The 56636-nt window shown below is 72.6% G+C and carries 51 protein-coding genes, 1 tRNA gene and 1 pseudogene (1 of these 53 only partly in view); 9 read left to right on the plus strand and 44 right to left on the minus strand.

The window, feature by feature from the left end; all coding sequences use genetic code 11:
• Both ACFVTF_RS30075 and ACFVTF_RS30080 read left to right on the plus strand, forming a co-directional pair.
• Positions 1–2373, plus strand: a pseudogene (locus ACFVTF_RS30075) (hypothetical protein); the annotation flags it as partial.
• Between the two features lie 107 nt (positions 2374–2480).
• Entirely contained in the window at positions 2481–3410 is a 930-nt protein-coding gene (locus tag ACFVTF_RS30080; RefSeq protein WP_063347784.1) for a hypothetical protein, read from the plus strand.
• A gap of 141 nt (positions 3411–3551) precedes the next feature.
• On the opposite strand, the gene ACFVTF_RS30085 is transcribed toward ACFVTF_RS30080, so the two are convergent.
• Both ACFVTF_RS30085 and ACFVTF_RS30090 read right to left on the minus strand, forming a co-directional pair.
• The gene (locus ACFVTF_RS30085) at positions 3552–3863 is read right to left on the minus strand and encodes a hypothetical protein (protein WP_350879584.1); all 312 of its coding nucleotides are present in this window, start codon (positions 3861–3863) and stop codon (positions 3552–3554) included.
• Positions 3860–4657: an alpha/beta fold hydrolase gene (locus ACFVTF_RS30090; RefSeq protein ID WP_371517112.1), complete on the minus strand. Its 798-nt coding sequence runs from the start codon at positions 4655–4657 to the stop codon at positions 3860–3862. Before ACFVTF_RS30090 ends, ACFVTF_RS30085 begins: the two co-directional genes overlap by 4 nt.
• Before the next feature lie 92 nt (positions 4658–4749).
• On the opposite strand from ACFVTF_RS30090, the gene ACFVTF_RS30095 reads away from it, so the two are divergent.
• Positions 4750–5754, plus strand: a complete 1005-nt coding sequence (locus ACFVTF_RS30095) for an ABC transporter ATP-binding protein (protein WP_387817496.1) — start codon at positions 4750–4752, stop codon at positions 5752–5754.
• Between the two features lies 1 nt (position 5755).
• Positions 5756–6523 (plus strand): ABC transporter permease subunit, encoded by a 768-nt coding sequence (locus ACFVTF_RS30100; protein ID WP_371517114.1) that lies wholly within the window; start codon positions 5756–5758, stop codon positions 6521–6523.
• A 5-nt stretch (positions 6524–6528) separates the two neighbouring features.
• Here the strand turns inward: ACFVTF_RS30100 and ACFVTF_RS30105 are convergent, their stop codons facing one another.
• Positions 6529–6852: an ATP/GTP-binding protein gene (locus ACFVTF_RS30105; RefSeq protein ID WP_363371918.1), complete on the minus strand. Its 324-nt coding sequence runs from the start codon at positions 6850–6852 to the stop codon at positions 6529–6531.
• A 390-nt stretch (positions 6853–7242) separates the two neighbouring features.
• On the opposite strand from ACFVTF_RS30105, the gene ACFVTF_RS30110 reads away from it, so the two are divergent.
• A complete protein-coding gene (locus ACFVTF_RS30110; RefSeq protein ID WP_371522678.1) occupies positions 7243–8403 on the plus strand; it encodes an LLM class flavin-dependent oxidoreductase in 1161 nt (386 codons plus the stop codon).
• A 137-nt stretch (positions 8404–8540) separates the two neighbouring features.
• Here the strand turns inward: ACFVTF_RS30110 and ACFVTF_RS30115 are convergent, their stop codons facing one another.
• Positions 8541–8933, minus strand: a complete 393-nt coding sequence (locus ACFVTF_RS30115; protein WP_371517115.1) for an SCO5389 family protein — start codon at positions 8931–8933, stop codon at positions 8541–8543.
• 480 nt (positions 8934–9413) lie between these two features.
• Between ACFVTF_RS30115 and nucS the strand changes: the two genes are divergently transcribed.
• Entirely contained in the window at positions 9414–10073 is a 660-nt protein-coding gene (nucS, locus tag ACFVTF_RS30120; protein ID WP_280676005.1) for an endonuclease NucS, read from the plus strand.
• A 4-nt stretch (positions 10074–10077) separates the two neighbouring features.
• Here the strand turns inward: nucS and ACFVTF_RS30125 are convergent, their stop codons facing one another.
• The 5 genes from ACFVTF_RS30125 to ACFVTF_RS30145 form a co-directional block, all read right to left on the minus strand.
• Positions 10078–12468 carry an ATP-binding protein gene (locus ACFVTF_RS30125; protein WP_387817497.1) on the minus strand — a complete coding sequence of 797 codons (2391 nt, stop codon included), beginning with the start codon at positions 12466–12468 and terminating at the stop codon, positions 10078–10080.
• Positions 12469–12758: 290 nt separating this feature from the next.
• Positions 12759–13079, minus strand: coding sequence for an STAS domain-containing protein (locus ACFVTF_RS30130; protein ID WP_363582008.1), 321 nt, complete (start codon positions 13077–13079; stop codon positions 12759–12761).
• A gap of 388 nt (positions 13080–13467) precedes the next feature.
• Complete coding sequence (locus ACFVTF_RS30135; RefSeq protein WP_371517117.1) at positions 13468–14337, minus strand: 3-hydroxyacyl-CoA dehydrogenase family protein; 870 nt, start codon at positions 14335–14337, stop codon at positions 13468–13470.
• Positions 14338–14598: 261 nt separating this feature from the next.
• Complete coding sequence (locus tag ACFVTF_RS30140; protein WP_387817498.1) at positions 14599–15249, minus strand: response regulator; 651 nt, start codon at positions 15247–15249, stop codon at positions 14599–14601.
• Positions 15246–16448, minus strand: a complete 1203-nt coding sequence (locus tag ACFVTF_RS30145; protein WP_387817499.1) for a sensor histidine kinase — start codon at positions 16446–16448, stop codon at positions 15246–15248. Before ACFVTF_RS30145 ends, ACFVTF_RS30140 begins: the two co-directional genes overlap by 4 nt.
• A gap of 156 nt (positions 16449–16604) precedes the next feature.
• Between ACFVTF_RS30145 and ACFVTF_RS30150 the strand changes: the two genes are divergently transcribed.
• Positions 16605–17207, plus strand: coding sequence for a hypothetical protein (locus ACFVTF_RS30150; protein ID WP_387817500.1), 603 nt, complete (start codon positions 16605–16607; stop codon positions 17205–17207).
• A 28-nt stretch (positions 17208–17235) separates the two neighbouring features.
• Here the strand turns inward: ACFVTF_RS30150 and ACFVTF_RS30155 are convergent, their stop codons facing one another.
• The 26 genes from ACFVTF_RS30155 to ACFVTF_RS30280 all read right to left on the minus strand — a co-directional run bounded on the left by ACFVTF_RS30155 (position 17236) and on the right by ACFVTF_RS30280 (position 45167).
• Positions 17236–17808 carry a cob(I)yrinic acid a,c-diamide adenosyltransferase gene (locus ACFVTF_RS30155; protein ID WP_363582002.1) on the minus strand — a complete coding sequence of 191 codons (573 nt, stop codon included), beginning with the start codon at positions 17806–17808 and terminating at the stop codon, positions 17236–17238.
• 57 nt (positions 17809–17865) lie between these two features.
• Positions 17866–18366 (minus strand): DUF2550 domain-containing protein, encoded by a 501-nt coding sequence (locus ACFVTF_RS30160; RefSeq protein WP_063347798.1) that lies wholly within the window; start codon positions 18364–18366, stop codon positions 17866–17868.
• Between the two features lie 149 nt (positions 18367–18515).
• Entirely contained in the window at positions 18516–18899 is a 384-nt protein-coding gene (locus ACFVTF_RS30165) for a F0F1 ATP synthase subunit epsilon (protein ID WP_363582000.1), read from the minus strand.
• A gap of 182 nt (positions 18900–19081) precedes the next feature.
• The gene (atpD, locus tag ACFVTF_RS30170) at positions 19082–20527 is read right to left on the minus strand and encodes a F0F1 ATP synthase subunit beta (protein WP_363581998.1); all 1446 of its coding nucleotides are present in this window, start codon (positions 20525–20527) and stop codon (positions 19082–19084) included.
• 2 nt (positions 20528–20529) lie between these two features.
• Positions 20530–21444, minus strand: a complete 915-nt coding sequence (locus ACFVTF_RS30175; protein WP_387817501.1) for a F0F1 ATP synthase subunit gamma — start codon at positions 21442–21444, stop codon at positions 20530–20532.
• 32 nt (positions 21445–21476) lie between these two features.
• Complete coding sequence (gene atpA, locus ACFVTF_RS30180; protein WP_387817502.1) at positions 21477–23051, minus strand: F0F1 ATP synthase subunit alpha; 1575 nt, start codon at positions 23049–23051, stop codon at positions 21477–21479.
• A gap of 161 nt (positions 23052–23212) precedes the next feature.
• Positions 23213–24028 (minus strand): F0F1 ATP synthase subunit delta, encoded by an 816-nt coding sequence (locus ACFVTF_RS30185; protein ID WP_371517122.1) that lies wholly within the window; start codon positions 24026–24028, stop codon positions 23213–23215.
• A complete protein-coding gene (locus ACFVTF_RS30190; RefSeq protein WP_363581990.1) occupies positions 24025–24582 on the minus strand; it encodes a F0F1 ATP synthase subunit B in 558 nt (185 codons plus the stop codon). Before ACFVTF_RS30190 ends, ACFVTF_RS30185 begins: the two co-directional genes overlap by 4 nt.
• Before the next feature lie 34 nt (positions 24583–24616).
• A complete protein-coding gene (gene atpE, locus ACFVTF_RS30195) occupies positions 24617–24853 on the minus strand; it encodes an ATP synthase F0 subunit C (protein WP_350879602.1) in 237 nt (78 codons plus the stop codon).
• 93 nt (positions 24854–24946) lie between these two features.
• The gene (gene atpB, locus ACFVTF_RS30200; protein WP_350879603.1) at positions 24947–25762 is read right to left on the minus strand and encodes a F0F1 ATP synthase subunit A; all 816 of its coding nucleotides are present in this window, start codon (positions 25760–25762) and stop codon (positions 24947–24949) included.
• A 285-nt stretch (positions 25763–26047) separates the two neighbouring features.
• Complete coding sequence (locus ACFVTF_RS30205; RefSeq protein WP_387817503.1) at positions 26048–26491, minus strand: hypothetical protein; 444 nt, start codon at positions 26489–26491, stop codon at positions 26048–26050.
• Between the two features lie 301 nt (positions 26492–26792).
• Positions 26793–28070: an MraY family glycosyltransferase gene (locus ACFVTF_RS30210; RefSeq protein WP_371517124.1), complete on the minus strand. Its 1278-nt coding sequence runs from the start codon at positions 28068–28070 to the stop codon at positions 26793–26795.
• A 174-nt stretch (positions 28071–28244) separates the two neighbouring features.
• The gene (glyA, locus tag ACFVTF_RS30215; protein ID WP_387817504.1) at positions 28245–29525 is read right to left on the minus strand and encodes a serine hydroxymethyltransferase; all 1281 of its coding nucleotides are present in this window, start codon (positions 29523–29525) and stop codon (positions 28245–28247) included.
• A gap of 190 nt (positions 29526–29715) precedes the next feature.
• Positions 29716–30357, minus strand: coding sequence for a protein-tyrosine-phosphatase (locus ACFVTF_RS30220; protein ID WP_363372045.1), 642 nt, complete (start codon positions 30355–30357; stop codon positions 29716–29718).
• Positions 30358–30389: 32 nt separating this feature from the next.
• Positions 30390–31037 carry an L-threonylcarbamoyladenylate synthase gene (locus ACFVTF_RS30225; protein ID WP_063347809.1) on the minus strand — a complete coding sequence of 216 codons (648 nt, stop codon included), beginning with the start codon at positions 31035–31037 and terminating at the stop codon, positions 30390–30392.
• 178 nt (positions 31038–31215) lie between these two features.
• Complete coding sequence (prmC, locus tag ACFVTF_RS30230) at positions 31216–32082, minus strand: peptide chain release factor N(5)-glutamine methyltransferase (protein ID WP_063347810.1); 867 nt, start codon at positions 32080–32082, stop codon at positions 31216–31218.
• Positions 32083–32145: 63 nt separating this feature from the next.
• Positions 32146–33222, minus strand: coding sequence for a peptide chain release factor 1 (gene prfA, locus ACFVTF_RS30235; protein ID WP_350879608.1), 1077 nt, complete (start codon positions 33220–33222; stop codon positions 32146–32148).
• A 156-nt stretch (positions 33223–33378) separates the two neighbouring features.
• On the minus strand, positions 33379–33600 hold the full coding sequence (gene rpmE, locus ACFVTF_RS30240) for a 50S ribosomal protein L31 (protein WP_350879609.1): 222 nt from the start codon (positions 33598–33600) through the stop codon (positions 33379–33381).
• Between the two features lie 137 nt (positions 33601–33737).
• Positions 33738–34838, minus strand: a complete 1101-nt coding sequence (locus ACFVTF_RS30245; protein ID WP_387817506.1) for an LCP family protein — start codon at positions 34836–34838, stop codon at positions 33738–33740.
• A 138-nt stretch (positions 34839–34976) separates the two neighbouring features.
• The gene (rho, locus tag ACFVTF_RS30250; protein ID WP_371517127.1) at positions 34977–37088 is read right to left on the minus strand and encodes a transcription termination factor Rho; all 2112 of its coding nucleotides are present in this window, start codon (positions 37086–37088) and stop codon (positions 34977–34979) included.
• Positions 37089–37684: 596 nt separating this feature from the next.
• Positions 37685–38623, minus strand: a complete 939-nt coding sequence (thrB, locus tag ACFVTF_RS30255; protein ID WP_371517128.1) for a homoserine kinase — start codon at positions 38621–38623, stop codon at positions 37685–37687.
• A 361-nt stretch (positions 38624–38984) separates the two neighbouring features.
• On the minus strand, positions 38985–40082 hold the full coding sequence (gene thrC, locus ACFVTF_RS30260; RefSeq protein ID WP_063347816.1) for a threonine synthase: 1098 nt from the start codon (positions 40080–40082) through the stop codon (positions 38985–38987).
• Between the two features lie 9 nt (positions 40083–40091).
• A complete protein-coding gene (locus ACFVTF_RS30265) occupies positions 40092–41384 on the minus strand; it encodes a homoserine dehydrogenase (RefSeq protein WP_387817507.1) in 1293 nt (430 codons plus the stop codon).
• A gap of 138 nt (positions 41385–41522) precedes the next feature.
• On the minus strand, positions 41523–42914 hold the full coding sequence (gene lysA, locus ACFVTF_RS30270; RefSeq protein WP_371517130.1) for a diaminopimelate decarboxylase: 1392 nt from the start codon (positions 42912–42914) through the stop codon (positions 41523–41525).
• Between the two features lie 87 nt (positions 42915–43001).
• The gene (gene argS / locus ACFVTF_RS30275; RefSeq protein WP_363581970.1) at positions 43002–44663 is read right to left on the minus strand and encodes an arginine--tRNA ligase; all 1662 of its coding nucleotides are present in this window, start codon (positions 44661–44663) and stop codon (positions 43002–43004) included.
• Between the two features lie 84 nt (positions 44664–44747).
• Entirely contained in the window at positions 44748–45167 is a 420-nt protein-coding gene (locus ACFVTF_RS30280) for a PleD family two-component system response regulator (RefSeq protein WP_371522679.1), read from the minus strand.
• 198 nt (positions 45168–45365) lie between these two features.
• Between ACFVTF_RS30280 and ACFVTF_RS30285 the strand changes: the two genes are divergently transcribed.
• Positions 45366–45437 (plus strand) — tRNA-Arg (locus ACFVTF_RS30285).
• A 109-nt stretch (positions 45438–45546) separates the two neighbouring features.
• On the opposite strand, the gene ACFVTF_RS30290 is transcribed toward ACFVTF_RS30285, so the two are convergent.
• The 4 genes from ACFVTF_RS30290 to ACFVTF_RS30305 all read right to left on the minus strand — a co-directional run bounded on the left by ACFVTF_RS30290 (position 45547) and on the right by ACFVTF_RS30305 (position 51103).
• Entirely contained in the window at positions 45547–46575 is a 1029-nt protein-coding gene (locus ACFVTF_RS30290; RefSeq protein ID WP_387817508.1) for a trypsin-like serine peptidase, read from the minus strand.
• A gap of 116 nt (positions 46576–46691) precedes the next feature.
• A complete protein-coding gene (locus ACFVTF_RS30295; RefSeq protein WP_387817509.1) occupies positions 46692–47609 on the minus strand; it encodes a carbohydrate kinase family protein in 918 nt (305 codons plus the stop codon).
• Positions 47610–47690: 81 nt separating this feature from the next.
• Entirely contained in the window at positions 47691–49217 is a 1527-nt protein-coding gene (locus ACFVTF_RS30300) for an MFS transporter (RefSeq protein WP_387817510.1), read from the minus strand.
• Positions 49218–49396: 179 nt separating this feature from the next.
• The gene (locus ACFVTF_RS30305) at positions 49397–51103 is read right to left on the minus strand and encodes a DUF885 domain-containing protein (protein ID WP_387817511.1); all 1707 of its coding nucleotides are present in this window, start codon (positions 51101–51103) and stop codon (positions 49397–49399) included.
• A 161-nt stretch (positions 51104–51264) separates the two neighbouring features.
• Between ACFVTF_RS30305 and ACFVTF_RS30310 the strand changes: the two genes are divergently transcribed.
• On the plus strand, positions 51265–52020 hold the full coding sequence (locus ACFVTF_RS30310) for a TetR/AcrR family transcriptional regulator (RefSeq protein WP_387817512.1): 756 nt from the start codon (positions 51265–51267) through the stop codon (positions 52018–52020).
• Between the two features lie 51 nt (positions 52021–52071).
• On the opposite strand, the gene ACFVTF_RS30315 is transcribed toward ACFVTF_RS30310, so the two are convergent.
• From ACFVTF_RS30315 to ACFVTF_RS30335, 5 genes are all read right to left on the minus strand, one after another.
• Positions 52072–52923: a fumarylacetoacetate hydrolase family protein gene (locus ACFVTF_RS30315; RefSeq protein WP_350879621.1), complete on the minus strand. Its 852-nt coding sequence runs from the start codon at positions 52921–52923 to the stop codon at positions 52072–52074.
• 207 nt (positions 52924–53130) lie between these two features.
• On the minus strand, positions 53131–54339 hold the full coding sequence (locus ACFVTF_RS30320) for a serine/threonine-protein kinase (protein ID WP_371517140.1): 1209 nt from the start codon (positions 54337–54339) through the stop codon (positions 53131–53133).
• Positions 54340–54432: 93 nt separating this feature from the next.
• Positions 54433–55434, minus strand: a complete 1002-nt coding sequence (locus ACFVTF_RS30325; protein WP_387817514.1) for an ABC transporter substrate-binding protein — start codon at positions 55432–55434, stop codon at positions 54433–54435.
• 92 nt (positions 55435–55526) lie between these two features.
• Positions 55527–56318, minus strand: a complete 792-nt coding sequence (locus tag ACFVTF_RS30330; RefSeq protein ID WP_371517142.1) for an amino acid ABC transporter ATP-binding protein — start codon at positions 56316–56318, stop codon at positions 55527–55529.
• Positions 56315–56636, minus strand: partial view of an amino acid ABC transporter permease gene (locus tag ACFVTF_RS30335; protein WP_387817515.1) — the end only. 788 nt of this gene lie beyond the right edge of the window; the window shows 322 of its 1110 coding nt (coding positions 789–1110); its start codon lies off the right edge, out of view — the gene reads right to left on this strand; it ends in the stop codon at positions 56315–56317. The genes ACFVTF_RS30330 and ACFVTF_RS30335 overlap by 4 nt, the downstream gene beginning before the upstream one ends.

Consider the following 56636-nt stretch of genomic DNA (forward strand, 5'->3'; position numbering starts at 1 on the left):
ACCACCGCCGAAACCACCGAACAGCGCGAGGCGACCGAACAGCACGTCGCCGAACTGCGCGCCCTCGCCGAACGCGAGACCGCCGAACAGCGCGAGCTGGCCGAGCGGGAGAGCGCCGAGCAGCGCGAGCTCGCCGACCGCGAGACCACCGAACAGCGCACCGCCGCCGAGGCGTACGCCACCGACGTCCGGGCCAAGGCCGAACAGGCCGCCACCGAACTCACCGAACGCACCACCGCCGAAACCACCGAACAGCGCGAGGCGACCGAACAGCACGTCGCCGAACTGCGCGCCCTCGCCGAACGCGAGACCGCCGAACAGCGCGAAGCGACCGAACAGCACGTCGCCGCCCAGCGTGCCGAAGCCGAGGAACTGCTGGAGGGCGCCCGCAGCGCCGCCGAGCAGCGCCAGGCCGAGGCCGCCCGGGACGCCAAGGCCGTCCGGGAGAAGGCCGCCGCCGAGCTGGCGTTCGCCGCCGAGCAGGCCGAGACGGTCCGCGCCGAGGCCGGCCGCGAGCTGTCCGAGGCCCGCGCCACCGCCGACAGCATCCGGGCCGAGGCCACCGCCGTCCTGGAGCAGGCCCGGGTCGACGGCGAGGAGCTGGTCGCCGCCGCCGGCGTCGAGGGCGCCGCCCTGGTCGAGGCCGCCGAGGAGGAGGCCGCCGAGGTCCGCCAGTCGGTGGCCGGCATGCACGAGGCCGCCGCCGAGCAGATCGCCGAGCGGAAGGCCGCCGCCGAGCGGGAGGCCGCCGAGGTCCGCGACCGGGCCGAGCAGGCCGCCGCCGAACTGCGCGAGCTGGCCGAGCGCGAGACCGCCGAGCAGCGGGCCCTCGCCGACGCCGAGACCACCGCCCTGCGTGAACTCGCCGACGCCGAGACCGCCGAGCAGCGGGCCCTGGCCGACCACGAGACCACCGAACTGCGCGCCCGCACCGACGCCGAGACCACCGCCCTGCGCGAGCTGACCGACCGCGAGCTGGCCGCCGAACGCGAGGCCCACGAGGCCGAGTTGGGCCGTCAGCGCGCCGAGGCCCAGGCCTACGACGAGCACCTGCGAGCGGAGGCCGACGCCGTCCTGCACGCGGCCCGGGAGGGCGCCGGGCAGTTGCGCGCGGACGCCGAGGCCCAGGCCGCCCGGACGATGGCCGCCGCCGACGAGCGCTCGGCCGGCCTGGTCGCCGACGCCGAGGAGCTGGCCGCCGCGCTGCGCGCCGAGGCCGAGGAGTACGCGCTCGCCACCCGCACCCTCGCCGACGAGTACGACGCCGCCGCCCACGGCCGCGCCGACGCGTACGACGCGGAGACCCGGGAGGCCGCCGAGCAGTTCGACAAGGCCACCCGCGAGCAGGCCAACTCCGTCCTGGAGAAGGCCTTCGCGGACGCCGAGTCGCTCGGCGAGGACGCCCAGACCACCGCGCTGGCCACCACCGCCGCCGCCGAGGAGCAGGCGGACGCGATGGTCGCCGCCGCCCGCAAGGAGGCCGACCGGCTGGTCGCCGCCGGCGAGGCGGCCGGCCAGGCCGAGGTGGAGAAGGGCCGGTCCGACGCCGACACGCTGCTCGCCGAGGCCCGCCGGGACTCCACCGCGATCCGCGAGCGCGCCGAGGAGTTGCGCGAGCGCACCGACGCCGAGGTGGAGGCGCTGCACGAGCGCGCCCGCAAGGAGAACGCGGCGGCCATGAAGTCGGCCGGCGAGCGGGTCGACGCCCTGGTGACGGCCGCTCAGGAGCAGCTGACCGAGGCCGAGGAGCAGGCGGTGGCCACCGTCGCCGAGGCCGAGGACCGGGCGGCGGCGCTGGTCGCGGCCGCCGAGGACCGCGCGGGCGAGCTCACCTCGGAGGCGTCCGCGGAGGCCAGCAAGGTCCGGATCTCGGCCGTCCGCAAGGCCGAGGGGCTGCTGAAGGAGGCGGAGACCAAGCTCGCCGACTCCACCAGCCGCGCCGAGGCGCTGATCGTCAAGGCCGAGGCCAAGCTCCAGTCGGCCGAGGCCGAGGCCGAGGAGCGGCTGGAGAACGCCGCCACCGAGGCGGAGAAGCGGCTGCGGGACGCCGACCGCAGCGCGGACGAGCAGGTCGAGCTGGCGAAGGCGGAGGCCGAGCGGCTGCTCGCCGAGGCGCAGGCCGAGGCGAAGCGGGTCACCGGCGAGGGCCGGCGCGAGCTGGACGAGCTGGTGCGGCGGCGCAAGGACATCAACACCGAGATCTCCAGGGTGCAGGACGTGCTGTCCGCGCTGGAGGCGTTCGAGGCACCGGCACCGGTCGCCCAGACCAACGGGGGAAGCAGCACCAAGAAGGACGGGGGTGCCAAGGCGGGTGCCGGAATTGGTTCCCCCCGGTCGGGCGGCAATCGTTCCAAGAACGCACCACCCGATTGAGCGGACATTGTCCGCGGGACGACGGCATCTCGCCGTCGACACTCCGGTACCGTGTCAGGATTCCCTCAACCACCTCAGCGGTTTGACGACAGGAAGCCCAGAACCCCATGAGCGACAGTCACTCCCCTCACGGCTTCGACCTGGTGCGCCGTGGGTACGAGCGCGCCCAGGTCGACGAGCGGATCACCAAGCTGGTGGCCGACCGTGACAGTGCCCTGACCCGGATCAGCGCGCTCGAGAAGCGCATCGAGGAACTCCACCTGGAGACCCAGACCGCGCAGGCGGCGGTCACCGAGGCCGAGCCCTCGTACGCCGGTCTCGGCGCCCGGGTCGAGAAGATCCTGCGACTGGCCGAGGAGGAGGCCAAGGACCTGCGCGACGAGGCGCACCGCGCCTCCGAGCAGCACCGCGAGCTCGCCGAGGCCGCTGCCCAGCAGGTCCGCACCGAGGCCGAGAACTACGCCAAGGACCGCAAGGCCAAGGCGGAGGACGAGGGTCTGCGGATCGTCGACAAGGCCAAGAGCGACAGCGCCCAGCTGCGCGCCGAGGCCAACAAGGACGCCCAGAACAAGCGCGAGGAGGCGGACGCCCTCTTCGAGGAGACCCGCACCAAGGCCGCCCAGGCCGCGCTGGAGTTCGAGACCAACCTGGCCAAGCGCCGCGAGCAGTCCGAGCGCGACCTGGCCGCCCGTCAGGCCAAGGCCGAGAAGCGCCTGGCCGAGATCGAGCACCGGGCCGAGCAGCTGCGCCTGGAGGCCGAGAAGCTGCGCACCGACGCCGAGCGCCGCGCCCGCCAGACCGTCGAGACGGCGCAGCGCCAGTCCGAGGACATCGTGGCGGACGCCAACGCCAAGGCCGACCGGATCCGCAGCGAGTCCGAGCGCGAGCTGGCGGCGCTCACCAACCGCCGCGACAGCATCAACGCCCAGCTGACCAACGTCCGCGAGATGCTGGCGACGCTGACCGGCGCGGCCGTGGCCGCCGCCTCGCTGCCGGGCGACGACACCATGGGCGTGCCCGCCCAGCAGTCGCGCTGACGCCGCCGCCGGGCAGCAGTGCCCGGCGGTACGTGCGGAACGGACGGCACGTACGGAACAGCGGACAGGCCCTCACCCACCCGGGTGAGGGCCTGCCGTCTTTCCACCGTCATCATCTCGGGTGACCCGGGTGAGCGGGCGTCACCTGGGGTAGGCCCCGTCGGGCCGCTGGTGCCCGCTGCTGAGCTGGTTGCCCTCGTCGTCGGAGACCGTGCCGAACCACGAGGTGCACCAGACCGACACCGAGTCCGGCCAGTACTGCACCTCGAACGGGTGGCCGGAGCCGTGGTCTCCGTACGAGGTGACGATGAAGGTCTCGCCGGGGCGCAGCCAGTAGTCCTCGCCGAGCGGTTCCAGGGTCAGTTCGACCAGGCCCTCGCCGCGGTTGGTCACGGGCATCCGGCCGGTCACCTCCAACGCCGAGAAGTCCCAGCCGGTCGATTCCTCCCTCATCCGGCCGTCACCCGGGCCAGCAGGTCGCGGACGGCGGTGTTGAACGCCTCCGGTGCCTCCAGGGCGCTCAGATGGCCCGCCCCGGGGATGACGGTCAGTTCGGCGTCCGGACGGGCCCGGAGCATCGTTTCGGCCTCCTCCGGTGCCACCAGGCCGTCCTGCGCGCCCGCGACGACGGCGGTGGGCACCCGCAGCCCGGCCAGCACGTCCAGCGCGTCCGGCCGGGCCGCCATGGCCCGCTGGGCCCAGGCGACGGCGGCCGGCGACGCGGCGGCGACCAGCGACCGCACCCGCTCCACCAGGTGCAGCGAGTCCGGCCCGAGCTGCCCGGCGGCGACCTCCTCGTCGAGCAGCAGCTGGACGCTGCCCCGGGCGGTGACGGCGGCCGCGATCCGCTCCCGGTTGGCCCGGACGGCGTCGGTGTCGGCGGTGGCGCGGGTGCCGGCCAGCAGCAGTCCGGCCAGCCGGTCCGGGTGGCGGCGGGCGAAGGCCAGCGCCACGTAGCCGCCCATGGAGAGCCCGCCGACCACCGCGCGTTCGATCCCGGCCGCGTCCAGCAGCAGGGCGAGGTCGTCGGCGACCAGGTCCAGCGAGGGTTCGTCGGCCCCCAGCTCGGTGCCGCCGAAGCCGCGCTGGTCCGGGGCGATCACCCGGGCCTCGTCGCCGGTCAGACCGGGCAGCGCGTCCAGTTGGGCGGACCACATCGAGGCGTTCAACGGAAAGGCGTGCAGCAGCACGAGGGGTGTTCCGGTGCCGCTCTCGCGGACGGACACTGCGGAGGGGGGCTGGGTCATGGGCCCACCGTATTCCGGCACGCCCGGCGGGCCCACTCAGCGGGCCGCGATATCCGCTTTGTCCTAGCCTGACAAGGAGTAAGGGAGCGCGAATGATCGAGTTGCACGACCTGACAAAACGTTACGGCAGGACCCTCGCGGTGGACCGGCTCAGCTTCCAGGTCCCCCAGGGCGTGGTGACCGGATTCCTCGGCCCCAACGGCGCGGGCAAGTCCACCACCATGCGCATGATCCTCGACCTCGACCGCCCCACCAGCGGCCGGGTGACCATCGACGGCAAGCGCTACGGGCAGCTCAGCGAACCGCTCAAGTACATCGGCGCGCTGCTGGAGGCCAAGGCCGTCCACCCCGGCCGCACCGCCCGCGACCACCTGCTCTGGCTCGCCCAGAGCAACCGCATCCCGACCCGCCGGGTGGACGAGGTGCTCGGCCTGGTGGGCCTCACCCCGGTCGCCCGCAAGCGGGCCCGCGGCTTCTCGCTCGGCATGGGCCAGCGCCTGGGCATCGCCTCCGCACTGCTCGGCGACCCGGAGATCGTCATGTTCGACGAGCCGGTCAACGGACTGGACCCGGAGGGCATCCTCTGGATCCGCAACCTGATGAAGCGGCTCGCCACCGAGGGCCGGACCGTCTTCGTCTCCTCCCACCTGATGAGCGAGATGGCCGTCACCGCCGACCACCTGGTGGTCATCGGCAAGGGCCGGCTGCTCGCCGACCTGCCGATGCCGGAGTTCATCCGGCGCAACTCCCGCTCCGCCGTCCGGATTCGCACCCCGCACCCCGAGCGCCTGCTCGACGCCCTGTCCGGGGCCGGGCTCCGGTCCGAACCCGGGCCCGGCGGCTCCTACGAGGTGGTCGACGGCGACCTCGCCCGGCTCGGCGACCTGGCCGCGGCCCACGGCGTCGTCCTGCACGAACTCAGCCCGCAGCAGGCCTCGTTGGAGGAGGCGTTCATGCAGATGACGGCCGACTCGGTGGAGTACCACGCGGGCGACGGCCCGGGCCGGGACGCGGCCGGCGCACCCGGCGTCTGGGGCGCCGGGTGGAAGGCGGACGGCGCCCCGCGGACCGCGGCGGCCCGGCAGGAGGAGAACTGAGATGACGTCCTTCCCGGCGATCCTGCGCTCCGAGTGGACGAAGATCCGCAGCGTCCGCTCGACGATCTGGACGCTCGCGCTGACCTTCGTCGTCACCGTCGGCATCGGCGCGCTGCTGTCCCTGCTCACCAACAGCAACTTCGGCGAGTTCCGGCGGGGCGACCAGGCCGTCTTCGACGCCACCGGCACGGCCTTCTCCGGCATCATGCTCGGCGAGCTCGCCATCATCGTGTTCGGCGTGCTGGCCATCGGCAACGAGTACAGCACCGGCATGATCCGGGTCACCCTGGCCGCCGTCCCGCAGCGCGGCACCCTGCTCACCGGCAAGGCGGTGGTGCTCGGCGCGATGGCCCTGGCGGTGTCGGTGGTGACGGCCTTCGTCACCTTCTTCACCGGCCAGGCGCTGCTCGGCTCGCACTCCACCAGCCTCGACCAACCGCACGTGCTGCGCGCGGTGTTCGGCGCCGCGCTGTACCTGACGATGCTCTGCCTGTTCTCGGCCGGCGTCACCACGATGCTGCACAGCCAGACGCTGGCGCTGGGCGTCCTGGTCCCGTTCTTCTTCCTGCTCTCGCCGATCCTCTCGGCGGTGCCGAAGGTCAGGACCCTGGCCCACTACTTCCCGGACTACGCGGGCTCGCGGATGCTGCTGGTGTACGAGCAGCACGGCCAGCCGTACGGGCCGTGGGCGGGCTTCGTGATCTGCCTGGCCTGGACGCTCGCCGCCCTGGTCGGCGGCGCGCTGGTGCTCAAGAACCGGGACGCCTGACCGGCTCAGTACCGCGGAGCGCCGCGGCCCCGCAGGACGTTGGAGGCCCGGCGCTCCCGCGCGCCCCAGCAGGCGCGGTGCCAGTGCCGCCGGTCGTCCACGCCCGCGCCGTGCATCGGCCAGGCCACCACGTGGCCCATCCCGGGCGGGATCTCCTGGTCGCAGCCCGGGCACCGGTAGTGCCGCCCGGCCGTCCCGGCGACCGTCTGGACCACCCAGTCGTCGCCCTGGTGGCTCTCGGTGCGGCGCAGCGATCCGCCGAGCGGGGAGGCCTGCTCGGCGCTCCCGCCCGGGTCGGCGCTCTTGATCCGGTTGCGGCGCGGCGACACGTCGGACTACCTCTCTTCCGGGTTTCGGGTCCGTTCAAGCCTACGGCCGGCCGCCCTTCCGGCAGGCCACTATCACGGCATCGTCCGACGCCCCCTCGTTTTTGCCGAGATCCACCCGATCTTCGAGGAAATCGGGGTTTCCGCGTGCCATTGGCACATGACATCGGATACCCACAAGGGGAACAGGCGGGGCCCGCAGACCCTGCGCGCACCCGAGGAGGCCCCACCATGACCAAGACCAGCGCCCGCGCCGAGACCCGTCGGCCCGTCGGAGTCCGACCGCCCACCGCCGGGCCGGTGCTGACCTCGCCCGCCCCGGTCACGGCCGCGGCGGGCGAGCCGCTGCCCGTGCCGCAGCGGGCGGGCGCGCTCCCGCCGGACACCGCGCCGGTGCGGGTCGGCGCGTTCCTGCTGTCCGCGCAGTTCCCCGGGCAGAGCCACCGCGAGGCGCTGGACCGCACCGTCCGGGCCGCCGTCGAGGCCGAACGCGCAGGCCTGGACAGCGTCTGGCTGGCCGAGCACCACTTCGTCCCGTACGGGGTCTGCCCCAACGCCGCCACGCTGGCCGCGCTGCTGCTCGGCCGCACCCGCCGGATCGGCGTCGGCACCGCGGTCAGCGTGCTCTCCACCGCCCACCCGGTGGCGCTCGGGGAGCAGGCCGCGCTGCTGCACCTCACCTCGGACGGGCGCTTCACGCTCGGGGTGGGCCGCGGCGGCCCCTGGATCGACCTGGACGTGTTCGGCGGCGGCGTGGACGCCTTCGAGAACGGCTTCCCGGAGCGGCTGGACCTGCTGCTGCGCTGGCTGCGCGGCTCCCGGGTCGGCGCGGACGGCCCGCAGTTCGCCTTCCCCGAGGTGGCGGTGGTGCCGCGGGCCACCGAGCCGGTGCGGCGGTCCGAACTGGGCAGCTGGCTCGGTCTCGGCGAGCGGTCCGGCCCGGTGCGGTTCCCGCGCCAGCGCCAGGACGTCGAGGGCCTCGGCGAGGGCTTCGGCGATGAACTCGACGCGTCCGGGCGGCCGGTGGCCGGCCCGCCGATGGTGGTCGCGTGCACCTCGCCGAGCGGGGTGCGGCTGGCCGCCGAACGCGGCCTGCCGATGCTGCTCGGCATGCACTCCGGCGACGACGACAAGCTGCGCATGCTGGAGCTGTACCGCAACGCCTGGCTGGCCGCCGGGCGCGGCGAGGAGCAGCTGCGCCGGGTGAACCGCCGGCACGTCGCGGCCGGGGTGGCCCAGGTCGACGACCGCACCTCGGCGGCCCGCGCCACCCTGCTGAACGCCATGCCGGGCTGGTTCGAGTACGGGCTCGGCGCCCACCGCACCGTGGACGGCCGGGAGCGCAAGATGCGCGACCCGCGCGAGTACACCGAACTCCTCTGCGACCTGCACGCGGTGGGCACGCCGCGGCAGTGCGCCGACCGGCTGCTGGCCACCGCCGAGCGGACCGGCATCCGCCGCTTCGCGCTGCTCGCGGAGGGCAGTGGCGACGGCGAGGCGACCCTGCACAACATCGCCCGGCTCGGCTCCGAGGTGCTGCCGCAGCTGGGGTGAGCCCGGGGGTGGAGCCGCCGGGCCCGGTCCGGGCCGCCGCCCCTCCCCCCGCACCGGGGGACGGGGGCGGCCCGACGACCTTCCGGGCCGCTAGGGCCGGACAGGACCCAGGACCCGGCATCGGCGGTGCTGCCGGGTCAGCAGTCCCGCAGCTGCTCGGACTGGTTGAGCAGCTGCTCCCGGACCGAGGTGAAGCGTGCGTGCCGTGCCTCGTTGGCGTCCGACGGCAGGAAGACCGCCACCCGGTGACAGTTCTGGAAGGCCAGCCGCACCCCGAAGTGCCGCTGCAGGGCCCCCCGGATGGCGTCGCTGGCGAGGGCCCGCAGGAGCTGGCCGCGGGCCTGCTCGCTGGGCGGCGGTACCTGGTTGTCGGCGAAGTCGGTACCGTCGACCTTCGCCTGGGCGACCAGCGAGCTGATCAGGTCCCAGGCGTACGGCAGCGAGACGCGGACGCAGTCGACGAATTCCCGCTCGTCGACCTCGCCCCGCTCGGCCTTTTCCAGCAGGGCCGGTGAGACGTCGAGCGACATGGATTCTCCTCTCGCGGTCCACCCGCGCGGCGCCCGGGTGGTCATGCGTAGTCCAAGCTCACAGTGAGGGTGGGCGGATCGCGCGTGGTGTCCGGAACGCCGTGGAACGGGCGTTTTTGACACCCTGCGAAAGCGGCGGCACCACGGGACGTGACGTCCCGGACACCGACCGCGCTCGGAACAGCGTGGCAGTCAACGGCGGAACGGGCCCGTCATTCCTGTGGATTGCTTCGGAAATACCCGGCGGTGCACCACATTGGCCGGATCCCGTCGGATCGTTCATCTGAAGTCTCCGTCCCCGTTGACAGCGATCCCGCACGCGTGCCGTCACGTACGGTAGCGACCCCAGGGGACGGGCGCCAGACCGCGACGGGCGGTGAGCGGAATTGCCGAACCTCCATGTTCGCGGGGTTCCCGGTTTCTTCACCCGGTCGTCGTGGAATCGCATCAACTGGCCCCGGTGGGCTAGCGTGGTCGACCGTGCGTCTCGTAATTGCCCGCTGCTCAGTCGACTATGCCGGTCGGCTCTCCGCCCATCTGCCCTCCGCCACCAGGCTCATCCTGGTCAAGGCCGACGGCAGCGTCAGCATCCACGCCGACGACCGCGCCTACAAGCCGCTCAACTGGATGTCCCCGCCGTGCGCCCTCAAGGAGGCGGACGGGGTCTGGACGGTGGAGAACAAGGCCGGCGAGAAGCTCATCATCACGCTGGAGGAGGTGCTGCACGACTCCTCCCACGAACTCGGGGTGGACCCGGGCCTGATCAAGGACGGCGTCGAGGCGCACCTCCAGGAGCTGCTCGCGGACCGGATGGAGGTGCTCGGCGCCGGCTGGTCCCTGATCCGCCGCGAGTACCCCACCGCGATCGGCCCGGTCGACATCCTCTGCCGCGACTCGGACGGCGCCACGGTGGCCGTCGAGATCAAGCGCCGCGGTGAGATCGACGGCGTCGAGCAGCTCACCCGCTACCTCGAACTCCTCAACCGGGACCCGCTGTTGGCCCCGGTCAAGGGCATCTTCGCCGCCCAGGAGATCAAGCCCCAGGCCCGCGTGCTGGCCACCGACCGGGGCATCGGCTGCGTGGTGCTGGACTACGACGAGCTGCGCGGCATCGACGACGACAAGCTCAAGCTGTTCTGACCGGTCAGCTCGCGGACGGCGAGGGCGTCGTCGGCGGAGGACTGGACGTCCCGGTCGAGGGGCCCGTCGTGGCGGGCGGCGGGGTGGTCGCGGTCGCCGGGGGCTGCGTGGTCGACGACTTCGACGGGGGCGGCGTGCTGGTGCCTCCGCCGGGCTGAGTGCCCCCGGAGTTGCCACCGCCGGCACTGCCACCGCCGGTGCCGCCACCGCTGCCGCCGCTGCCGCCCGGCGGCGGGCCGGACTGCTGGGCCGGCGGCTGCGACTGTCCCGGTGCGGGCGGCTGCGACTGCTGCGACTGCTCGGTGGCCCCCGCGGTCTCGCTCGGCCCACGGCCCGGCTTCTTCGACGCGCTCGGCGAGTGCGAGGCGCCACCGCTCGCCGACGGCTCCGGACTGGTCCCGCCCACCGCCGGACCGCCCCCCGCGTCCGTCCCCGGCGCCCCCGCCCCTGGCGCCCCCGTACCGGTGGCACCGGCGCCGGCGGTCGGGACACCGACGTGCGGGGACGGGAGCGGCCCGCCCTGCCCGCCGTCGGGGTCGTCGAGCCGGGTGTGCGGGTCGTTGCCCGGGTGCTGCTCCGGACCGGTGGCGCTCATCGCCACCGCCGTCCCGAGCGCCCCGAGCGCCAGGACGGCCGCCGACGCGGCGATCACCCGGCGCCTCGTCCCGGAGCGCAGGCTGGACGGCACCTTGGCTATCGCGCGGATCACGGGCCGCCGCACGGGCGCCGGCCCGGGGGACGCGGCGGGCGGCAGCTGCCGCCCGTCGGCGCGCAGCAGGTCCAGCATCCGGCCGGCCGCCGCGACGCCGCGCTGCTCGCCGGCGGCGGCCCGCAGGGTGAGCGCCGTCTCCAGCTCGGCCATCGCCCGGGACGGCTCCCGGACGCAGAACGCGTGCACGCCCGCCTCGTGGTGGAACCAGGCCTGGTCGGTGCCGGAGCCCGTCCGGCGGGCCGCCTCCAGCCCCAGCTGCAGGACCCGCTCCCAGGCGCCCCAGCGCAGCGCCAGCGCCAGCGCGGGCGCGGCCGCCCGGGCCAGGCGCACGACGGCGTCGTGCCGGCCTGCCTCCCGGTCCGCGACCAGCACGCCGACCACCACCTCCGCCTCGGCCGCGACCTGTTCCAGCGACACCGAGCTGTGCCCGACCCACCAGGCGAAGTGCTGGGCGGCGCCGTCCAGGCAGCCGCGGGCCGGCCAGTGCGGGGCGAGCAGGTCCAGCACCCCGGCGGTCAGCCGGTGGTGCCCGCCGATGGACACCGCCAGCCCGGCGTCGGCGAGTTCGGCGAGGGCGCTCTCGCCCTGGCCGACGTCGATCAGCGCGGGCAGGTGCGGCGCGGTGGGGCACTCGCCGCCGAGCGCGACGGCGAGCCTCAGGACGGCCTGGGCGGGCTCGCTGAGCCCCTCCGCGAGCCGGACGGCGGGTGAGGCGGTCTCGGCGACGGACGGCAGCGGGACGGTACGGCGCAGCGCGTTCTCGCGGACGGCCGGGTCGGGGTCGTGGACGGGCTCCTCGACCGCGCCGAAGACCCCCATCCGGTCCTCCTCGGCGGCGACCAGCGCGTCCACCGCCACGTCCCGCTGGCGCAGCAGCGCGGCGGCCTGGACGAAGCGCAGCGGCAGCCCCTCGGACTCGAACCAGAGGTCGACCGCCCAGGCCTTCTCCTCGACGTCCAGCGGCCGCCCGGCCTGGCGGGCGGCGAGGGCGAGGCAGGCGGAGCGGGAGAGCCCGGCGACGAGGTGGTCCTGCAAGCGGGAGCCGGGCGACAGCGCCGGGCTCCCGGGGGCGGCGGAGATCAGGAAGGCGCAGCCGGGGGCGAGGGCGAGCAGGTCCTCCAGCTCGGCGCCGGACTGCTCCGCGCCGTCGACGACCACGATCGCGCCGACCTCGGCGAGGTGCACGGCCAGCTGGCCCGGGTCGGGCCGGTAGCCGGGGGCGTGGTGGGTGGCCGCGAAGAGGTCCTGGAGCAGGTCGGCGGCGGTGCGGCGGTGCCCGCAGAGCTGGACGACGCCGCCGGGGGCGAGGTCGGCGGCGGCCTCGGCGACGGCCGACAGCAGTGCGCTGCGGCCCGAGCCGGCCTGGCCGACCAGGCGTATCGAGCGGCCCTCGGCGAGCAGGCCGAGGAGTTCGGCGACGTCGGCCTCGCGGTCGAGCAGCGGCAGGTCGGCGGGCCCGGCGCCGAGGGCGAGCGGGCCGACCGCACGGCCGACGCCGCCGACCGGGCCCCGGGCGGGCTCGCTGCGCTCGATCCGGCGCGGGCGGGGCCGCCACTCCTCGGGGCAGGGCCTGACCTCGGAGCCGTCCGGGGCGCCGACGCCGACCAGCAGGGCGCCGGAGACGAGTTCGCCGCCGCGGGTGCGGGCGGCCTCCTGCCGGAACTCCCCGGTTGGCTGTGCCACGTTCTGCTCCGCATCCTGCTCGGCCGCCGGCGTCCCGCGCCGGCGGCTGACGTCTCGGTCGCGGCCGCGCGCGGGCTGGGGGCAGCTGGCTGGGGCGGCCGTCATCTGACGGGCAGACTCTTGCACATCCGGGCCCGCCCGCGCAGGGGCGGCCCGGTCGGGGGCCGGGCGACGGCCGGTCAGAGCCGGGTCGGAGCCGGGTCGGAGCCGGACGAAGAGCGGGCGGGGACCGAACGAAGGCAGGGGACGAACGAGGGCCGGGGCCGGGCGGGGGCAGGACCGGGCAGGCCCTAGAGGGCGATCCCGTGGGCCTCGGTGACGCCGTCCACGGCCAGGATGCGGTGCAGCTTGGTGGCCACCAGCAGCCGCTGGAGCTGGGCCGGGACGGAGCGCAGCACCAGCCGCCGGCCGATCCGGCCGGCCCTGCGGTGGGTGCCCATGATCACGCCGAGGCCGGTGGCGTCCCAGAACTCCAGCCGGGCGAGGTCGAGCACGAGGTCGCCGAGGCCGCCGTCCACGGCCTGGTGCAGCCGGGCGCGCGCATCGGCGGCGGTGCGCACGTCGAGGCGGCCTTCGATGGCCAGCGCCCTGTGGTCGCCGGTGATGCGCATGCTCTCCTCCTTCGCCTGACCGGTCCGGTACGGGGGTGGTCCGACCCGGCCGTGCCGGGGCGGGGGGTGGGGGTGTCCATCCGGGCGGGCCGTGGCCCCTCGCCCGGGTCCGGTCTCAGCCTCGTCGTGCTGGGCCGGGTCTCCCTCTTCTGACGGCGAACCAGCAGCGCAGGTTGCTGGTTCCGGCCAGATCTGAAGCAACTTCACTCGTCCGAGGGAATATACGCAGTCAGTCTCCACACCTACGCTCGATTACCGCCCAAATCACCCGTCTGCGGCACCTGGCGTGAGGAAACTCACCCGCCCCCGGGCGGGCGGGCCGTACGGTGTTCCGCCGCACGGCCCGCCCGGTCGCCGGGCGTCGTCGTTCACCCGTTCCGGCGGGGGCTCACTTGCCCTCGTACGGGTAGAAGCCGCGGCCGCTCTTGCGGCCGAGGTCGCCGGCGGTGACCATGCGGGCCATGATCTCCGGGGCGGCGAACTTCTCGTCCTGGGTCTCGTCGTAGATGTTGCGGGCGGCGTGCAGCAGGATGTCCACGCCGGTCAGGTCGGCGGTCTCCAGCGGGCCCATCGGGTGGCCGAAACCGAGGCGGCAGGCGGTGTCGATGTCCTCGGCGGTGGCGACGCCCGACTCGTACAGCTTGGCGGCCTCGACGACCAGCGCGGTGATCAGGCGGGTGGTGACGAAGCCGGCCACGTCCCGGTTGACCACCACGACGTCCTTGCCGACGCCCTCGGCGAAGGCGCGGGCGGCGGCCAGGGTCTCGTCGCTGGTCTTGTAGCCGCGGACCAGCTCGACCAGCTTCATCAGCGGCACCGGCGAGAAGAAGTGCACGCCGACGACCGACTCGGGGCGCCGGGTGGCGGCGGCGATCCGGGTGATCGGGATGGCGGAGGTGTTGGAGGCCAGCACCGCGCCGTCCTTGGCGAGCTTGTCGAGCTCCCGGAAGACGCCCTCCTTGACCTCGAACTGCTCGAACACGGCCTCGACCACGATGTCGGCCTCGGCGACGGCGCCCAGGTCGGTGGTGGTGGTGATCCGGCCCAGCGCGGCCTCGGCGTCCTCGGCGCTCATCCGGCCCTTGGCGACGAACTTCGCGTAGGAGGCGCGGATGCCCGTGAGACCGCGCTGCAGGGCCTCCTCGGTGACGTCCCGCAGCACCACCGGGTGGCCGGCCTGCGCGGACACCTGGGCGATGCCGGCGCCCATCAGGCCGGCACCGATCACGGCGATCTGCTTGCTGGACGCATTGCTCATGGCTGGGTCTCCCGATGCCGTCGCCGCCCTGGGGCGGGCCCTGAAGGCGGCTCAGGGCAGGGGTCACCGCCGGAGAGCCGCGTCGCTCGTTGCCGGGACTCTAATGCCCAATCCGGCCCCGTGGTGTCAATCGGGAGTGTGATCTGCGCCCGACCTGGTCGGGCGACCCAGACCCGCCGTGACCAGCTGATCAGACCGGTCGATCGGGCCGTCCGACCGGACCGGCCGACCTGGCCATCGGGCGGTCGGATGGTCAGCCGGTCAGCCGGTCAGCCCGAGGTCCTGCGCCAGGATCGCCGCCTGCACCCGGTTGCGCAGCCGCAGCTTCGCCAGGATCCGGCTGACGTGCGTCTTGGTGGTCGCCTCCGCCATCTCCAGCCGGGCCGCGATCTCCCCGTTGGACAGCCCGGCCCCGATGCAGGCCAGCACCTCCCGCTCACGCGGGGTCAGCCCGGCCACCGCCTCCCTGGCCTCCGGCCCGACCGCCCGGTCCGGCCGGGCGAAGGCGCCGATCAGCCGCCTGGTCACCGAGGGCGCCAGCATGCCGTCCCCGCGCGCCACCGTCCGGACGCCCTCGACCAGGGTGTCCGCCTCCAGGTCCTTGAGCAGGAACCCGGCCGCGCCGGCCCGCAGCGCGCCGTAGACGTACTCGTCCAGGTCGAAGGTGGTCAGCACGAGCACCTGGCCGGCGCCGGCGGCGACCACCTGCCGGGTCGCCGAGACGCCGTCCAGCCGGGGCATCTGCACGTCCATCAGCACCACGTCGGGCCGCAGCTCCAGCGCCAGCCGGACGGCCTCCTCGCCGTCGGCGGCCTGCCCGACCACCTCGATGTCCGGCTCCGCCCGCAGGATCATCACCAGCGCCGCCCGTACCGCCGCCTGGTCCTCGGCCACCAGCACCCGGATCGTCATGCCCCTGCCCCGCTCTCCCGCCCGCGCGGCAGCACCGCGCGCACGCTCCAGTAGTCGTTCCGCGGCCCCGCCTCGAAGCTGCCGCCGAGCAGCCCGGCCCGCTCCGCCATGCCGACCAGCCCGGCCCGGGCGCCGGGCAGTTCGCGGCCCGGTCCGTGCCGGTACGGGCTGTCGACGGCGATCCGCAGTTCCTCGGGGCCGAACTCCAGCCGCACGCTGACCAGTCCGGGCCCGGCGTGCTTGAGCGCGTTGGTCAGCGACTCCTGGACGATCCGGTACGCGGCCAGCCGGACCGGCACCGGGACCTCCCCGCGCTCGCCCCGCTCGGCGAGTTCGAAGTCCAGCCCGACGTCCTGGCCGGCCGCCCGGGCCTTGGCCAGCAGGGCGTCCACGGCGGCCAGGTCGGGCGCCGCGTACGACTCGTCCGCCTCTCCCCCGCCGCTGTCGCGCAGCAGTCCGATCATGCGGCGCATTTCGGCCAAACCCTGGACGCTGCTCTCCCGGATCACCGCCAGCACCTCCACCAGCGGGTCGTCCCCGGCCAGCCGGCGGCGCCGGGCGACGGACTGCGCGCCGGTCGCGTGGATCGCGATCGCCGACAGGTGGTTGGCCACCACGTCGTGCAACTCCCTTGCCATCCTGGCTCGTTCGGCGACAACGGCCTCCCGCCGGTCCATCTCCGAGAGCAGCGCGGTCTGTTCGGCCCGCAGCCGCTCGCTCACCGCCCGGTCGCGGTGCTTGCGGACCACGTCCCCGGTCCAGACCGGCGCCAGGTAGATCAGCACGGTGAGCACCACCACCGCCACCGCGTTCGAGGCGTCGCTGTAGATCAGCACCAGGGTGGACAGCACCAGCACCGAGCCCGTGCCGGTCAGGTGCAGGATCCGGGACATTCTCGGGGTCCCGTAGAGCACCGCCGCGTAGAGCAGGTCGGTGTACATCAGGCTGGTCGCCAGCAGGGCGCCGGTGAAGATGCTGTACCCGAAGGCGAGCCCGCCCAGCGTCGTGGTGAGCACCGGCCTGGTCCGGCGGAACAGCTCCAGCACCGCCATCACCAGCAGCGCCGGCACCACCGCCCCGCGCGGGATCCGCGAGGAGTTGTCGTAGACCTGGAGCGCGATCAGCAGCGCTCCGCCGAGCAGACCGAGCAGGGCGATCCCCCGGTCCTCCTGGCGCGGGGTGAGGGTCGGTCTCAGCACACCTCCATCTCACCATCCCCGGGCGCCGCCCGGCTCCGGTCCCCGGAGGAGCCGCCGTACATCGAAAGGTGCAGGCCGGGACGGCACCCGGCGACGACGACGCGGCCACGCCCGCGCGCCAGGCTGGAGGCACCGCCGACCGCCCGGGAGCACAACGTGATCGTCACCCTCATCGTCGCGGCCGAGATCTCCTTCTGGATCCTGCTCGGCCTCGGCCTCACCGCCCGCTACCTGCTGCGGTGGCGCCGCACCAGCACCGCCCTGCTGGTCGGCCTGCCGGTGGTGGACCTCACCCTGTACGTGCTCACCGTGCTCGACCTGCGCGGCGGCGCCGCCGCGAGCTGGACGCACGCCCTCGCGGCGAGCTACGCGGGCTTCTCGATCGGGTACGGGCCCTCGCTGGTCCGCTGGGCCGACCGGCACTTCATGTACCGCTTCGCCGGCGGCCCCAAGCCGCCGCCCTCACCCAAGTACGGCCTGGCGCGGTCCCGGTACGAGTGGCAGATCTGCCGCCGCACGGTGGTCTCGGCCGCGATCACGCTGAGCCTGATCACCCTGCTGGTGCCGCTGTCGGGAGGCTCCGCGCACTTCGACACCTTCCTCCAGTGGTACCTCAAGCTGGGCATCGCCGCCGTGGTCAACGTGGTCGTCGCCGTCAGCTACACGCTCTGGCCGAAGCAGCCGCCGGCCGGCGAGCAGGACGCGGACGACCCGATCGCCGAACAGCCCGTCGCCGGCGTCCCGGAGAAGCGGCTCTGAGAAGCCTGCCTGCGGTTCCGAGGGCCCGCTAGCGGTTCTCGCCCGGCACCCAGAGCACGTCGCCGCGCTCCTTGTTGGCCGCCCGGGCCAGGATGAACAGCAGGTCGGAGAGCCGGTTCAAGTACTTCGCGGTCAGCGGGTTGACGCTGTCCCCGTACTCCGCGATCGCCGCCCAGGTGGCCCGCTCGGCCCGCCGCACCACCGTGCAGGCCAGGTGCAGGTAGGCCGCGCCGGGCGTACCGCCGGGCAGGATGAAGCTGCGCAGCTTCTCCAACTGCTCCAGGTAGTGGTCGCAGTCCCCCTCCAGCCGGTCGACGTACGACGGCAGCACCCGCAGCGGCGGGTACTTCGGGTCCTCGACCACCGGCGTGGACAGGTCCGCGCCGACGTCGAACAGGTCGTTCTGGATCCGGACGAGCACCGTGACGATGTCCTCGGGCAGCGATCCGGCGGCGACGGCCACGCCGATCGCCGCGTTCGCCTCGTTGGTGTCGGCGTACGCGACCAGGCGGGGGTCGGTCTTGGTGGTCCGGCTCATGTCGCCCAGCGCGGTGGTGCCGTCGTCGCCGGTACGGGTGTAGATACGCGTCAGATTCACCATGCGGCCAGCGTAGCCGGACGGGTTAGGCGGCGTTAACCCCGAGCTCGGCGATCCCCGCTACGCGACGTTGACCCTCTGCCCGGGCGGGGCGGCCTCCAGCCAGGCGAGGAAGCCGGTGAGCGCGTCCTCGCTCATCGCCAGCTCCAGCGGCTCCCCGTTGTGCAGGCAGCGCAGCACCACCGAGCCGGAGAGCAGGGCGAGCTCCTCCTGGCCCTCCGGGTAGCGCCGGCCGAGCACCTCGATCTCCCGGCGCGGCAGCACCCTGCGCGGGCGCGGGGCGTACGAGAAGACCCGGAACCACTCGATCGAGTCACCGCTGTAGCGGCCGATACCAAAAACCCACCCCTTGCCGTCGGTCTGGGGGACCGGGGCCGAGGTGGGTTTGCCGTTCTCGTCGAGGTCGGGCTGCGTCGAGGCGTCGGCGGGCATTTTGAGTCGGTAACTGCAGTCGAACGTGCCGCCGACCCGCTGGATCAGGCGGCGTCGTACCGCGAACGCCACCAGGCCGATCACACCCAGCGCCACGACCGCCGCACACACCACAAGCGCGAGGACCATGCTCACCTACCTCCTCGCTACCCGCGTTCCCCGTATCGGTCGTATCAAGCGACCGCGTTGACCTACCAACTACGACGACAGTCCCGGGGTCACGCTCACGCGTCCCCGGGACCGTCGGTCGACCCCGCTGAACCAGGGTCTTGGCGCACTCAGACGTGGGCCTTGAGGCCGCGCGCCGCGAACAGGCGGACCTCGGCGCGCCGCTCGGCGTGCTCGTCCAGGCCCGACTTGGCCTTCTCCAGCGCGCGCTCGGCACGGGCGACGTCGATCTCGTCCGCCAGCTCGGCGATCTCCGCGAGCAGAGACAGCTTGTTGTCGGCGAAGGAGATGAAGCCGCCGTGCACCGCGGCGATCACGGTGCCGCCGTCCGCCGTGCGAATGGTGACCGGACCGGTCTCCAGCACGCTCAGCACCGGGGTGTGACCCGGCATGATGCCGGTGTCGCCGGAGGCCGTACGGGCGACGACGATGGTGGCCGCACCGGACCACACCTTGCGGTCGGCTGCGACCAGCTCGACGTGCAGCTCAGCCAACGTGGGCTCCTAGGCTCATGCAACCCCCGATTACTCGGGAGTTTCGGTAAGAATAACGGCCGCGCGCCTCCGGCATGAAACCGGCGGCACGGATTTGACCGGAATCACAGCCGATGCGACGCGAGGGGTGGTCCCGGGCTCGGGGCCACCCCTCACGGTCACTCAGCTGCTACCGGCCGCGACTACTTCTTCGCCAGCTCGGCGGCGTTCTTCTCGAGGTCCTCGATGCCACCGCACATGAAGAAGGCCTGCTCCGGGATGGAGTCGTACTTGCCGTCCGCGATCGCGTTGAAGGCCTCGATGGTCTCCGACAGCGGCACGGTCGAACCCTCGACACCGGTGAACTGCTTCGCCACGTAGGTGTTCTGCGAGAGGAAGCGCTCGATGCGACGGGCACGGTGGACCGTGACCTTGTCCTCCTCGGACAGCTCGTCGATACCGAGGATCGCGATGATGTCCTGGAGGTCCTTGTACTTCTGCAGGATCCCCTTGATACGGAGGGCCGTGTCGTAGTGGGTCTGCGCGATGTACCGCGGGTCGAGGATGCGGGACGTGGAGTCCAGCGGGTCGACGGCCGGGTAGATGCCCTTCTCCGAGATCGGGCGCGACAGAACGGTCGTCGCGTCCAGGTGGGCGAAGGTGGTGGCCGGGGCCGGGTCGGTCAGGTCGTCCGCGGGGACGTAGATCGCCTGCATCGAGGTGATCGAGTGACCGCGGGTCGAGGTGATGCGCTCCTGGAGGAGGCCCATCTCGTCGGCCAGGTTCGGCTGGTAGCCCACCGCGGAGGGCATGCGGCCGAGCAGGGTCGACACCTCGGAACCGGCCTGGGTGAACCGGAAGATGTTGTCGATGAAGAGGAGCACGTCCTGCTTCTCGACGTCACGGAAGTACTCCGCCATGGTCAGCGCGGAGAGCGCGACGCGCAGACGGGTGCCCGGCGGCTCGTCCATCTGGCCGAAGACCAGCGCGGTCTTGTCCAGAACGCCCGAGTCGACCATCTCGTCGATGAGGTCGTTGCCCTCACGGGTGCGCTCGCCGACGCCGGCGAACACCGACACACCACCGAAGTTCTCGGCGACGCGGTAGATCATCTCCTGGATCAGAACGGTCTTGCCGACACCGGCACCACCGAACAGACCGATCTTGCCACCCTGGACGTACGGGGTGAGGAGGTCGATGACCTTGATGCCGGTCTCGAACATCTCGGTCTTGGACTCGAGGTCCTTGAACTCCGGCGCCTTGCGGTGGATCGGCCAGCGGACCTCGACCTGCTGGTCGAACTCCTTCTGGTCCACGTTCAGCACGTCGCCGAGGGCGTTGAAGACCTTGCCCTTGGTGATCTGGCCGACGGGCACCGAGATGGCGGCACCGGTGTCGGTGACCTGGGTGCCACGGACCAGACCGTCGGTCGGCTGCATCGAGATGCCGCGGACCATGCCGTCGCCCAGGTGCTGGGCGACCTCGAGGGTCAGGGTCTTCTTGCCCGAGCCGTCGGGGTTCTCCGCCTCGACGTGCAGGGCGTTGAACATGTTCGGAATAGCGTCGACGGGGAACTCCACGTCGACGACCGGGCCGATGACCCGCGCGACGCGGCCCGTCGCCGTGGTCGGCTCAACAGTGGTGGTCATTCTCATTCGCTCCCGCGGCTAGCGTCGGCGAGGGCGTTGGCACCGCCGACGATCTCGCTGATTTCCTGGGTGATCTCGGCCTGACGGGCCGAGTTGGCAAGCCGCGTGAGCGACTTGATGAGCTCGCCGGCGTTGTCCGTCGCGCTCTTCATCGCGCGGCGGCGGGCGGCGTGCTCGGAGGCGGCCGACTGCAGCAGCGCGTTGTAGATCCGGCTCTCGACGTACCGCGGCAGCAGCGCGTCCAGCACGCCCTCCGCCGACGGCTCGAAGTCGTACAGCGGGAAGATCTCCGCCTTGGCCGGCTTGTCGTCGCTGAGCTGGACCTCGTCCAGCTTCAGCGGCAGCAGCCGGGCCTCGACCGCGTTCTGCGTCAGCATCGACACGAACTTGGTCGAGATCAGGTGGAGCTCGTCCACGCCGCCCGTCTCGGCCGTGAAGGCCTCGATCAGGTCCGCCGCCACGGTCTTCGCGTCGCCGTAGGTCGGCTTGTCCGAGAAGCCCGTCCACGACTCCGCGATGTCGAAGCCGCGGAACGTGTAGTACGAGACGCCCTTGCGGCCGACGATGTACGTCACCACGTCCTTGCCCTCGGCCCGCAGACGCTCGCTGAGCGCCTGCGCGGCCTTGATGGCGTTGGTCGAGTAACCGCCCGCCAGGCCGCGGTCCGCCGTGATCAGCAGGACGGCGGCGCGCGAGGCGCTCGGGTTCTCGGTGGTGAGCGGGTGCTTGGCGTTGGACCGGGTGGCCACCGCCGTCACCGCACGGGTGAGCTCATCGGCGTACGGAGTGGAGGCGGCCACCGCGCGCTGCGCCTTGACGATGCGCGACGCGGAGATCATCTCCATCGCCTTGGTGATCTTCTTCGTCGCGGTGACAGAGCGGATCCGGCGCTTGTAGACCCGAAGCTGTGCTCCCATGGGTCGTTACGTCCTTTCCCTCGCTACCGGACTCAGGCCTGCTCGGAGAGCAGCTTGCCGTCGGCGGTCTGGTAGCCCTGCTTGAAGGCGTCGATGGCCGTGGTCAGCGCGTCGACGGTGCCCTCGGCGAGCAGACCGGTCTCGACGATGCCCGCGAGCAGGTCCTTGTGCTGGAGGCGCACGTGGTCCAGGAACTCGCGCTCGAAGCGACGGATCTCGGCGACCGGGACGTCGTCCAGCTTGCCGGTGGTGCCGGCCCAGATGGAGACGACCTGCTCCTCGACCGGGAACGGCTGGTACTGGCCCTGCTTCAGCAGCTCGACCATGCGCGCACCGCGCTCCAGCTGGGCCTTGGAGGCCGCGTCCAGGTCGGAACCGAAGGCCGCGAAGGCCTCCAGCTCGCGGTACTGGGCGAGGTCCAGACGCAGACGGCCGGCGACCGAGCGCATGGCCTTGATCTGGGCGGAGCCACCGACGCGGGAGACCGAGATACCGACGTTCACGGCCGGGCGGATGCCGGCGTTGAACAGGTCGGACTCCAGGAAGCACTGGCCGTCGGTGATGGAGATGACGTTGGTCGGGATGTACGCCGAGACGTCGTTGGCCTTGGTCTCGATGATCGGCAGACCGGTCATCGAGCCGCCGCCCAGGGCGTCGTTCAGCTTGGCGCAACGCTCCAGCAGGCGGGAGTGCAGGTAGAAGACGTCACCCGGGTAGGCCTCGCGGCCCGGCGGACGGCGCAGCAGCAGCGACACGGAGCGGTAGGCCTCGGCCTGCTTCGACAGGTCGTCGAAGATGATCAGGACGTGCTTGCCGTCGTACATCCACTCCTGGCCGATGGCCGAACCGGTGTACGGGGCGAGGTACTTGAAGCCGGCCGGGTCGGAGGCGGGAGCAGCCACGATGGTGGTGTACTCCAGCGCGCCGGCCTCCTCCAGGGCGCCGCGGACGGACGCGATGGTGGAGCCCTTCTGGCCCACGGCGACGTAGATGCAGCGGACCTGCTTCTCCGGGTCGCCCGAGCGCCAGTTGTCGCGCTGGTTGATGATCGTGTCGACGGCCACCGCGGTCTTGCCGGTCTGGCGGTCACCGATGATCAGCTGACGCTGGCCACGGCCGATCGGGGTCATCGAGTCGATGGCCTTGATGCCGGTCTGCAGCGGCTGCTTGACCGACTTGCGGGCCATGACGCCGGGGGCCTGCAGCTCCAGGGCGCGGCGGCCGCTGGAGGCGATGTCGCCCAGACCGTCGATCGGGTTGCCCAGCGGGTCCACGACGCGGCCGAGGTAGCCGTCGCCGACCGGAACCGAGAGGACCTCGCCGGTGCGGCGCACGGTCTGGCCCTCTTCGATGCCACCGAACTCACCGAGGATGACGACACCGATCTCGCGGGTGTCGAGGTTCAGCGCGAGGCCGAGCGTGCCGTCCTCGAACCTCAGCAGCTCGTTCGCCATGACCGAGGGCAGGCCCTCGACATGCGCGATGCCGTCCGCCGCGTCAGTGACCGTGCCGACCTCTTCCACAGAAGCGGCGTCCGGCTGGTACGACTGGACAAAGTCGGCCAGCGCGTCCCGGATCTCCTCCGGACGGATCGTAAGCTCCGCCATCAGGCTTCCCTGCTCTCCTAGTTTGCGATCCTCGGCCCGCCATTGAGGGCCGCAAGTATTCGACTCTCGGCCGGGTCTGCCGAACCGGCCGTCCGATGTGCCGGCTCCTTGGGGAGCCGGTTTCCCGACCGAGGGTCGGATGTGCTGCTGCTTCGGTGTGCTCAGCCTTCGAGCGACTGGCGAGCGCCTTCGAGGCGGCTCGACACGGTGCCGTCGATGATCTCGTCGCCGACCTGCACCCGGACACCGCCGACGACCTCGGGGTCGACGTCGATGTTCAGGTGGACCTGGCGGCCGTACATCCGGCCCAGAGCACCGGACAGGCGCTCCTTCTGGGTGTCCGACAGCGGCACCGCGGTGGTGACCAGGGCCACCACGCGGCCGCGGCGCGCGGCGGCGAGCTTCGAGTAGGACTCCAGGCCCTGCTCCAGGCTACGGCCACGCGGCGCGTTGACGATGGCCGTGACCAGCCGGACGGTGCCCGCGTGGGCGCGGCCGCCGAGCAGCTTCTTGATCAGCGCGGCCTTCGGGGCGATGCCGGCCTTCGGCTCGGTCAGCGCGGCGCGCAGCTCGTGCGAGCCGCTCACCACCCGGCTGAACCGGAACAGCTCGTCCTCGACGTCGTCCAGGGCGCCTGCCCTGTCCGCCGCGATGACCTCGGCGTACGCGGCCAGCTCCTCGGTCCCGTCCACCAGGTCGCGCGAGCCCGACCAGCGGGAGCGGACCAGACCGGAGACGAGGTCGACGGTCTCGCCGGAGACCTGACCGGTCAGCAGCGAGGAGACCAGCTGGGCCTTGTCCTGACCCGACCGGGACGGGTCGGTCAGGACACGGCGCAGCGACACCTCACGGTCCAGCACGGCCGTGACGGCGGTGAGCTCCTCGGCGAGCTTGGCCGCGTCCACCGAGGTGGAGTCGGTCAGGCTCTCCAGGTTCTGCCGGCCGGCGGCGAGGGCCTCGCGGCTGGCGCCGATCACTTGGCCGCGCCCTGAGCAACGGCGGCCTTGGCCTCCAGCTCGTCCAGGAAGCGGTCGATCACGCCGCTCTGCCGAGCGCTGTCCTCGAGGGACTCGCCCACGATGCGGGAAGCCAGCTGGGAGGCCAGCGAACCCACGTCCTGGCGCAGGACGGCAGTCGCCTGCTTCTTGTCGGCCTCGATCTGCGCGTGGCCGGCGGCGACGATGGCCTCGCGCTGACGCTGGCCCTCCTCGCGCATCTCGGTGAGCTGGGCAGCGCCCTGCTCGCGAGCCTGCTCGACGATGCGGGCAGCCTCGTGACGCGCCTCGGCGAGCTCGGCGCGGTACTGCTCAAGCAGGGCCTGGGCCTCCGCCTGAGCGGCCTCGGCGCGCTCCATGCCGCCCTCGATGGCGTCCCGACGCTCCGACAGCACCTTCTCGATGCTGGGGAGGAGCTTCTTGCCGAGGAGACCGAAGACGATGAAGAAGCAGAGCAGGCCGATGATGATCTCGGGCCACGCGGGGAGGAGAGGGTTCATCTTCTCCTCGGCCGCGAGCGTAACCGCGATGCTCATATCTGGACCTTCCTCGAATGGGTCTGCGGCAGGATTACTTGTTGCCGAAGACGAACGGCATGACGATGCCGATGAGGGCGAGCGCCTCGGTCAGCGCGAAGCCGATGAACATGTTGGAGCGGATCAGGCCGGCAGCCTCGGGCTGACGGGCCATGGCCTGGACACCGTTGCCGAAGATCAGACCGACGCCGATGCCGGGGCCGATCGCGGCGAGGCCGTAGCCGATGGAGGCGACGGAACCGTAGACGTTGCCCTCAGCGAGGATGCTCATTGACGTTGTCCTTTGCAGGGGTGGTGAACCGGTGGTGATTGGCCACCGGGCAATCCGGAGAGGTTGGTTCAGGGAGGGCCGAAGCCCCCTGGCTCAGTGCGCCTCTTCGAGGGCACCGGCGATGTAGCTGCTGGCCAGCATCACGAAGATGTAGGCCTGCAGGAACTGGACCAGCAGCTCGAAGGCGGTCAGCGCGACGGCGACGATGAACGAGGCCGAGCCGTAGAGCGCGCCCAGGGTCGGGCTGAGCAGGTACCAGGAGGCGATGGAGAACATCACGATCAGCAGGTGGCCGGCGAACATGTTCGCGAAGGCTCGGACCGCGAGCGTGAAGGGGCGCACGAAGATGTTCGAGAAGAACTCGATCGGCACCAGGATGAACATGACCCAGCCGGGGATGCCCGAGGGCCAGCAGAGGTTCTTCAGACCGCCGACGAAGCCGTGCTTCTTGAAGGTCAGCGTCATGTAGGTGATCCACACGACCGCCGCGAGGCCGGCCGGGAACGCGATCGCCGCCGAGACGGGGAACTGCGCGAAGGGGATGATCGACATGATGTTCATCAGCCAGATGAAGAAGAACATCGAGACGAGCATCGGGACGTACTTCTCGCCCTTCTTGCCGATCGTCTCCAGCACGATGGAGCGCTTGACGAAGTCGTAGCCGATCTCGCCGACGAGCTGCAGCTTGCCGGGGACCAGGCGCGGCTTGGCGAAGGCGGCCCAGAAGAAGACGACGACCAGCAGAGCAACGATGACCGACAGCAGCATCGGCTTGTTGAACTCGATGCTGCCGATCGAGAAGATCGGCTTGAACTGGAACTCGTTCAGACCCGGGGCCGGGAAGCCGCAGCCAGCGTCCCCGAAGTGGCAACTGCCTGAGGCGAGGAACGTGAGCTGATCAGCACTCACCACGGACTCCTTCGTCGTGACGCATGGTTACGGCAACCTCGGTGTGTCGGCGTGGCCTGCGGCCACGGAGCGGCACTGGAACTTGATGGGTTTCTCGCGGATCCCGCGCGCCGGTGCGCCGCACCACAGCGGGATCATCGAAGACTGCGCGGATCCGGGGGGCGATCCGTCCGCTGTTCGGACAGACCTGGCCGCTTCCCGTACTCCGTTGTTGCGACGGACGATAGCAGTCCGTCAGTGCGGCATAAACACCGCCCCCCTCGTTGGGGGGACAGCCAGGGCTCGTCACTGTTGACGCCCCGAGTCGGAGGGCTTGTCGCCCTTGCTTTCGGAGGCGTCGGGGTCGACGTAGAAGGTCTTGGCCTTCAGCGCACCGCGCACCTGGAACCCCGTCCAGATCAGCGCGCAGCCGAGCAGGGTGAAGGCGAAGGCCTGCCGGTTGAAGAGCTCGGTGTTCTTGAAGACCGCCAGCACGATGCCGACCAGCAGGATCTGCGTGGTGTACACGAGCAGCGCCGCGGCCATCATGATGTGCGGGTTCGACCTGGTCAGCCGGTCGAGCGCGACCTGGCCGAAGCTGAAGAAGGCCATCACCAGGAGTGCGCCGAAGAGGGCGCCGAGCAGCCCCTTCCCACCGGCGACGGCGAACGAGATCGCCATGGCGATGATCCCGGCGGCCGCAGTGGGAATCGCGGCGCCTCGGAGGATCCGGGCGTCGGTGGACGGCATGTCGGCAGCTCCGGCGGCATGTCGATGTGACGGGGGACGGGGCACAGAAGGTGGTGGGTGACACCGGACCGAGAGGCCGCCGCCCGGGCCGCCCGCTGGAGCGGCGGGCCCGTCGAGGGAGACCGACCAGGGACGGAAGTCCTCCACCTGTCAGGTCTTTCGGCGTGTTCTCGGTACTCGTGAACGGTATCACAAACTATTTGATGAGAGCTTTACCATGAATGTGTGGCACCTGTCACACCGACGGCGCAACGGTGCAGCCGAACGGGTGAGGCCATTTGACCGAACATCAACTGCCTTGCTAGCGACGGCCGCTGGCCCGGCCGTGGTCGTCGAGCGCGGAGGCTCCCCGGTCGGCTTCACCAAGAAGTTGCTTGTCCTTTGCCGACAGTTCAGCCATGGGGGCGGACGGACGGCGCCGGTAGCGCGGCGGGACGAAGGACTGCACCGCCCTCGGCGCGCGCGGCCGGAACTGCGGCGTCAGCAGCACCACCAGGCCGACCAGGCAGAGCCCGGCGAGCGTCAGCACCACCGTGCGGCCGGTGTTGGTGACCGAGAAGGCCACCGTGCCGAAGGCGATCAGCGCGGCCCAGAAGTACATGATCAGCACCGCACGGCTGTGCGAGTGCCCGACCTGGAGCAGCCGGTGGTGCAGGTGGCGCTTGTCCGCGGCGAACGGCGACTGGCCGGCCCAGGTGCGGCGCACCACCGCGAGCAGCAGGTCCGCCAGCGGCAGCGCGATGACCGTCAGCGGCAGCAGCAGCGGGATGTAGATCGGCACCAGGGCGTGCACGGTCGCGGTCTGCGAACCGGTCTCGCTGCTGATCAGGTCCGGGTCGACGCGGCCGGTGATGGAGATCGCGGCCACCGCCAGCATCAGGCCCAGCATCATCGAGCCGGAGTCGCCCATGAAGATCCGCGCGGGGTGCATGTTGTGCGCCAGGAAGCCCAGGCACATGCCGATCAGCAGCACGCTGAACAGCACCGCGGGCGCCGCGTCGGTGATCGTGTAGCCGTACCAGAGCCGGTAGCTGTACAGGAAGAACGCCATCGCGGCGATGCAGACCATGCCGCCCGCCAGGCCGTCCAGGCCGTCGATGAAGTTCACCGCGTTGACCATGACGACGACCAGGGTGACCGAGATGACCATGCCCTGCGTGGGGCTCACCGCGACCGCGCCGACACCGGGCACCGGGAGGGTGATCACCGTGACGCCCTGCCAGACCATCACACCGGCGGCGATCATCTGGCCGCCGAGCTTCACCAGCGCGTCCACGCCCCACTTGTCGTCGAGCACCCCGAGCAGCCACATGATCCCGGCGCCGGACAGCAGCGCGCGGATGTCGGTGCCCTGGGAGAACACCTTGCTCAGGTTGTCCAGCTGGGAGGCGACCAGGATGCCCGCGCACAGCCCGCCGAACATCGCGATCCCGCCGAGCCGCGGCGTCGGCTCGCGGTGCACGTCCCGGGCGCGGACCGGCGGCATGGCGCCCGCCGCGATGGCGAACTTCCGGACCGGGCCGGTCAACAGGTAGGTGACGGCGGCGGTGCAGAACAGCACCAGCAGATACTCACGCACCACCGGCCTCCTGCGTCACTGTCCAACGGGGAGGTACCGAAGGTACTCCCCTGCGTTCCCGGGGTTCGAGGTGCGTCGCCACGCCCCACACCTTATTGAGTCGGACGCTCAAGGCATGCATCGCGGTTCGCTCTCCCGGGTAGGAGATCCGAATATCCGTCGACGACGCTCTCGTCACCGCCGGTCGGCGAAGGACAGGGCCAGCTCCCGGACCCGGTTCGCCACCCGCGCGCCCGTGCCCCCGGCGAGCACCTGGGCGATCAGCCCGGCGAGCTCGGCGAGTTCCGCCCCGCCCATCCCCTGGCTGGTCACCGTGCCGGTGCCCAGCCTGATCCCGGAGGCCTCGGCGGCCGGCGCCGGGTCGTAGGGCAGCGCGCACTTGCCGAGCAGCAGTCCGGCCGCGGCGCAGCGCCGTTCGGCCTCCGCGCCGGTGACGCCCAAGGGGCTCACGTCCGCCGTCACCAGGTGGGTGTCGGTACCGCCGGTCAGCGGGCGCATCCCGGCCGCCGCGAGCCCTGTCGCCAGCACCCGCGCCCCGTCCACCGTCCGCTGCGCGTACGCCCGGTAGGCGGGCGTCGCCGCCTCGGCCAGCGCCACCGCCTTGCCGGCCACCTCGTTCATCGCCGCCCCGCCCTGGGTGAACGGGAACACCGCCCGGTCGATCCGCTCGGCCAGCTCCGCGGTGGACAGCAGCAGGCCCCCGCGCGGGCCGCGCAGCAGCTTGTGGGTGGCCGCCACGGTGACGTCCGCGTACGGCACCGGGGAGGGCGCCACCCCGGCCGCGACCAGGCCGGCGGTCTGGGCGACCGAGGCGATCAGGTAGGCGTCCACCTCGTCGGCGATCTCCCGGAAGGCGGCCCAGTCCGGGTGCCGGGGGTGCGAGATCGAGCCCGCCACGATCGCCTTCGGGCGGTGCTCGCGGGCCAGGTCGCGCACCTGGTCGAGGTCGATCAGGCCGTCGGCCTCGCGCACCCCGTACCCGGTGAAGGCGAACCAGCGGCCGGAGAAGTTGGCCCGCGAGCCGCAGCTGAGGTGGCCGCCGTGCTCCAGCGACATCGCCAGCACCCCGTCGCCGGGCCGCAGCAGCGCCGCGTACGCCGCCAGCATCGCCGAAGTCGCCGACCGGGGCTGGACGTTGGCGTGCGGGGCGGCGAACAGCTCACGGGCCCGGTCGATCGCCAGCAGCTCGGCGGCGTCCGCCAGCGCGCAGCCGGTGTGGTGCCGGCGGCCCGGGTAGCCCTCGGCGTACTTGTCGATCAGCGGCCCGGTCAGCGCCGCCAGGACGGCCGGGGAGGTCAGGTTCTCCCCCGCCAGCAGCTGGACCGTCTCGGCCCGCCGCTCGGCCTCGGCCGCCAGCAGGTCGGCCACCTGCGGATCGGCCCGGTGCAGTGCCTCGGAGGCCCACGGGCGCCCTCTGGTCGCGGTCGGGCCGGTCGGGGCGTCGGTGACGGTCATGGCGGGGCTCCGGGGCGGCGTGGGGGCGCCTCCCGGCGTGGGCCGGGAAGGGTGGGTTCCTCCAGCGTAGGACCGGCCGGGCCGGGCGGCTCGTCGGCGCGGGGCCATTCGGCGCTCGGCCGCCGCGGGCCGTCCCCGGGCCGCCGGGGGGCCGTCAGGGGGCCTCCGGGCCCGCTCGCGGCGCGGGCGGTCAGCGCAGCGCGGGCACGCCGGTGAGCGCGGTGACCACCGGGTCGACCGCGTGGAATATCTCCTCGCCGCAGTTGCGGAACATGCCGATCGGGGCCCCGTACGGGTCGTCCAGTTCGTCGGACTCCGGGGTGGCGGCGAGCAGCCAGCCGCGCAGCGCGGCGGCCGCCCGGACCAGGGCGCGGGCGCGCTCGGTGACGTCGGCGCCGCGGCGCGGGTCGGGCAGGGTGCCCGGGTCTATCGTCCGCACCAGGCGGGTGAACTCCTTCAGGGTGAAGGTGCGCAGTCCCGCCTCGTGGCCCATCGAGATGACCTGGGCGCGGTGGTCCAGGGTCGCGGTGAGCACCAGGTCGGCCTCGACCACGTGCTCGTCCAGCAGCTCGCGGCCGGTGAAGCCGCCGCTGTCGGCGCCGTACTCGTCCAGGACGGTCGCGGCGTGGTCCTCCATCGGCGCGCCCACGTGGCCCCAGGTGCCGGCGCTCTCCACCAGGATCCGGCCGGCCACCCGGGGGCTGAGCCGGGTGTCCAGCTCACGCCGGGTGAGCCGCTCGGCGATCGGCGAGCGGCAGATGTTGCCGGTGCAGACGAACAGGATCCGGAAGTGGTCCAGCGGCCTGGGGCCCACGCTCAGGTACGGCGCTATGCCGGGCCCGGCGTGGAGCGAGGCGATCGGCGTCAACTGCCGGCCTCCAGGTCGGGGACGACCTCCCTCAGCTGCTCGACGCTGATCGCGCCCGCCCGCAGCAGGACCGGGACCTTGCCCGTGACGTCGACGATGGACGAGGCGGTCGCGTGGTCCGCCTGTCCGCCGTCCAGGTAGACCGAGATGGCGTCGCCGAGCTGCGCCTGCGCCTCGTCGCAGGTGGCCGGGGACGGGCCGCCGGTCTTGTTGGCGCTGGAGACGGCGAGCGGGCCGGTGGCGTTCAGCAGCTCGATGGCGACCGGGTGCAGCGGCATCCGGACGGCGACGGTGCCGCGGGTCTCGCCGAGGTCCCAGCGCAGCGAGGGCTGGTGCTTGGCGACGAGGGTGAGCCCGCCCGGCCAGAACGCGTCGACCAGCTCCCAGGCCTGCTCGGAGAAGTCGGTGACCAGGCCGTGCAGGGTGGTCGGCGAGCCGACCAGCACGGGCGAGGGCATGTTGCGGCCACGGCCCTTGGCGGCCAGCAGGTCGCCGACGGCCTCCGGCGAGAAGGCGTCCGCACCGACCCCGTACAGGGTGTCGGTGGGAAGCACGACGAGTTCGCCCCGGCGAATGGCCGAGGCGGCCTCGCGCAGGCCGGTGGCGCGGTCCCCGGCGTCGGCACAGTCGTAACGGCGGCTCATCGGTGCGGTCCCCTTCCGGAATGGCTCATCACAGCGTTCACAGCACGGTCTTCACGGCGCGGCCGGGCGAGCGGCGCTGCCGCGGCCCGGCCGGTCACGACGACGCCCCTCGGGTGGGCGTACGGCACTCGACCGCTCACAACGACGCCCTGCGGGCTGTCGTACTGCGCTCGATCGTTCACAACGACGCCCTGCGGGCTGTCGTGAAACGCGGTCGGTTGTTCAGGTCGCGGTGGTCGGCGGTGTCCGTCCAGCCGCGTTCCTCGTTGAAGATCCACGGGACCTGCCCGCCCTGCTGGTCGGCGTGCTCGATCACCACCGCGCCGCCGGGGCGCAGCAGCCGGGCGGCCACCCGCTCGATGCCGCGGATGGTGTCCAGGCCGTCCTCGCCGGAGAACAGCGACATCTGCGGGTCGTGGTCGCGGGCCTCCGGGGCGACGTACTCCCACTCGGTGAGCGGGATGTACGGCGGGTTGGAGATCACCAGGTCGAAGCGGCCGTCCCAGGAGCGGTCGTCGGCGAAGGCCCGGGTGGCGTCACCGGCGTGCAGGGTGACCCGGGCGCGGTCGGGGCTGGCCTCGATGTTGCGCCGGGTGTACTGCAGCGCGCCCTCGTCGAGTTCGAAGGCGTGCACGGTCGAGCGCGGCAGCTCCTGGGCCAGGGCGAGCGCGATGGCGCCGGAGCCGGAGCACAGGTCGACGACCAGCGGCTCGGCCACGTCCATGTCGCGGACGGCGTCTATGGCCCACTCGACGACCGTCTCGGTCTCCGGCCGGGGCACGAACACCCCGGGGCCGACCTCCAGTTCGAGGTAGCGGAAGAACGCCCGCCCGGTGATGTGCTGGAGCGGCTCGCGCGCCTCGCGGCGGGAGACGGCCTCCCAGTAGCGGGCGTCGAAGTCGGCGTCCTTCACCGAGTGCAGCTGGCTGCGCTTGACGTTGTGGACGTAGGCGGCGAGTTCCTCCGCGTCGAAGCGCGGCGACGGCACGCCGGCCGCGGCCAACCGCTGGGTGGCCTGGGCCACCTCGGCGAGCAGCAGGTTCATCCGTACGACCTCTTGTTTCTGCGCTCCGGCTCGCGCCGTCGCTCGGGCTGGGGCGCGCCGGTCTCAGTTCTGTTGGGCCGAGGCGAGCTTGGCCGCCGCGTCCGCGTCGACGCAGGACTGGATCACCGCGTTCAGTTCGCCGTCCAGGACCTGGTCCAGGTTGTACGACTTGAACCCCGTGCGGTGGTCCGAGATGCGGTTCTCCGGGTAGTTGTACGTCCGGATCCGCTCGGAGCGGTCCACCGTACGGACCTGGCTGCGACGCGCGTCCGAGGCCTCGCGCTCGGCCTCCTCCTGCGCGGCGGCCAACAGCCGCGACCGCAGGATGCGCATCGCCTGCTCCTTGTTCTGCAGCTGGCTCTTCTCGTTCTGGCAGGACGCCACGATACCGGTCGGCAGGTGGGTGATCCGGACCGCGGAGTCGGTGGTGTTGACCGACTGGCCGCCGGGGCCGGACGAGCGGTAGACGTCGATCCGCAGGTCGTTGGCGACGATCTCGACCTCGACCTCCTCCGCCTCGGGGGTGACCAGCACGCCCGCCGCGGAGGTGTGGATGCGGCCCTGGGACTCGGTGGCGGGGACGCGCTGCACGCGGTGCACGCCGCCCTCGTACTTCAGCCGGGCCCAGACGCCCTGCCCGGGCTCGGCGTTGCCCTTGGTCTTCACGGCCACCGAGACGTCCTTGTAGCCGCCGAGGTCGGACTCGTTGGCGTCGATGATCTCGGTCTTCCAGCCGATCCGCTCGGCGAAGCGCAGGTACATCCGGAGCAGGTCGCCGGCGAACAGCGCGGACTCCTCGCCGCCCTCACCCGCCTTGATCTCCAGGATGACGTCCTTGTCGTCGCTCGGGTCGCGCGGCACCAGCAGCAGCCGGAGTTCCTCGGTCAGCCCCTCGCGGCGCTGCTCGCCGTCCTTCACCTCGGCGAGGAACTCCGGTTCCTCGGCGGCGAGTTCGCGCGCGGCCTCGATGTCCTCGCCGGCCTGTCGCCACTGCCGGTAGACCCGGGTGATCGGGGTCAGCTCGGCGTACCGCTTGGCCAGCTTGCGAGCGTTGGCCTGGTCGGCGTGGACGGACGGGTCGGCCAGCCTCTTCTCGAGGTCGGCGTGCTCGACGAGGAGCTCTTCGACTGCCTCGAACATGGCGTGGGCCTTCTTCCCGTGAGAACCGTTGGAAGCCGGTGAGGACCGGCCGGTCGTGCGAACCGCTGGAGGGGGTGCTGGGGGATGCGAACGGCGCCGGTCCCCAGCGCCCCCGGAACGAGTACGGGGGCGCCGGGAACCGGCGCCGTGGGAGCGCTAGGCCTTCGCGCTGTGCTGCTTGCCGAAGCGGGCCTCGAAGCGGGCCACGCGGCCACCGGTGTCGAGGATCTTCTGCTTGCCGGTGTAGAACGGGTGGCACTGCGAGCAGACCTCGGCGCGGATCTCGCCACTGGCCTCGGTCGAGCGGGTCGTGAACTCGGCGCCGCAGGTGCAGGTCACACGGGTGACCACGTACTCGGGGTGAACGTTGGGCTTCAAGGGGTTCTCCTAGGTTCGGGAGGGCACCGGGTCGGCGGCGGGAACGCCGCACGTGAACCGGGACCGACGGACCAGTCTGCCAGGACCGGCCGCATCTTCCCAAACCGGGTCGTGTTCCGGGATATTCCGGGCGCCGCTCAGCGCCTGGCGGGAGCCTTCGCCGGGGCCGTGGGGGCGGCCGTGGGGGCGGCCTGCGCGGGGTTCTCGGGCTGCGCCGAGACGATCGCCTGCGGGACCGGCCGGTCGGCCTTGAGGGCCGCCCAGAGCTGGTCCGCCTGCGGCTGCTGCTCGACCACCCGGTTGGGGTCGCTGGGGGCCGTCACCACCGGCAGGGTCACCATGCCGAGCTGGTCCGGCCCGATCCCCTTGAGCTCCTGGACGAGCCCCACCAGGGCGTTCACCGAACCCAGCGCGGAGTCGGTGGTGATGCTGCGGGTCATGGTGTCGCCGATCGACCAGAGCTTGACCGGGTTGGAGAACATCCCGATCCCGCCGGCCTGCTGGAGCAGCGACTTCACCATCTGCTTCTGGAGTTCGATCCGGCCGAGGTCGCTGCCGTCGCCGACGCCGTGCCGGGTGCGGACGAAGGCCAGCGACTGCTGCCCGTCGAGGTGGTGCTCGCCCGGCGGCAGGTCGAGCCCGCTGTCCTTGTCGTGGATGGCCACCGTGGTGCTCACGGTGGCCCCGCCTATCGCGTCCACGACGCGGGCGAAGCCGGCGAAGTCGATCTGCACGTAGTGGTCCATCCGCAGCCCGGTGAGCTGCTCGGTGGTCTTGACCGCGCAGGCCGCGCCGCCGGCCTCGAAGGCGCTGTTGTACATCGCGCGCTTGGCGCCGGCCACCGCCTTGCCGGCGGCGTCGGTGCAGTCGGGCCGGGTGACCAGGGTGTCGCGCGGGATCGAGACGACCTCGGCGTGCGAGTGGTCCTGGTTGACGTGCAGCACCATCGCGGTGTCCGAGCGGGCGGTGTCGCCGGTGTCGCCGCCGGCCAGGTCGCCGTTCTCGCCGTTGCGCGAGTCGGAGCCCAGCACCAGGACGTTGAACGAGCCGTCGGTGGCGGCCGGCGGGCGGGCGTCGCCGAGGCGGGCGTTGATGTCGACGCTCTTGATGTTGCCGTTGAGTTTGACGTACGCGTACCCGGCCGCCCCGGCGCCGAGGACGACGAGCGCGGCGAACGCGCAGGCGGCCGCCCGCAGGATCTTGCGGCGGCGGGTCAGGACCCTCTTGTGCTCGGCCATACGGTCCAGAGTAAAACGGACAAGATGATCGAAAAGCCTCATGATGTCCCAACTCTGGAACAAAGCCGGGTGGACGCACCGAACCCCGGACCGCTCGCGCGGTCCGGGGTTCGGTGGGCGACAACCGTCCGGCTACGGTCAGTCGTTGGAGCCGGGGGTGGTCTTGGCGATCTGCATCAGGAACTCGGCGTTGCTCTTGGTCTGCTTCATCTTGTCCAGGAGCAGCTCGATCGCCTGCTGCGAGTCGAGCGCGTGCAGCACCCGGCGCAGCTTCCAGACGATGGCCAACTCCTCGCTGCCGAGCAGGATCTCCTCCTTGCGGGTGCTGGAGGCGTCCACGTCGACGGCCGGGAAGATGCGCTTGTCCGAGAGCTTCCGGTCGAGCTTGAGCTCCATGTTGCCGGTGCCCTTGAACTCCTCGAAGATCACCTCGTCCATGCGCGAGCCGGTCTCGACCAGCGCGGTGGCCAGGATGGTCAGCGAGCCGCCGTTCTCGATGTTGCGCGCGGCGCCGAAGAACTTCTTCGGCGGGTACAGCGCGGTCGAGTCGACACCACCGGACAGGATGCGGCCGGAGGCCGGCGCCGCCAGGTTGTAGGCGCGGCCGAGGCGGGTGATCGAGTCCAGCAGGATGACCACGTCGTGGCCCAGCTCCACCAGGCGCTTGGCGCGCTCGATGGCCAGCTCGGCGACGGTGGTGTGGTCCTCGGCCGGGCGGTCGAAGGTCGAGGAGATGACCTCGCCCTTCACCGACCGCTGCATGTCGGTGACCTCTTCCGGACGCTCGTCGACCAGGACGACCATCAGGTGGCACTCGGGGTTGTTGTGGGTGATCGCGTTGGCGACCGCCTGCAGCACCATCGTCTTGCCGGTCTTCGGCGGCGCGACGATCAGACCGCGCTGGCCCTTGCCGATCGGCGACACCAGGTCGATGATCCGGGTGGTCAGGATGCCCGCGTCGGTCTCCAGACGCAGCCGGTCCTGCGGGTAGAGCGGGGTGAGCTTGTTGAACTCGGGGCGGCCGCGGCCGCTCTCCGGGTCCATGCCGTTGACGGAGTCCAGCCGCACCATGGCGTTGAACTTCTCGCGGCGCTCGCCGTCCTTGGGCTGGCGCACCGCGCCGGTGATGGCGTCACCCTTGCGCAGGCCGTTCTTGCGGACCTGGGCGAGCGAGACGTAGACGTCGTTCTGGCCCGGCAGGTAGCCGGAGGTGCGCACGAACGCGTAGTTGTCGAGGATGTCGAGGATGCCCGCGACCGGGATCAGGACGTCGTCCTCGCCGACCTGCGGCTCGGCGGGGCCGGCCTCGAAGCCCTCGCGGCGGGCGCCACGGCCCCGGCGGTCGCGGTAGCGGCCACGGCGGCCGCGGCGGCCGTCACCGAACTCGTCGTCGTCGTAGCCGCCCTGCTGGACCTGCGGCTGCTGGGTCTGCTGGCCGCCCTGGCGGGCCTGCTGGCCGTCGCCCTGACCGGCCTGCTGCTGGCCGCCGCCCTGCTGGGGCTGGCGGTCGGTGCGCTCGCGGCGGTTGCGGCGGTCGCGGCGCGACTCGCGGGAGTCGCCGTCCTGGCCCTCGCCGCCGTCCTGGCGCTCGGCGCGCTCGGGGCGCTCCGCCCGCTCCGGGCGGTCGCCGCGGTCCCGGCGGTCGCGGCGGTCCCGACGGGTCTCGGTGCGGCCCTCCTCGCGGCCCTCGAAGGCGCGGGTCTCGGCCTGGCGGGTCTCGGCCTGCTTGGGCTCGGCCACCGCGACGGCGGCGTCGGCCGTGGCGTCGGCGGTCGGGGCACCGGCGGCCGAGGTGGCGCGGCGGCGGGTGCGCTCGGCACGGGCGGGCGCGGCGGTCTCGGCGGCGGCCTGGACCGGGATCTCGATCTGGGCCTGCGACTCGGCGGCGGCCGGGGCCGCGGCGGCCGCAGCGGCGGCGGCCTTGGTGCGGCGGGCCGGCTTCTCGGCCGGCGCCTCGGCGGCGTCCGCCTTGGCGGCGGTGCGCTTGGCGGCGGCCGGAGCACCACCGGCGGCGAGCAGCGGGTCTCCGCCGCTCTTCTCCTTGATGGTCTCGATCAGCTGGCTCTTGCGCATGCGTCCGGTACCGGTGATGCCCAGGTCTCCGGCGAGCTTCTGCAGCTCGGCCAGGACCATGCCGTCCAGGCCGGCGGCGGCGGTACGGCGGCGCCGCGCCGGGGCCGCGGGGGCGGCGGCTGCGTCCGACGCCTCGGCGTCCTGGCGCGCGCCCATCAGATCGGTGGAGTCGCTCACTAAGGGTCCTTCCCTGGAGCGGACGTCGGCCTGTCTGGCTCGGCGACCGGTTGTGCTGTCCTGACCAACGCTCGACTGCGTCGGTCCGAGGCGGTGATCCCCCGAAAGGCGGAAGCCGGTCGAGGGAGAGCTGCGAGGTGCGGTGCGTGAAGCACGGTGGTGCTGAGTGGCGCGGCGGGCCGGTCGGTCGTGTGCCGACCGGGCGTACCCCCACGCTTGCCTGCGAATCCCGGGCCCCCGTCGCGTGACGGTGGACCGCGCTCCGCCCGTCCTGGCCTCAAGGTGGGAGGCCGCGGGTGGGAGTCAGGTGCCGTCACGGCTTCGGGATGCGGCCGCGTGTCGCGCAGGCAGGCTGCGTACGCGCTGCGGTGGGCTCCCGGAGAATCGTCGCCCCGTGCATCGCCGCGACTCCACGGCAGTGGAGTGCTGGGATCGGGACGCGGCGCACCGAGCCCCGGAGGGCACCTGGTGCAGCAATGAGGTTAACACTACCGACCCCCTCAGACATTCCCCAGCCTTGCGCTTGCCAATCGTGTCCGGACGGCCCGGCTCTCAGGTGGCCGGGCCGGGCCGGAAGAGCAGCCCGGACGGGCCGTTCAGCCGTCCAGCGGGAGCACGGTGGCCCCGGTCCGGTCGAGCTCCAGGCGGTGCGCGGCGAACGCCGGGTCGCCGCCGTGGCCGTGGTGCCCGGCGAAGGAGAGCACCTTGTCGGCGCCCGCCTCGTCGGTGAGCGCGAGGACGGTCGGGCCGGCGCCGGAGATCACCGCGGGGACGCCCTCCGCGCGCAGCGCGCCCACCAGGGCGGCGCTGTCGGGCATGGCGGAGGAGCGGTAGTCCTGGTGCAGGCGGTCCTCGGTGGCGGCGAGCAGCAGCTCGGGCCGCCTGGTCAGCGCCTCGACCAGCAGCGCGGCGCGGCCGGCGTTGACGGCGGCGTCGGTCAGCGGGACGGTCTTCGGCAGCAGGCCGCGGGCGGTCTCGGTGAGCACCTCGTCAGCGGGGACGAACACCACCGGGACGACCCGGTCGGAGGGCTCCAGGCTGACCGCCTTGGCCGACTCCTCGTCCGTCCAGGCGATGGTGAAGTTGCCGCGCAGGCAGGCCGCGACGTTGTCGGGGTGGCCCTCCAGCTCGGAGGCGAGGGCCAGCAGCGCGTCGTCGTCCAGCGCGGACGGGCCGCCGATGGTGACCGCGCGGGCGGCCACGATGCCGGCGCAGATCGCGGCCGAGGAGGAGCCGAGGCCGCGGCCGTGCGGTATCCGGTTGGCACAGACCACTTCGAGGCCGCGCGGCTGGCCGCCGAGGCGGTCGAAGGCGGCGCGCATCGAGCGGACCAGCAGGTGGCGCTCGTCGCGGGGCAGCGTGTCGGCGCCCTCGCCGGCGATGTCGATGGAGAGCCCGGAGTCGGCGACCCGGACGACCACGTCGTCGTACAGGCCCAGCGCGAGGCCGAAGGCGTCGAAGCCCGGGCCGAGGTTGGCACTGGTCGCGGGAACCCGGACCCGGACGGCGGCGGCACGGAACGCGGGACCGGCCATGCGGTGGACTCTCCTGGGGAAATCGGGCGGCGCGGATCGCGTCGTCGGTGCGAAGGCGGGGAATGGACCACAGGCCCCGGCGGGGCGGGCGGTCACGGTCGTTGGCGCGGCCTGGAGAAGGCCGGACCCGGGGCATGTGCCACACGGCCGAACCCAGAGTATCGAAGAGAGGTTCCCCAGTGGTACACCCCGTGGTCCTCCGATCTGGTGTGTTGCCGCTTCTGGCCGGAATGCGTACCGGAATCAGATCGGAATGCGCGGCGTAATTGACACAAAAGTGTCACCGGAGAACATCGACGGGCCGACCCCCGAAAGGGTCGGCCCGTCGAGGCGTCGGGCGCCCGCGGGGCCCGACGGCAGGTCAGTCGAGCAGGCCCAGGCGCTGCGCCGCCGCCTCCGGGTCGATCGGGACGATCTGCGGCTGCGGCGCGCCGGCCACCGCCCAGTCCGGGTCCTTGAGGCCGTTGCCGGTCACGGTGCAGACGATGCGCTGGCCCGGGTCGACCAGGCCGGCCTCCGCCTTGGCCAGCAGGCCGGCCACCGAGGCGGCCGAGGCGGGCTCCACGAAGACGCCCTCCTGCGCGGCCAACAGCCGGTAGGCGGACAGGATCTGACGGTCCGTCACCTTGTCGATGAGGCCGCCCGACTCGTCCCGCGCGGCGAGCGCGAAGTCCCAGGAGGCCGGGTTGCCGATCCGGATCGCGGTGGCGATGGTCTGCGGCTTGAGCACCGGCGCGCCGTCCACGATCGGGGCCGAGCCGGAGGCCTGGAAGCCCCACATCCGCGGGGTGCGCGTGGCCAGGCCGTCGGCGGAGTACTCGCGGTAGCCCTTCCAGTACGCGGTGATGTTGCCCGCGTTGCCGACCGGCAGGACGTGGATGTCCGGGGCGTCGCCGAGCATGTCGACGATCTCGAAGGCAGCCGTCTTCTGGCCCTCGATCCGCACCGGGTTCACCGAGTTGACCAGCGCCACCGGGTACTTCTCGGACAGTTCACGCGCGAGGGTGAGGCAGTCGTCGAAGTTCCCGTCCACCTGGAGGATCTTGGCGCCGTGCACCAGCGCCTGGCCCATCTTGCCGAGGGCGATCTTGCCCTGCGGGACGAGCACCGCGCAGACCATCCCGGCCCGCACCGCGTACGCGGCGGCGGAGGCCGAGGTGTTGCCGGTGGAGGCGCAGATGACGGCCTGCGCCCCCTCCTCCTTGGCCTTGGAGATGGCCATCGTCATCCCGCGGTCCTTGAAGGAGCCGGTCGGGTTGGCGCCCTCGACCTTGAGGTAGACCTCGCAGCCGGTGCGCTCGGACAGCACCTGGGCGGGGACCAGCGGCGTGCCGCCCTCCAGCAGGGTGACCACCGGGGTGGCCGCGGTGACCGGCAGGCGGTCCCGGTACTCCTCGATCAGGCCGCGCCACTGGTGGGTGTGCGCGCCTCGGACGACGTTCTCGGCAACGGCGTTCATGGCTGTTCCTTACTCCCCTTCGACCCGCATGATGCTGGCCACGTCCCGCACGCTGTCCAGCGCGCGGAGCTTGTCGACCGTCGCCGACAGCGCGGCGTCGGTGGCACGGTGAGTGACCACGACGAGCGAGGCGTCGCCGTCGCGGCCCTGCTGGCGCACGGTGTCGATGGAGACGCCGTGCTCCGCGAAGACGGACGCGACCTGGGCGAGGACACCGGCACGGTCGTCCACGTCCAGGCTGACGTGGTAGCGGGTGATCACCTCGTCCATCGGCTTGGCGGGCAGCTGCGTGTACACCGAGTCACCGGGACCGGTGGCACCGGCCAGCTTGTTGCGACAGACCGCGACCAGGTCGCCGAGCACCGCGGAGGCGGTCGGCGAGCCGCCCGCGCCCGGGCCGTAGAACATCAGCCGGCCGGCCGCCTCGGCCTCGACGAACACCGCGTTGTACGCCTCGCGGACGGAGGCCAGCGGGTGCGACAGCGGGATCATCGCCGGGTGGACCCGCGCGGTGACGGACTCGCCGTCCGCCGCCCGCTCGCAGATCGCGAGCAGCTTGACCACGCAGCCCATCTCCTTGGCGGAGGCGATGTCGGCGGCCGTCACCTCGGTGATGCCCTCGCGGTAGACGTCCGCCGCGGTGACCTTGGTGTGGAAGGCGATGCCGGCCAGGATCGCGGCCTTGGCGGCGGCGTCGAAGCCCTCGACGTCGGCCGTCGGGTCGGCCTCGGCGTAGCCCAGTGCGGTGGCCTCCTCCAGCGCCTCCGAGTAGCCGGCGCCGGTGGTGTCCATCTTGTCGAGGATGAAGTTGGTGGTGCCGTTGACGATGCCCAGCACCCGGTTGACCTTGTCCCCCGCGAGGGACTCGCGCAGCGGGCGCAGCAGCGGGATCGCGCCCGCCACCGCGGCCTCGTAGTACAGGTCCACCCCGGCCGCGGCGGCCGCGGCGTGCAGTTCGGTGCCGTCCTTGGCGAGCAGCGCCTTGTTGGCGCTGACCACCGAGGCGCCCCGCCGGAACGCCGACAGGATGAGGTGTTTGGACGGCTCGATGCCGCCCACGACCTCGACCACCACGTCGATGTCGCCCCGGTTGACCAGGGCCTCGGCGTCGGTGGTGATCAGGTGCTCGGGCACGCCCGGGCGCACCCGGCCGGCCCGGCGGACCGCGATCCCCGCGAGCTCGACCGGGGCACCGATGCGCGCGGCGAGGTCGTCGGCCGTCGTCGTCATGATGCGCGCCACCTCGGAGCCCACCACACCACAACCCAGCAACGCCACCTTCAGCGGGCGCGTACGCATCATCCGACTCCGCTCTGCATTCTTCGTGCTTCGGTAATTCCGGCGGGATTCTGGGGGCCGCCGGGAACTTCGGTCCGTACCAGTCTCGGGGACTTCCCGCACGGATCTACGGTCGTTCCATGATCTGAGACAAGGATTTCGTCATCCGATATCGAGACGCAGGAGATCCTCCTCCGTCTCGCGCCGGACGATCACCCGCGCGGCGCCGTCCTTGACGGCCAGCACGGGAGGCTTCAGGGCGTGGTTGTAGTTGCTCGCCATCGAGCGGCAGTACGCGCCGGTGGCGGGCACCGCGATCAGGTCGCCCGGGGCCAGGTCGGCCGGCAGGAAGGCGTCCCGGACCACGATGTCGCCGGACTCGCAGTGCTTGCCGACCACCCGCACCAGCATCGGCTCGGCGTCGCTGCGGCGCGACACCAGGGCCACCGAGTACTCGGCGTCGTACAGCGCGGTCCGGATGTTGTCGGACATCCCGCCGTCCACGCTGACGTAGGTGCGCAGGCCCTCCAGCGGCTTGACGGTGCCGACCTCGTACAGCGTGAACGCCGTCGGGCCGACGATCGCCCGGCCCGGCTCCACGCTCAGCCGGGGGGTGTCCAGGTTCGCGGCGGCGCACTCGCGGCGCACGATGTCGGCCAGCGCGGCCGCGATCTCGGCCGGCTCGCGCGGGTCGTCCTCGCTGGTGTACGCGATGCCCAGGCCGCCGCCCAGGTCGATCTCGGGCAGCTGGACGCCGTGCTCGTCGCGGATCTCGGCCAGCAGGCCGACCACCCGGCGGGCGGCCACCTCGAAACCGGCGGTGTCGAAGATCTGCGAGCCGATGTGCGAGTGGATGCCGCGCAGCTCCAGGCCCTCGTGCCCGAGCACCCGGCGCACCGCCTCGGCGGCGGACCCGTTGCCCAGGGACAACCCGAACTTCTGGTCCTCGTGCGCCGTGGCGATGAACTCGTGGGTGTGCGCCTCGACGCCGACGGTGATCCGGATCAGCACCTGCTGGCGGACGCCCTGGCGGGCGGCGATGGCGGCCAGCCGCTCGATCTCCTCGTAGGAGTCGACCACGATGCGCCCGACGCCGGTCTTCACCGCGTGTTCGAGCTCGTCCGCCGTCTTGTTGTTGCCGTGCAGCGCGATCCGCTGCGGCGGCATCCCGGCGGCCAGCGCCACCGTCAGCTCGCCGGAGCTGCACACGTCGAGGTTCAGGCCCTCCTCGTGCAGCCAGCGCACGATCGCCTTGGAGAGGAACGCCTTGCCGGCGTAGAAGACGTCCGCCTCGGTGCCGAAGGCGTCGCGCCAGGCCCGCGCCCGGGCCCGGAAGTCGTCCTCGTCGAGCACGTAGGCCGGCGTGCCGAACTCGGCCGCCAGGGACTTGACGTCGATCCCGCCGACGGTGGCCACGCCCTCGGCGTCGCGGGCGACGGTGCGCGACCAGACCTTGGGGTCGAGCGCGTTCAGGTCGGCCGGCGGGGCGGCGTAGTGGCCCTCGGGCAGCACGTCACCGTGACGGGGGCCTGCGGGGTGTGCGGAGCGAGACATGTCCTCTGCTTCCTTGACCTATGGCGAGGGGCGGCGACGGTCTCCGTTGACCGTCAGCCGCCCCCGCTGCGCACTTGGGGGTGGTGCCTACATCCGCTCGGGCGCCGTGACGCCCAGGAGCGTCAGGCCGTTGGCCATCACCGTTCGCGTGGCCTCGACCAGCCAGAGCCGGGCGCGGTGCGTGTCCGTGAGCTCCTCGTCGCCCTTGGGCAGGAACATGCAGTTCTCGTACAGGCGGTGGTACTTGCCCGCGAGGTCCTCCAGGTAGCGGGCGACCCGGTGCGGCTCGCGCAGCTCGCCGGCCGTGGCCAGGATCCGCGGGAACTCGCCGAGGGCACCGAGGATGTCGTTCTCCCACACGGTGGCGAGCAGCTCGGGCTTGAAGTCCTCCGCCGCGCCCTTGTCGACGCCGAGCTGCGCGGCCTTGCGGGCCACGCCGCACATCCGGGTGTGCGCGTACTGGACGTAGTAGACCGGGTTCTCGTTCGACTGGCTGGTCAGCACGTTGATGTCGAGCGTGATGGTGGAGTCCGTGGGGGACCGCGTCAGGGTGTAGCGGGCGGCGTCCACGCCGATCCACTCGATCACGTCGTCGATCGTGATGATGTTGCCGGCCCGCTTGGACATGCGGACCTCTTCGCCGTCGCGAAGCATCTTCACGAACTGGCCGATCTTGACCTCGATGTTGCGGTTCATGTCGTCGCCCGCGCAGGCCACGATGGCCTTCAGCCGGTTGACGTAGCCGTGGTGGTCGGCGCCCAGCATGTAGACGGAGACCTCGGCACCGCGGTCCCGCTTCGACAGGTAGTACGCGGCGTCGGCGGCGAAGTAGGTGGTCTCGCCGTCGGCCTTGACCAGGACGCGGTCCTTGTCGTCGCCGAAGTCGGTGGTGCGCAGGAAGACCGCGCCGTCCTGCTCGAAGACGTGGCCCTGCTCGCGCAGCCGGTCCATGGCCTTCTCGACCGCGCCGGACTCGTGCAGCGTCTTCTCGGAGAACCAGACGTCGAAGTGGGTGCCGAACTCCTGCATCGAGCGCTGGATCTCGGCCACCATGAGCTTGAGGCCCTCGGTGCGGAAGGCCTCCAGCTGCTCGGCGTCGGGCAGGTCGAGCACGCCCGGGACGCCGTCGGTGATCGCCTTGGCGATGTCGCCGATGTACTCGCCCACGTAGCCGTCGGCGGGGACGGGCTGACCGTTCGCGGCGGCCTTCAGCGAGCCGGCGAACTTGGAGATCTGCACGCCGGCGTCGTTCAGGTAGTACTCGGTGGTGACGTCGGCGCCGCTGGCCCGCAGCACGCGCGCCAGCGAGTCGCCGACGGCGGCCCAGCGGACGCCGCCGATGTGGATCGGGCCGGTCGGGTTGGCGGAGACGAACTCCAGGTTGATCTTCAGGCCCTTGAGCGCCTCGTTGCGCCCGTAGGCCTCGCCCGTCTCGACGATGGTGCGCGCCAGCGCGCCCTGGGTCGCGGCGTCCATGGTGATGTTCAGGAAGCCCGGACCGGCGATGTCGACCTTGGCGACGCCGGTGATCCCTCGCAGGCGGTCGGCCAGCAGTTCCGCCACGGCTCGCGGCGGGCGGCCGGCCGCCTTGGCGAGCTGGAGGGCCACGTTGATCGCGTAGTCGCCGTGGTCCCTGTTCTTGGGTCGCTCGACCGTCACGTGCTCGGGCACGGCGACGGTCAGCTCGCCCGCCTCGACGGCGGCGCTCACTGCGGCCTGGACTGCCTGGGAAAGCTCTGCGGGTGTCACGACGCCAAGCGTAGGCGAGACGGGGTACCCGCCCGCCACCCGGTTTGCCGGTCGGGACGCCCGCGGGCCCTCCCGTCAGCGGTGTCAGCCCCGATCGGTCCGCTCTGTTCGCTCAGGGCGAAACCCGCCCGGCTGTCCCCCCAGGGTCATCAGCCGCCGCACCAGCGCCACCAGATCGGCCGGGTCGAAGGGCTTGCCGAGGTAGCCGTCCACCCCGACGGCCTCCCCCAGGTCCAGATCGGCCGGGGTGCAGGCGCTCACGATCGCGATCGGCAGCCGGCTGGTCCCCGGGGTCGCGCGCAGCCGGGCCGCCGTCCGCAGGCCGTCCAGGCGCGGCATCATCACGTCCAGCGTCACGACGTCCGGCTTCACCCGGCGGACCACCTCCAGGCACTCGGCGCCGTCGGCGGCGGTCACCACCTCGAAGCCCTCAAGCTCCAGGTTGACCCTGATCAGCTGGCGGATCACCTCGCTGTCGTCCACCACGAGGACCCGCCCGGACACTCCCGACACCTCACCGAGGGTATCGGCGCCCCCGCCGCCCCGTCCGGCCTTTGGGCACTTCCACCGCCCCTCGCCGCCCGCCGCCGACGCACCCCGCACCCGCTCCGGCACCCCCGTCGCAAACCCGTGCACGGACCACGCCCGGAGCCTGGTAGTGTTCTTCACGTCGGAGGCCGAAACGCCGACGACACCGAGCAGGCCCCCGTAGCTCAGGGGATAGAGCACCGCCCTCCGGAGGCGGGTGCGTAGGTTCGAATCCTACCGGGGGCACTTCGCAAGGAGTGCAACTGAGGCCCAGATCAGTGGAGTTGATCCACGGATCTGGGCCTTCGTCATGTCCGGGCCCGGTCGGCGGCGCGCGGCGCGGGCCCGGCCTGGCTCAGGACGAGGCGCCCTCGACCTGGGAGACCAGCCCGGCGACGGTGTGGTCGAAGTAGGCGCTGTAGGACACGTCGTCGGTGTCGCCGCCCTGCTGGTAGCCGCCGATGGCGCCGACCACGTCACCGGTGGCGACGTTGATCCAGGGGCCGCCGCTGGTGCCGGACGGGTAGGCGGGGCAGTCGATGACGCGCTGGTAGGTGCTCTGCCGGCCGGTGGTGTTGGTGCACAGGATGGGCTCCTCGGCGTCGCCGGGGTAGCCGTAGAGGCGGACGGTCGCGCCGAAGGGCTCGTCGGCGCCGAGCCGGTTGCCGCCGACCACGTCCTCGACCTTGCGGCCGTTGCTCGGGGCCGTCTCCAGGATGGCGAAGTCCTCGTCCTGGTCGCCCTTCTGGGACCAGCCGGTGGTGGTGTGGACCGCGGTGACCTGCCAGCTGCCGTACGGGGCGGAGCCGTCGCGGTAGCCGGGGACGAAGGTGACGCCGCCGGCGCTGCTGAGGCAGTGCGCGGCGGTCAACAGCAGGTTGCCGCCGGGGCTGTGCAGCACGCTGGCGGTGCAGAAGTGGTTGCCGGCCGCCACGGTGCCGCTGAACAGCGCGCCCACGGTGGCGGCTTCGGGGGTGGCGGCGGCGGTGGCGGTGGTGCCGAGGACGGCGCCGCGGGTGTCGGGGGTGGCCGGCGCGGAGGGCGTCGGGGCGGCCGCCGGGGCGCTGCCGGGGTCGGCGCTCGCACCGGCGCTCGCACTGTCGGCCGGGGCGGCGGACGGGCTGTCGGTCGGGCTGTCGGTCGGAGCGGCGGCGTCGACCGGTGCGGGTGCGGCGGGCGCCTCGGACGCGGGCCCGGTCGCGGCCGGCGCGACGGCGGCCCGGGAGCTGCGGGCCGCCTTCCCGGCGGCCGTCGCGTCGGACAGGCTCAGCCCGTGCGTACCGGTGACCACGGCGGCGACCACCACCGCCGAGAGCGCGGTGAACAGGGTCGGCCCCAGCAGGCTGCGGCGGCGGCGCGACGTCGGGCGGCGGTGCTGACCCATGTCTGTCTCTCCTGCCAGTGGTCGACGGTTTTCCGGGGGCTGCGTGCGATCAACGACTATGCCGTTTCAGCCTGGAAAGGTCGTTACCGGTGGCTGGGATATCCATGAGAAAAAGCTCACCCGGCGGCGCGTAGGCGGTCCAGCGCGCTCCCCAGCTCCTCGGCCCCGATGAAGGCGGTGTGCGTCCCGGCGGCGGTGCAGGTGAAGGCACCGGCGACCGAGCCGGCCCGGGCGCACTCCAGCGGCGGGCGGCCCCGGAACCAGGCGGCGAGGAAGCCCGCGACGAAGGCGTCCCCGGCGCCGTTGGTGTCCACCACCGGGCGGCCCGGGTCGACGGCCGGCAGGTGGTGCACCTCGTCGTCGTCCCGGGTGAGCAGGTAGCAGCCGTCGGCGCCCGCGGTGGCGGTGACGACAGCGGCGCGGCCCTCGGCGAGGATCGCGCGCATCAGCTGCTCGTGCCGGCCGCGGCAGCCGGCCACCGAGAGGAACACCAGGTCCGAGCCGAGCGCGTAGTCACGGTGGTGCGGGTTGGCGCCGTCCCAGTCGTGCAGGTCGGTGGAGGTGGTGCGGCCGAGCCGGTGGAGGTCGGCGTACATGTCCCGGTTGACGCCGGTGATGGAGAGGTGGACGTGCCGGCTGCGCCGCGCGTACGGCAGGTAGAACTCGGGCGGCAGCCGCAGGTCGGCGGGGTGGCGGCCGTCGAAGAAGGAGAACCGGCGGCCGTCGGCGTCCACCAGGTTGACCCCGCGCGGGGTGCCGTGCGGGCTCACCAGGTGCGCGAAGTGCAGGCCGTGGCGCTCGTAGGAGGCGCGGACCAGGGCGCCCTGCGGGTCGTCGCCGAGGAAGTCGAGGAAGGCGGTGCGCAGGCCGAGGCGGTGGGCGCCGAGGGCGACGCCGTTTCCGGTGTGGCCGACGTAGTCGCGGACGGGTCCGACGAACAGCGAGTCGCCGGGCGGGACCTCCAGCCGGTCCACCCGGACGATGGTGTCGACGCCGGAGCCGCCGACGACGAGCAGGTCGAACTCGGGCAGCACGACGGCGCCTCCTCGGTTCCTGGACGGTGGCCAGGAGTCAAGCAGGCGCCGGAGGTTGACTGCAAGGACTTGCTGAAAATTTCAGGGTTCTCGTCGGGGCTCAGCCGGGACGGTCGCGGAGGCGCCCGCGTGCGCCTCACCCGGGCCCACGGTCGTCACCGTGGGCGCCGGCCGGTGGTCGATCACCCGGAAGGCGATCAGCGCGGCCAGCAGCAGGACGCCCGTCGACACCCAGTTCGCGACCACGTAGCCGTGCACCGTGGCCTGGGCCCGTACCACCGGCGACGAGGCGATCCGGGTGGCCAGGAACGACGCGGTGGCACTGGCCGCGACCGTGTTCAGCAGCGCCGTGCCGAACGAACCGCCCACCTGCTGGGCCGAGTTGATGGTGGCCGAGGCCGCGCCCGCCTCGCGCGGGGAGACCCCGAGGGTGGCCAGGTTCATCGACGGCATGAAGACCAGGCCCATGCCGGAGCCGAGCAGCAGCTCGGCGGGCAGCACCGTGCCGGCCCACGGGCCGTCGACCGTCATCCGGGTCAGCCAGGCCATGCCGGCCGCGGCGAGCAGCAGCCCGGGGCAGACCAGGTTCCGGGTCGGCACCCTGGTCATCAGCCGGGCCGCGAAGCCGGTCGAACTGAGCACGATGGCGGCCGTCATGGGCAGGAAGGAGACGCCCGACAGCACCGGGGAGAAGTGCTTGATGACCTGGAGGTAGTAGGTGAGGAAGAGGAACAGGCCGAACATGCCGATCATGGCCAGGCCGACCGAGAGGGCGGCGCCGCCGCGGTTGCGGTCGGCGACGATGTGCAGCGGCAGCAGCGGGTGCGTGGTGCGCCGCTCGACCAGGACGAACACCGCGAGCAGCGCCAGGCCGGCGGCCAGCGAACCGAGCACCAGCCCGTCGCCCCAGGTCCGGGTGACGGCCTCGGAGGTGCCGAAGACGATCGCCAGCAGGCCGCCGCAGCCGAGCAGCGCGCCGGGCAGGTCGAGCCGGACCCGGCGCCCCCTGGCGGCGCTGTCGCGCTCCAGGAGGCCGGTGGCCGCGAGGGCCGCGGCGGCGGCGATCGGGACGTTGACGAACAGGCACCAGCGCCAGTCCAGGTACTCGGTCAGCAGCCCGCCCAGGATCAGGCCGAGCGCGGAGCCGCCGGCGGCGATCGCGCCGAAGACGCCGAAGGCCGTACTGCGTTCCCTGGGGTCCGTGAAGGTGGTGGAGAGCAGCCCCAGGGCCGAGGGGGCGAGCAGGGCGCTGAACCCGCCCTGGAGGGCGCGGGCGCCGAAGAGCATGGCGGAGCCGTCCGCCGAGCCGCCGAGGGCGGAGGCGGTGGCGAAGCCCAGCAGGCCGACGGTGAAGACGCGCTTGCGGCCGAAGAGGTCGCCCAGCCGTCCGCCGAGCAGCAGCAGGCCGCCGAAGGCGAGCGTGTAGGCGGTGATCACCCACTGCCGGTCGGCGTCGGAGATGCCCAGGTCCCGCTGGGCCGACGGCAGCGCGATGTTCACGATGGTGACGTCGAGGACGATCATGAGCTGGGCGACGGCGATGACGGCCAGCGCCCACCAGCGGCGGCTGTCCGCGTTCTCATGACCGGTGGCGGTTTGCGCAGACACTGGTCGGCCTTCCGGAGGGGTACGGAGGGGTCACGCAGTCGGGGATGTCACGCAGTCGCCTTCAAGCGAAGCTCCCGCACGGGCGGATGGCAAGGAAAAACCTCACCAAATCGACCTTTTCGGACCAGAGGACCAGCGGCCCCGGGACTCGCGGACGAGGCCCGGGGCCGGCGACCGCTTTACAGCGCGGACAGCTCGTCGACCAGGTCGTCCAGCCCCAGCGAGCCCTGCGAGAGCGCCGCCATGTGCCAGGCCTTGAGGTCGAACTCCTCGCCGCGAGCCTCGTGCGCCGCCCGCGCCGCCGCCCGGCCGCGCAGCCAGGCGCGCTCGCCCAGCTTGTAGCCGATGGCCTGGCCGGGCATGCCCAGGTAACGGACCAGTTCGCTGTCCAGGTAGTCGGGGGTCAGGCCGCAGTACCGGCCGAAGAACTCCCGGGCCGCCTCCGGGCTGACCGGCTCGCCCGGCAGGTACGGGGAGTCGGCCGGGAAGTCCAGGCCCGCGTGCATGCCGATGTCGACGATCACCCGCAGCGCGCGCATCATCTGCGCGTTGAGGTAGCCGAGGCGGTGGCCCGGGTCGGTGAGGTAGCCGAGCTCGTCCATCAGGCGCTCGGCGTACAGCGCCCAGCCCTCCAGGTTGGCGCTCACCCCGCCCAGGCTGACCTGGTAGGTGGAGAGCCGGTCCGCGACGTAGTTCCACTGCGCGAGCTGCAGGTGGTGGCCCGGGACGCCCTCGTGGTACCAGGTGGAGACCAGGTCCCAGACCGGGAAGCGCTCCCGGCCGAGCGCCGGCAGCCAGGTCCGCCCGGGGCGGCTGAAGTCCAGCGAGGGCGCGCTGTAGTACGGCGCGGCCGCGCTGCCGGGCGGGGCGATCCTCGACTCGACCCGGGTGATCGGCTCGGCCAGGTCGAAGTGGGTGCCCTGGAGGTCCCGGACCGCCCGGTCCATCAGCTCCTGGAGGTACACCCGGGTGGCCTCGGCGCCCTCCACGGCCGGGCCGTCCGACTCCAGCCACTTCATCGCCGCCATCGGGTCGGCGCCCGGGCGGACCTTCTCGGCCTCGGCCTCCATCTGCGCGAGCAGGTCGTGGAACTCGCCCCAGGCCCACGCGTAGGCCTCGTCCAGGTCCAGGTCGGAGCCGGTCCAGAAGCGGACGAAGCGGCGGTAGCGCTCACGGCCGGTGGTGTCGGGGGTGTCGGCGGCGGCCGGGCCGTAGACGTCGCGCAGCCAGTCGCGCAGCTCGGCCAGCGCCTCCCCGGCGGCCAGCGCGGGCCCGGACAGCTCGGCGCGCAGGCCCTCCGGCGCGCCCTGGACGAACTCGCCGAACCAGCCGCCGGGTACGTCCCCCTCCAGCCACTCGCCGAGCTGCCCGACCACGGTGGCCACCTGGCGCGGGCCGGACAGCAGGCCGCGCTCGATGCCGGCGGCCAGCGTCTCCCGGTACTGCGCCAGCGCGAGCGGGACGCGGGCCATCCGGCGGCCGACCACCCGCCACTCGGCCTCGGTGTCGGTCCCCATCAGAGTGAAGACGTCCCGGACCTCGTGCACCGGGGAGCCCAGGTTGCGCACCGCGCGGAAGTTCTCCCCGGCCTCGTGGACGGCGAGGGAGGCGGTCAGCCGCTCGCGCAGCAGCCGGGCGCAGCGGCGCTCCGCCTCGTCCTGCGCGGCGTCGGAGCGTTCGGCCTCGGCGAGGGCCGCCAGGGTGCGGCGGCCGAGGTCGGCGATCGCCTCGGCACCGGCCGGCGAGAGGTCGGGCAGCCGGTCGTCCTCGGGGCTGAACCCCAGGTAGACCGCGGTCAGCGGGTCGAGTTCGGCCAGGGCCCGGACGTAACCGTCGGCGATGCGACGCGGGGTGGTGGCGTCGGAGGTGATCAGTTCTTCAACCATTCGGACATCATGGCGTGGCGGGGGCCGATTGCAAGCCATAACCGGGCGATCGGTGACATGCACCGGTCGAACCCGCCGGGCGGACGCACGCAAACACACGTTCGGGAAACCACCGCACACGACAGGATCCGATCGGGCCCACGCCCATTACGCTGACCGCCATGGAAGCCCGCCCCGCCACGGCAACCGGCCAGGTGCCCGCCCCGGCCGCACCCGGCCCCCGCCCGCGCCGCACCGGCTACCGGCGGCTGCCGGTGCAGCAGCGCCGCGAACAGCTGATCGCGGTCGCCCTGGAGCTGTTCGCCGCCCGGCCGCCCGAGGAGGTGGGCCTGGACGACGTCGCCGAGGCCGCCGGGGCCTCCCGCCCGCTGGTCTACCGCTACTTCGCGGGCGGCAAGCAGCAGTTGTACGAGGCCGCGCTGCGCAGCGCGGCCGACGAGCTGACCAGCCGCTTCGCCGTCCCGCTGGCCGGGCCCCCGTCCGAGCAGTTGGCGGCCGTCCTGGACGGCTACTTCGCCTTCGTGGCCGAGCACGACGCCGGCTACTCCGCGCTGCTGCGCGGCGGTTCGGTGGTGGAGACGGCCCGCACCTCGGCGATCGTCGACGACGTCCGGCGGGCGGCGCTCAAGCGGACCCTGCGGCACCTCGGCGTGCGGGAGGCCGGGCCCCGGCTGACGCTGCTGGTGCGCTCGTGGATCGCGGTGGTCGAGGGCGCGTCGCTGACCTGGCTGGACGAGGGGCGCACGCTGCCGGTGGGCGAGCTGCGCGACTGGCTGGTGGACCAGTTCACGGCGATGGCGGCGGCGACCGCGCTGCACGACCCGCAGACCGCGCAGGTGCTGGCCGTGCTGCTCGCGCTGGAGGGGCCGCAGGCGTCGCGGGCCGAGCGGCTGCGCGAGGTGCTGGCGGCCCGGTGACCCGACCCCCGTGCCCGGGGTCGGGGCGGCCGGTGCCGCGCCGGCGGGGAGTTACGCCCTGCCGAGCACCTGCCGCTGGCGGCCGAGGCCCTCGATCTCGATCTCGACGATGTCGCCCGGGGCCAGGAACGGCGTGCCGGGGTGGCCCAGGGTGACGCCGGCCGGGGTGCCGGTGACGATCACGTCGCCCGGCTCCAGGACCATGAACTGGCTGACGTAGCGGACCAGTTCGAGCACCGGGAAGATCATCTTGCCGGTGTTGCCGTCCTGCCGCAGCCCGCCGTTGACCCACAGCCGCAGCGGCAGCTGCTGCGGGTCGGCCACCTCGTCCGCGGTGACCAGCCAGGGCCCCAGCGGGGTGAAGGTCTCCGCCGACTTGCCCTTGTCCCACTGGCCGCCGCGCTCGAACTGGAAGGCCCGTTCGGTGACGTCGTTGGCGATCGTGTAGCCGGCGATCACCGCCGCGGCCTCCTCGTGCCCGGCCAGGTAGCGGGCGGTGCGGCCGATCACGACGGCCAGCTCGGCCTCGTAGTCGGTCTTCTCGCCGCCGCGCGGCACCAGCACCTCGTCGTACGGGCCGACCACGGTGCAGCTCGGCTTGAGGAAGATCACCGGCTCGTCCGGGGCCGCGACCCCGGCCTCGGCGGCGTGGTCGCGGTAGTTGAGCCCGATGCCGACCACCTTTCCCGGGCGGGCGACCGGCGCGCCCACCCGCTGCCCGGCGAGGTCCACCCGGGGCAGCGCCCCGGCGGCCACGTCCCGCGCCAGGGCGGCGGTGTCCAGCCCGGCCAGGAAGGCCCCGTCAATGTCCCGGGCACGCCCGGAGAGGTCGTACCCGATGCCGTCCTGGCCCAGCACGACCGGGCGCTCGGCGCCCGGGGGTCCGACGCGGAGGAGCTTCATCGATCCGTCACCAGCCTTTTCGTCGCAGCTCGCCGGGGCGGCCGAAGACACCGCACCCGACTCCGGCAACGAGGTATATCAACGCCACCGGCCGTGAACCAGACAGTCCCGGTGGGCGGATTCCTATCAATTCCCACAGTCGCCGCAGACGCCGAATCAGCGGCCCGCACGGTTGACAGCCTCCCGCCCGTACGGCGCCGAGGGCCCTCAGCCGCCCTGCGGGCCGCCGCCGAGCAGGCCGGCCAGGCTCAGCGCCCGCGGCCGGCCCGGCCCGCTCCGGGCGGCCTCCCGGAGCCAGCGGTCCAGGTCGCGCAGCGCGTCGGCCCGGACGTCCGGTTCGGCGGCCGGCTCCGCGGCCAGCTCGCGCAGCAGCGCGACGGCGGTGCCCGGGCTGCCGTCCTGGGCCAGCCAGATGGCCAGGTCGTGGCAGGTGCGCAGGGTGCGCGGGTCGGCCGGGCCGCAGATCCGGGCGAGGTCGGGGATGAGGGCGGTGAGCATCTCGACGGCCTCCCCGGGGGCGCCCTGCGCGCCGCGCCGCCAGGCCTGGTCGGCCCGGCGGCGCAGCTGCTCCGGGCTGGGGTCGTCCGGGCGGAGCACCCCCGGCCGGATCCGGCGCAGCCGTTCCAGCACCTCGGCGGCGGTGGCCGGCCGGTCCGCGGGCCGCTTGGCGAGCAGCCCGGCGACCAGGTCGGCCAGCGCCGGATCGGTGCTGCGCACCCGGGGCGGGGTCTCCTCCAGGTGCTTGTACATGTACTCGGCGGCCGAGGAGGCGCGGAACGGGCGCCGCCCGGCGCAGAGTTCGTACAGCATGACGCCGAGCGCGTAGAGGTCGGCCCGGCCGTCCACGGCGGCGCCGGACCAGCACTCGGGCGCCAGGTACGGGACGGTGCCGACCACGCTGCCGGTGGAGGTGAGCACCGCGGACTGGGTGAGCAGCCGGGCGATGCCGAAGTCCAGCACCTTGGCCTTGCCGCCCGCGTCGACCATCACGTTCTCGGGCTTGATGTCGCGGTGGACGACGCCCGAGCGGTGCGCGGCGTCCAGTGCCTTGCAGACCTGGCGCATCCACTTCAGCGCGGCCTCCTGGTCCGGGACGCCGTCCTTGAGGATGTCGGACAGGGCCCGGCCGCGGACGAGTTCCAGCACCAGGTAGTGGGTCCCCCCGGCGGCGGTCGTGACCAGGCCGTAGTCGTACACGGTCACGATGTGCGGGTTGGAGAGGCCGCCGGCCGTGCGGGCCTCGCGGACGAACCGCCCGACGGCCTCCCGGTCGGCGGCGTGCTCCGCCAGCAGCAGCTTGACCGCGACCTCGCGGTCGAGCCGCTGGTCGGTCGCCTTCCAGACCACGCCGAAGCCGCCCCTGCCCAGCCACTCGTCCAGCCGGTACCGGCCGTCGAGCACCTCCCCCTGCTGCATGTCCTCCCCCAAGTCCGCCGTGTCCGGGCGGTGTTCGCCGCCGGAGGGGTCACCATAGCGGCGGGGGGCGGCGAACGGGTGAACGGACGGGCCCTACGGCTTGGGCAGCCCGGGCGGGTTGACCTCGGAGGCCGGCACCGCCTCGTTGTCCAGGCCCCAGCGCTTGAGCACCTGGCCGTAGCTGCCGTTCCTGATCACCTCGTTCAGCGCCCCGTTGAGCGCCTGGACCAGCCCGTTGCCCTTGCGGGTGGTCGCGGCGATCTTGCCGAGGACGTCCGCGCCGCCGCCCGAGTAGGTGCCGACGATCTCGGTCTCGCCGGTCTGCGCGACGTGGAAGGCCAGGCTGGGATTGGGGCCGACGTAGGCGTCGATCCGGCCGGAGGAGAGCGCCAGGTAGAACTCGGTGCCCTGGAAGTACTTGATGTCGATCGGCTTGAGGCCGTTCCTGGTGTTCTCCTCGCTCCAGGAGATCAGCAGCTTCTCCTGGTTGGTGCCGGAGGAGACGCCGACCGACCGGCCCGCCAGGTCCTTGGCGCCGGCGACCTTGAGGCCGCTGCCCTTCCTGGCCTCGAAGCCGAGGACGTCCAGCCGGTAGGTGGCGAAGTCGTACTTCTCCTTGCGCGCCTCGGTGACGGTGATGTTGGAGAGGCCGACGTCGTACTTGCCGCTGTCCAGGCCGACGAAGATGTTCTCCCAGGAGACCGGGTTGAACTCGACCTTGAGGCCGAGCACGTTGCCGACCAGGGTGGCGATGTCCGGCTCGACGCCGATGATGGTCCTGTCGTCGTTGGCGTAGAAGTCCAGCGGCGGGGTGGTGCCGAGGGAGTCGACGACGGCCAGCGTCCCCTTCCTCCTGATCTCCTCGGGGACGAGCGCCGCGATGGCGTCGACCTTGGCCGTGGTCACCCGGTTCTGGTCGGCCGTCAGGTTCACCACGGCGCCGTTCGGCGCGATGCTGCCCTTGGCCGGGGCGAGTTCCGCCGTGGCTCCCGAGGACGCGCCGCCGCAGGCGGTCAGGGCGAGGGCGGCGGCGAGGGCGCCGGCGGCGGCGAGGGCGCCGGCGGCGGCCACCAGGGCGCGACGGGGTAGGGGCATGGCGGAACTCCTGCTCGGTGAAGGGGGTTTCGGTGCGGTGGGAAGGACCGGAGGCCCTCGGCTCGGGACGCCTCGACTCAGGACGCCTCGGCTCAGAGCACCTTGGCGAGGAAGGCCCGGGTGCGTTCGTGCCGGGGGCGGTCCAGGACTTCGGCCGGCGGGCCCTGCTCGACCACCACGCCGCCGTCCATGAAGACGACGGTGTCGGCGACCTCGCGGGCGAAGCCGATCTCGTGGGTGACCACGATCATGGTGGTGCCGGTCCGGGCGAGGTCCTTGATGACGTCCAGCACCTCGCCGACCAGCTCCGGGTCGAGCGCCGAGGTGGGCTCGTCGAACAGCAGCACCTTCGGCTCCAGGGCCAGCGCCCGGGCGATCGCCACCCGCTGCTGCTGGCCGCCGGAGAGCTGCCGGGGGTACGCGGCGGCCTTGTCGGCCAGCCCGACCCGCTCCAGCAGCGCCAGCGCCGTCGCCCTGGCCTCGGCCCGGGGGCGGCGCAGCGCGGCGATCGGCGCCTCGACCAGGTTCTCCAGCACGGTGAGGTGCGGGAACAGGTTGAAGTTCTGGAACACGAAGCCGATGTGGGTGCGTTGGCGCAGCACCTCGCGCTCCTTGAGCTCGTACAGCCGGTCGCCGGAGCGCCGGTAGCCGATCAGCTCGCCGTCGATGGCGACGTAGCCGCCGTCGAGCTTCTCCAGGTGGTTGATCGCGCGCAGCAGCGTGGACTTGCCGGAGCCGGACGGGCCGAGCACCACGGTGACCGAGCCGGCCGGGACGTCCAGGTCGACGCCGCGCAGCACCTCCAGCGGCCCGAAGCTCTTGTGCAGCCCGCGGACCTGCACCATCGGTGCGGCCGCCGGTCCGGTCCTGGTGAGCGTGGTCATCGACGTCCTCCGGTGGTGCCCGCGGTCGCTGCGCGGGTGGTCGGCGTGCGGGTGGTCGGCGTGCGGGCGGGCAGGCTCCGGACGAAGGCCCGGGCGCGCTGGAGCGGGGTGGGCGGCGGGGTGCGCTGCGCGCCGCGGGCGAAGTAGCGCTCGACGTAGTACTGGCCGATGGACAGCACCGTGGTCAGCAGCACGTACCAGACGGTGGCGACCATCAGCAGCGGCACCACCCGGCCGGTCCGGCCGTAGACCACCTGGGCCTGGTAGAAGAGCTCGCCGATGGCCATCACGTAGACCACCGAGGTGCCCTTGAGCAGC

This window comes from Kitasatospora sp. NPDC057940 (assembly GCF_042887425.1).
Classification (GTDB): Bacteria; Actinomycetota; Actinomycetes; order Streptomycetales; family Streptomycetaceae; genus Kitasatospora.

Excerpts from the sequence above, each read along its gene's own strand:
- prmC (WP_063347810.1), bottom strand. The coding sequence starts at position 32,082 with ATGAACCTGCTGCTCGCCGAGGTGGCCCAGGCCACCCAGCGGTTGGCC.
- ACFVTF_RS30130 (WP_363582008.1), bottom strand. The coding sequence starts at position 13,079 with ATGCGCATCACCGGCGACCACAGGGCGCTGGCCATCGAAGGCCGCCTC.
- ACFVTF_RS30305 (WP_387817511.1), bottom strand. The coding sequence starts at position 51,103 with ATGGTTGAAGAACTGATCACCTCCGACGCCACCACCCCGCGTCGCATC.
- thrC (WP_063347816.1), bottom strand. The coding sequence starts at position 40,082 with ATGAACGCCGTTGCCGAGAACGTCGTCCGAGGCGCGCACACCCACCAG.
- thrB (WP_371517128.1), bottom strand. The coding sequence starts at position 38,623 with ATGGCCGGTCCCGCGTTCCGTGCCGCCGCCGTCCGGGTCCGGGTTCCC.
- ACFVTF_RS30090 (WP_371517112.1), bottom strand. The coding sequence starts at position 4,657 with ATGACCCAGCCCCCCTCCGCAGTGTCCGTCCGCGAGAGCGGCACCGGA.
- ACFVTF_RS30225 (WP_063347809.1), bottom strand. The coding sequence starts at position 31,037 with ATGAGCCGCCGTTACGACTGTGCCGACGCCGGGGACCGCGCCACCGGC.
- ACFVTF_RS30190 (WP_363581990.1), bottom strand. The coding sequence starts at position 24,582 with ATGAGCATCGCGGTTACGCTCGCGGCCGAGGAGAAGATGAACCCTCTC.
- ACFVTF_RS30080 (WP_063347784.1), top strand. The coding sequence starts at position 2,481 with ATGAGCGACAGTCACTCCCCTCACGGCTTCGACCTGGTGCGCCGTGGG.
- lysA (WP_371517130.1), bottom strand. The coding sequence starts at position 42,914 with ATGTCTCGCTCCGCACACCCCGCAGGCCCCCGTCACGGTGACGTGCTG.
- ACFVTF_RS30135 (WP_371517117.1), bottom strand. The coding sequence starts at position 14,337 with ATGAGCAATGCGTCCAGCAAGCAGATCGCCGTGATCGGTGCCGGCCTG.
- ACFVTF_RS30140 (WP_387817498.1), bottom strand. The coding sequence starts at position 15,249 with ATGACGATCCGGGTGCTGGTGGCCGAGGACCAGGCGGCGGTACGGGCG.
- ACFVTF_RS30320 (WP_371517140.1), bottom strand. The coding sequence starts at position 54,339 with ATGCAGCAGGGGGAGGTGCTCGACGGCCGGTACCGGCTGGACGAGTGG.
- atpE (WP_350879602.1), bottom strand. The coding sequence starts at position 24,853 with ATGAGCATCCTCGCTGAGGGCAACGTCTACGGTTCCGTCGCCTCCATC.
- ACFVTF_RS30330 (WP_371517142.1), bottom strand. The coding sequence starts at position 56,318 with ATGACCACGCTCACCAGGACCGGACCGGCGGCCGCACCGATGGTGCAG.
- ACFVTF_RS30265 (WP_387817507.1), bottom strand. The coding sequence starts at position 41,384 with ATGATGCGTACGCGCCCGCTGAAGGTGGCGTTGCTGGGTTGTGGTGTG.
- ACFVTF_RS30245 (WP_387817506.1), bottom strand. The coding sequence starts at position 34,838 with ATGGCCGAGCACAAGAGGGTCCTGACCCGCCGCCGCAAGATCCTGCGG.
- atpA (WP_387817502.1), bottom strand. The coding sequence starts at position 23,051 with ATGGCGGAGCTTACGATCCGTCCGGAGGAGATCCGGGACGCGCTGGCC.
- ACFVTF_RS30205 (WP_387817503.1), bottom strand. The coding sequence starts at position 26,491 with ATGCCGTCCACCGACGCCCGGATCCTCCGAGGCGCCGCGATTCCCACT.
- ACFVTF_RS30095 (WP_387817496.1), top strand. The coding sequence starts at position 4,750 with ATGATCGAGTTGCACGACCTGACAAAACGTTACGGCAGGACCCTCGCG.
- ACFVTF_RS30100 (WP_371517114.1), top strand. The coding sequence starts at position 5,756 with ATGACGTCCTTCCCGGCGATCCTGCGCTCCGAGTGGACGAAGATCCGC.
- ACFVTF_RS30085 (WP_350879584.1), bottom strand. The coding sequence starts at position 3,863 with ATGAGGGAGGAATCGACCGGCTGGGACTTCTCGGCGTTGGAGGTGACC.
- ACFVTF_RS30115 (WP_371517115.1), bottom strand. The coding sequence starts at position 8,933 with ATGTCGCTCGACGTCTCACCGGCCCTGCTGGAAAAGGCCGAGCGGGGC.
- ACFVTF_RS30310 (WP_387817512.1), top strand. The coding sequence starts at position 51,265 with ATGGAAGCCCGCCCCGCCACGGCAACCGGCCAGGTGCCCGCCCCGGCC.
- ACFVTF_RS30160 (WP_063347798.1), bottom strand. The coding sequence starts at position 18,366 with ATGGTCCTCGCGCTTGTGGTGTGTGCGGCGGTCGTGGCGCTGGGTGTG.
- ACFVTF_RS30175 (WP_387817501.1), bottom strand. The coding sequence starts at position 21,444 with ATGGGAGCACAGCTTCGGGTCTACAAGCGCCGGATCCGCTCTGTCACC.
- prfA (WP_350879608.1), bottom strand. The coding sequence starts at position 33,222 with ATGTTCGAGGCAGTCGAAGAGCTCCTCGTCGAGCACGCCGACCTCGAG.
- atpD (WP_363581998.1), bottom strand. The coding sequence starts at position 20,527 with ATGACCACCACTGTTGAGCCGACCACGGCGACGGGCCGCGTCGCGCGG.
- glyA (WP_387817504.1), bottom strand. The coding sequence starts at position 29,525 with ATGACCGTCACCGACGCCCCGACCGGCCCGACCGCGACCAGAGGGCGC.
- ACFVTF_RS30325 (WP_387817514.1), bottom strand. The coding sequence starts at position 55,434 with ATGCCCCTACCCCGTCGCGCCCTGGTGGCCGCCGCCGGCGCCCTCGCC.
- ACFVTF_RS30315 (WP_350879621.1), bottom strand. The coding sequence starts at position 52,923 with ATGAAGCTCCTCCGCGTCGGACCCCCGGGCGCCGAGCGCCCGGTCGTG.
- ACFVTF_RS30155 (WP_363582002.1), bottom strand. The coding sequence starts at position 17,808 with ATGGTGAATCTGACGCGTATCTACACCCGTACCGGCGACGACGGCACC.
- ACFVTF_RS30290 (WP_387817508.1), bottom strand. The coding sequence starts at position 46,575 with ATGGGTCAGCACCGCCGCCCGACGTCGCGCCGCCGCCGCAGCCTGCTG.